Origin of the sequence: Pseudomonas sp. LG1D9 (assembly GCF_002949995.1) — a bacterium.
Lineage (GTDB): Bacteria > Pseudomonadota > Gammaproteobacteria > Pseudomonadales > Pseudomonadaceae > Aquipseudomonas > Aquipseudomonas proteolytica.
Genome location: NZ_CP026881.1, coordinates 6106992 through 6164662, shown reverse-complemented (window position 1 = coordinate 6164662; position 57671 = coordinate 6106992). Strand labels below are relative to the sequence as shown.

At 59.4% G+C, this 57671-nt stretch carries 46 protein-coding genes and 2 pseudogenes (2 of these 48 cut by a window edge); 29 read left to right on the top strand and 19 right to left on the bottom strand.

From position 1 onward, the window contains the following. The 3 genes in view from C5F71_RS28190 to C5F71_RS28180 are tightly spaced (each overlapping or abutting the next) and all read right to left on the bottom strand, a layout consistent with a single transcriptional unit that may run on beyond the window. Positions 1–335, bottom strand: the 5' portion of a protein-coding gene (locus C5F71_RS28190) for an aconitase X swivel domain-containing protein (protein ID WP_081041716.1). 160 nt of this gene lie to the left of the window's left edge; only the first 335 of its 495 coding nucleotides appear in the window; the start codon lies at positions 333–335; its stop codon lies off the left edge, out of view. Then, the gene (locus tag C5F71_RS28185) at positions 332–1615 is read right to left on the bottom strand and encodes an aconitase X catalytic domain-containing protein (RefSeq protein ID WP_029291059.1); all 1284 of its coding nucleotides are present in this window, start codon (positions 1613–1615) and stop codon (positions 332–334) included. The genes C5F71_RS28190 and C5F71_RS28185 overlap by 4 nt, the downstream gene beginning before the upstream one ends. Beyond that, the gene (locus C5F71_RS28180) at positions 1615–3324 is read right to left on the bottom strand and encodes a dihydroxy-acid dehydratase (RefSeq protein ID WP_029291060.1); all 1710 of its coding nucleotides are present in this window, start codon (positions 3322–3324) and stop codon (positions 1615–1617) included. Before C5F71_RS28180 ends, C5F71_RS28185 begins: the two co-directional genes overlap by 1 nt. Positions 3325–3446: 122 nt before the next feature. On the opposite strand from C5F71_RS28180, the gene C5F71_RS28175 reads away from it, so the two are divergent. The 7 genes from C5F71_RS28175 to C5F71_RS28145 all read left to right on the top strand — a co-directional run bounded on the left by C5F71_RS28175 (position 3447) and on the right by C5F71_RS28145 (position 12537). After that, positions 3447–4373, top strand: a complete 927-nt coding sequence (locus C5F71_RS28175; RefSeq protein WP_050492688.1) for a LysR family transcriptional regulator — start codon at positions 3447–3449, stop codon at positions 4371–4373. Between the two features lie 92 nt (positions 4374–4465). Beyond that, positions 4466–5296: a p-hydroxycinnamoyl CoA hydratase/lyase gene (locus C5F71_RS28170; RefSeq protein ID WP_029291063.1), complete on the top strand. Its 831-nt coding sequence runs from the start codon at positions 4466–4468 to the stop codon at positions 5294–5296. A gap of 76 nt (positions 5297–5372) precedes the next feature. Continuing rightward, positions 5373–6821, top strand: a complete 1449-nt coding sequence (locus C5F71_RS28165; RefSeq protein WP_029291065.1) for an aldehyde dehydrogenase — start codon at positions 5373–5375, stop codon at positions 6819–6821. Positions 6822–6883: 62 nt separating this feature from the next. Further along, positions 6884–8758, top strand: a complete 1875-nt coding sequence (locus tag C5F71_RS28160; protein ID WP_029291068.1) for a feruloyl-CoA synthase — start codon at positions 6884–6886, stop codon at positions 8756–8758. Next, the gene (locus tag C5F71_RS28155) at positions 8755–9996 is read left to right on the top strand and encodes a thiolase family protein (protein WP_029291071.1); all 1242 of its coding nucleotides are present in this window, start codon (positions 8755–8757) and stop codon (positions 9994–9996) included. The genes C5F71_RS28160 and C5F71_RS28155 overlap by 4 nt, the downstream gene beginning before the upstream one ends. A gap of 28 nt (positions 9997–10024) precedes the next feature. Continuing rightward, positions 10025–11767 (top strand): acyl-CoA dehydrogenase, encoded by a 1743-nt coding sequence (locus tag C5F71_RS28150; protein WP_029291072.1) that lies wholly within the window; start codon positions 10025–10027, stop codon positions 11765–11767. A gap of 56 nt (positions 11768–11823) precedes the next feature. Next, positions 11824–12537: a GntR family transcriptional regulator gene (locus tag C5F71_RS28145; protein ID WP_029291073.1), complete on the top strand. Its 714-nt coding sequence runs from the start codon at positions 11824–11826 to the stop codon at positions 12535–12537. 6 nt (positions 12538–12543) lie between these two features. Here the strand turns inward: C5F71_RS28145 and C5F71_RS28140 are convergent, their stop codons facing one another. The 3 genes from C5F71_RS28140 to C5F71_RS28130 all read right to left on the bottom strand — a co-directional run bounded on the left by C5F71_RS28140 (position 12544) and on the right by C5F71_RS28130 (position 16551). Further along, positions 12544–13494, bottom strand: coding sequence for a PDR/VanB family oxidoreductase (locus C5F71_RS28140; RefSeq protein ID WP_104912556.1), 951 nt, complete (start codon positions 13492–13494; stop codon positions 12544–12546). After that, positions 13491–14531 carry an aromatic ring-hydroxylating dioxygenase subunit alpha gene (locus C5F71_RS28135; RefSeq protein WP_029291075.1) on the bottom strand — a complete coding sequence of 347 codons (1041 nt, stop codon included), beginning with the start codon at positions 14529–14531 and terminating at the stop codon, positions 13491–13493. The genes C5F71_RS28140 and C5F71_RS28135 overlap by 4 nt, the downstream gene beginning before the upstream one ends. A 235-nt stretch (positions 14532–14766) precedes the next feature. Continuing rightward, entirely contained in the window at positions 14767–16551 is a 1785-nt protein-coding gene (locus C5F71_RS28130) for a sigma-54-dependent Fis family transcriptional regulator (protein WP_029291076.1), read from the bottom strand. 281 nt (positions 16552–16832) lie between these two features. On the opposite strand from C5F71_RS28130, the gene C5F71_RS28125 reads away from it, so the two are divergent. The 7 genes from C5F71_RS28125 (at position 16833) to C5F71_RS28085 (ending at position 28008) form a co-directional block, all read left to right on the top strand. Then, positions 16833–18308, top strand: a complete 1476-nt coding sequence (locus C5F71_RS28125; protein WP_029291077.1) for a benzaldehyde dehydrogenase — start codon at positions 16833–16835, stop codon at positions 18306–18308. Between the two features lie 64 nt (positions 18309–18372). Then, the gene (locus tag C5F71_RS28120; RefSeq protein WP_029291079.1) at positions 18373–19140 is read left to right on the top strand and encodes a coniferyl-alcohol dehydrogenase; all 768 of its coding nucleotides are present in this window, start codon (positions 18373–18375) and stop codon (positions 19138–19140) included. 101 nt (positions 19141–19241) lie between these two features. Further along, on the top strand, positions 19242–20891 hold the full coding sequence (locus C5F71_RS28115; protein ID WP_029291081.1) for a DUF1302 domain-containing protein: 1650 nt from the start codon (positions 19242–19244) through the stop codon (positions 20889–20891). A gap of 15 nt (positions 20892–20906) precedes the next feature. Then, the gene (locus tag C5F71_RS28110) at positions 20907–22268 is read left to right on the top strand and encodes a DUF1329 domain-containing protein (RefSeq protein WP_029291083.1); all 1362 of its coding nucleotides are present in this window, start codon (positions 20907–20909) and stop codon (positions 22266–22268) included. 68 nt (positions 22269–22336) lie between these two features. Next, positions 22337–23440, top strand: coding sequence for a YCF48-related protein (locus tag C5F71_RS28105; RefSeq protein WP_029291084.1), 1104 nt, complete (start codon positions 22337–22339; stop codon positions 23438–23440). A 52-nt stretch (positions 23441–23492) separates the two neighbouring features. Continuing rightward, positions 23493–25916: an RND family transporter gene (locus C5F71_RS28100; RefSeq protein ID WP_029291085.1), complete on the top strand. Its 2424-nt coding sequence runs from the start codon at positions 23493–23495 to the stop codon at positions 25914–25916. A 1555-nt stretch (positions 25917–27471) separates the two neighbouring features. Next, the gene (locus C5F71_RS28085) at positions 27472–28008 is read left to right on the top strand and encodes a sulfurtransferase (RefSeq protein ID WP_135196255.1); all 537 of its coding nucleotides are present in this window, start codon (positions 27472–27474) and stop codon (positions 28006–28008) included. A 228-nt stretch (positions 28009–28236) separates the two neighbouring features. Here the strand turns inward: C5F71_RS28085 and C5F71_RS29480 are convergent. From C5F71_RS29480 to C5F71_RS29000, 5 genes and pseudogenes are all read right to left on the bottom strand, one after another. Further along, positions 28237–28338, bottom strand: a pseudogene (locus C5F71_RS29480) (cytochrome c5 family protein); the annotation flags it as partial. 16 nt (positions 28339–28354) lie between these two features. Beyond that, positions 28355–28831, bottom strand: coding sequence for a MarR family winged helix-turn-helix transcriptional regulator (locus tag C5F71_RS28080; RefSeq protein ID WP_029291088.1), 477 nt, complete (start codon positions 28829–28831; stop codon positions 28355–28357). A gap of 166 nt (positions 28832–28997) precedes the next feature. Next, entirely contained in the window at positions 28998–30275 is a 1278-nt protein-coding gene (locus C5F71_RS28075) for a methyl-accepting chemotaxis protein (RefSeq protein ID WP_371923405.1), read from the bottom strand. Next, a pseudogene (locus C5F71_RS29790) lies at positions 30273–30452 on the bottom strand (chemotaxis protein); the annotation flags it as partial. The pseudogene C5F71_RS29790 and the gene C5F71_RS28075, both read right to left, overlap by 3 nt. 198 nt (positions 30453–30650) lie before the next feature. Then, positions 30651–30896: a hypothetical protein gene (locus tag C5F71_RS29000; RefSeq protein WP_135196254.1), complete on the bottom strand. Its 246-nt coding sequence runs from the start codon at positions 30894–30896 to the stop codon at positions 30651–30653. A gap of 518 nt (positions 30897–31414) precedes the next feature. On the opposite strand from C5F71_RS29000, the gene C5F71_RS28070 reads away from it, so the two are divergent. The 9 genes from C5F71_RS28070 to C5F71_RS28030 all read left to right on the top strand — a co-directional run bounded on the left by C5F71_RS28070 (position 31415) and on the right by C5F71_RS28030 (position 38808). After that, positions 31415–32536, top strand: coding sequence for an amidase (locus C5F71_RS28070; protein WP_104912554.1), 1122 nt, complete (start codon positions 31415–31417; stop codon positions 32534–32536). A gap of 14 nt (positions 32537–32550) precedes the next feature. Further along, positions 32551–33723 (top strand): indole-3-acetate monooxygenase, encoded by a 1173-nt coding sequence (gene iacA, locus C5F71_RS28065; RefSeq protein ID WP_029300027.1) that lies wholly within the window; start codon positions 32551–32553, stop codon positions 33721–33723. 19 nt (positions 33724–33742) lie between these two features. After that, positions 33743–34105, top strand: a complete 363-nt coding sequence (locus C5F71_RS28060) for a hypothetical protein (RefSeq protein WP_029300025.1) — start codon at positions 33743–33745, stop codon at positions 34103–34105. Positions 34106–34110: 5 nt separating this feature from the next. Further along, on the top strand, positions 34111–34653 hold the full coding sequence (locus tag C5F71_RS28055; protein ID WP_104912553.1) for a nuclear transport factor 2 family protein: 543 nt from the start codon (positions 34111–34113) through the stop codon (positions 34651–34653). Between the two features lie 58 nt (positions 34654–34711). Continuing rightward, positions 34712–35992, top strand: a complete 1281-nt coding sequence (locus tag C5F71_RS28050) for a Rieske 2Fe-2S domain-containing protein (protein WP_199772223.1) — start codon at positions 34712–34714, stop codon at positions 35990–35992. Positions 35993–36019: 27 nt separating this feature from the next. Then, positions 36020–36496 (top strand): aromatic-ring-hydroxylating dioxygenase subunit beta, encoded by a 477-nt coding sequence (locus C5F71_RS28045; protein WP_029300021.1) that lies wholly within the window; start codon positions 36020–36022, stop codon positions 36494–36496. A gap of 10 nt (positions 36497–36506) precedes the next feature. Next, positions 36507–37247 (top strand): SDR family NAD(P)-dependent oxidoreductase, encoded by a 741-nt coding sequence (locus C5F71_RS28040; RefSeq protein WP_029300019.1) that lies wholly within the window; start codon positions 36507–36509, stop codon positions 37245–37247. A 79-nt stretch (positions 37248–37326) separates the two neighbouring features. Continuing rightward, on the top strand, positions 37327–38286 hold the full coding sequence (locus tag C5F71_RS28035) for a PDR/VanB family oxidoreductase (protein WP_029300016.1): 960 nt from the start codon (positions 37327–37329) through the stop codon (positions 38284–38286). Between the two features lie 12 nt (positions 38287–38298). Then, complete coding sequence (locus C5F71_RS28030) at positions 38299–38808, top strand: flavin reductase (RefSeq protein ID WP_029300014.1); 510 nt, start codon at positions 38299–38301, stop codon at positions 38806–38808. Between the two features lie 963 nt (positions 38809–39771). On the opposite strand, the gene C5F71_RS28025 is transcribed toward C5F71_RS28030, so the two are convergent. Genes C5F71_RS28025 through C5F71_RS28015 form a run of 3 tightly spaced genes read right to left on the bottom strand, consistent with a single transcriptional unit; the run spans position 39772 to position 42797 of the window. Further along, a complete protein-coding gene (locus tag C5F71_RS28025; RefSeq protein ID WP_050493050.1) occupies positions 39772–40680 on the bottom strand; it encodes a transporter in 909 nt (302 codons plus the stop codon). 15 nt (positions 40681–40695) lie between these two features. Then, complete coding sequence (locus C5F71_RS28020) at positions 40696–41748, bottom strand: phenylacetaldoxime dehydratase family protein (protein WP_029300010.1); 1053 nt, start codon at positions 41746–41748, stop codon at positions 40696–40698. A gap of 23 nt (positions 41749–41771) precedes the next feature. Further along, complete coding sequence (locus tag C5F71_RS28015; RefSeq protein WP_029300008.1) at positions 41772–42797, bottom strand: carbon-nitrogen hydrolase family protein; 1026 nt, start codon at positions 42795–42797, stop codon at positions 41772–41774. A gap of 220 nt (positions 42798–43017) precedes the next feature. Here C5F71_RS28015 and C5F71_RS28010 point away from each other — a divergent pair, with 220 nt between their 5' ends. From C5F71_RS28010 to C5F71_RS27995, 4 genes are all read left to right on the top strand, one after another. Beyond that, on the top strand, positions 43018–43977 hold the full coding sequence (locus C5F71_RS28010) for a helix-turn-helix domain-containing protein (RefSeq protein WP_317146896.1): 960 nt from the start codon (positions 43018–43020) through the stop codon (positions 43975–43977). A gap of 1205 nt (positions 43978–45182) precedes the next feature. Then, positions 45183–46901 carry a hydrogenase maturation protein gene (locus C5F71_RS28005; protein WP_104912552.1) on the top strand — a complete coding sequence of 573 codons (1719 nt, stop codon included), beginning with the start codon at positions 45183–45185 and terminating at the stop codon, positions 46899–46901. A gap of 99 nt (positions 46902–47000) precedes the next feature. Further along, complete coding sequence (locus tag C5F71_RS28000) at positions 47001–49409, top strand: DUF3772 domain-containing protein (protein WP_371923360.1); 2409 nt, start codon at positions 47001–47003, stop codon at positions 49407–49409. A gap of 14 nt (positions 49410–49423) precedes the next feature. Beyond that, a complete protein-coding gene (locus C5F71_RS27995; RefSeq protein ID WP_158682915.1) occupies positions 49424–50470 on the top strand; it encodes a DUF2931 family protein in 1047 nt (348 codons plus the stop codon). 44 nt (positions 50471–50514) lie between these two features. Here C5F71_RS27995 and C5F71_RS27990 read toward each other — a convergent pair whose 3' ends face one another. The 3 genes from C5F71_RS27990 to C5F71_RS27975 form a co-directional block, all read right to left on the bottom strand. Continuing rightward, complete coding sequence (locus C5F71_RS27990; protein ID WP_029293780.1) at positions 50515–51741, bottom strand: MFS transporter; 1227 nt, start codon at positions 51739–51741, stop codon at positions 50515–50517. A 260-nt stretch (positions 51742–52001) separates the two neighbouring features. Next, entirely contained in the window at positions 52002–53174 is a 1173-nt protein-coding gene (locus C5F71_RS27980; protein WP_104912548.1) for an MFS transporter, read from the bottom strand. 109 nt (positions 53175–53283) lie between these two features. After that, complete coding sequence (locus C5F71_RS27975; RefSeq protein WP_104912547.1) at positions 53284–54207, bottom strand: LysR family transcriptional regulator; 924 nt, start codon at positions 54205–54207, stop codon at positions 53284–53286. An 860-nt stretch (positions 54208–55067) separates the two neighbouring features. Here C5F71_RS27975 and C5F71_RS27965 point away from each other — a divergent pair. After that, entirely contained in the window at positions 55068–55310 is a 243-nt protein-coding gene (locus tag C5F71_RS27965; RefSeq protein ID WP_104912546.1) for a hypothetical protein, read from the top strand. Here C5F71_RS27965 and C5F71_RS27960 read toward each other — a convergent pair. Together C5F71_RS27960 and C5F71_RS27955 are read right to left on the bottom strand one after the other, a co-directional pair. After that, positions 55249–55920 carry an FMN-dependent NADH-azoreductase gene (locus C5F71_RS27960; RefSeq protein WP_104912545.1) on the bottom strand — a complete coding sequence of 224 codons (672 nt, stop codon included), beginning with the start codon at positions 55918–55920 and terminating at the stop codon, positions 55249–55251. The genes C5F71_RS27965 and C5F71_RS27960 overlap by 62 nt on opposite strands. Further along, a complete protein-coding gene (locus C5F71_RS27955) occupies positions 55917–56363 on the bottom strand; it encodes a GNAT family N-acetyltransferase (RefSeq protein ID WP_104912544.1) in 447 nt (148 codons plus the stop codon). Before C5F71_RS27955 ends, C5F71_RS27960 begins: the two co-directional genes overlap by 4 nt. An 85-nt stretch (positions 56364–56448) precedes the next feature. On the opposite strand from C5F71_RS27955, the gene C5F71_RS27950 reads away from it, so the two are divergent. Beyond that, on the top strand, positions 56449–57671 hold the 5' portion of the coding sequence (locus C5F71_RS27950) for a PLP-dependent aminotransferase family protein (RefSeq protein ID WP_104912543.1). Its footprint extends 226 nt past the window's final position; the window shows 1223 of its 1449 coding nt (coding positions 1–1223); the start codon lies at positions 56449–56451; its stop codon lies off the right edge, out of view.

The following is a 57671-nucleotide window of genomic DNA, read 5'->3' as shown; positions in this document are numbered from 1 at the left end:
TCATCGAAGTCAGTGATGGCCGGTGCATGTACGACCACCGCGCCAAGGCCCATCTTCGCGGTCATTTCGTTGAACAACATGGCACCGGGCGCCACACCGGCAAGGCGCGCGATATGGAACTGCGAGGACCAGCCGGACGAACCCTTGGCGCCGGGAAATACCAGGACTTTGCCGGCGAAACTGATGCCCTTGAGTTCGTGGCGGGTCTCGATGACGGTGCCGCTGCGTGGGTCGATGCCGCCCCAGCCCGAGATGCGGTCAAGGGTCACCAGGGCTTCGCCTTCGAAACGGCCGCCGACGACTTTGCGGCCTTTGAGCATGAAGGTCTCGTTCATTTCAATACTCCTCTCCAGCGCCCTTCAATGGCTGCCTGGACGCAATCGGCCGTGGTGCCGAACCAGGCCTGGATACCCATGATCGCCGGCAGGTAATGTGCCTGTTTGGCCGAGTCGACTGCCGCCACCCGGGTGCCCTTGGGAACCACCTTGCCAATGGCCGAGCAGGTGTCTGTCATCACATGTCCACCGGCTTGCTCGATGATGCGGGTGTAGCCGGCGACGTCGGCCAATTGCTTGATCGAGGCGGCGGTAAATACCCAGAGTTCGGTATTCGGACTCAGGCGCTGGCCTTCGAGCAACTGGCAGACTTCCCAGATCTGTTCGAGGCTGTAGTGTGGGCAACCGAGCATCACAAAATCGACTTCGGCATCTCGCCCGGTGATGTTGACGTGCTCGTAGGCCCAGCGCCGTTCGGCCTCACCGAAACGCAGCGTGGCTAAAGGCCGGGCCGCCCCAAGCGCCTGTTCGCGGGTGTTCGCCTCGGGAGTCACCCCGACCAGGTGATACATCTCCACGCCGCCACTGGAAGCCGCCGCCGCGCCGAAGTGCTTGAGGCGCGCCAGGTTGGGCTGGTGGCTCACGCCCTCGATCACCGGGATGCGATCCTGCACCTGCTCACCGATCCAATAGCCGAGCAAGCCCCAGTCGGCCGTGGTGCTGATCTCGATAGCCAGCTCGATCAGGTGGGTGCCGCGGCGGTTCTCGTCGATGTGCAGGCCCCAATACGGAATCTTGCCGGTCAGCATGGCCGCGCCGGTGCTTTCCCGGCCTTCGGCATTGGTGCGGGCGCCGAGCACCGAGTTGATGTAGATCACCGCCGAAGATTCCATCCACGCGCAGTGTTCGCCTTTAACCGGCACGTTTCCGACCTGGTAGGGCGTGCAGGTGTTCAAGGGTTGCACCCCCAGGCTGCTGCTGTAGGCCTGGCCTGTTTCATAAATGCGCACCACGTCTTGCGAGATGCCCTGGCGTTCGGCGTGGCGAGGATCGATGCCCTGTTGCAAGTGGCTGCTGAACACCTTGACCTTGGGAATCTCGACCACCTCGGCGCTGTCGAGGTTGAACTCGCTGAACACTGCGTCCATACCGCCCTGGCGGTCGGCGTACTGGCGCAAAAAGGGCGTGGTGGCACCGATGGTGCCGGCCACATTGCGCGTATCCACCAGGCATTGCGCATCCAGGGCCTGCCCATAACGCACCAGCAGGTCCATGGCTTTTTGCACCGCCGGGCCTTGATCGCCGGCGAGCATGGCTTTCTCGTCGTCGCGCAATCTCATTACGGTTGCTCCCCGCAGACAGTGATGTCGAGCGGCTTGATCAGCACCGCGCCGTGTTCCATGGAGGACACGTTGTTGCGGTAGATATCCAGCCAGCCGCCACCGAACTGCGGCGCCAAAGGTTTCCAGCGGGCCCGGCGCGCATCCATTTCATTGGGGCTGATGGCGGCGTCGAGGGTGTTCAGATCCAGGTCGATGTCGATGATGTCGCCGTCTTTCACCAGCGCCAGCGGACCCCCGACGGCGGCCTCCGGGGACACCTCGGCCACCACCAGGCCTTTGCAGACCAGCCCCGAGAGATGGCCGTCGGTCAGCATCGCCACATGGTCGCCCAGCCCGGCCCCGTCAATGGCGAACACGACTTTCGAAGCGCCGCCGCCCATGGCCGGGCCACCGCGTACACCGGCACCGCGCATGACCACCACGTGTCCGGGTTTTATGCGCCCGTCCTGCAACGCTTCGATGGCGTCGGCGGAGCGTTCGAAACAGATCGCGGGGCCCTTGAACCGGCGCATCTTGCTCGGGTCGATGCCGTATTTGATGATGCCGGCCTGGGGCGCGATATTGCCGCGCAGCATCACGATCGCCGGCAGGGTGGCGAAAGGCTTGTCCAGCGGGCGGATCACCTCGTCGTCGCTGATGGTGACCCCCTCCAGGTTTTGCCTCAGGGTCTTGCCGGTGACGGTCAGCACATCGCCATGGAGCAGCGGCTCCAGGCGCTTGAGCAGGCCACGACCACCGCCCGCGGCTTCCATTTGCTCGATGCTGTGTTCGCCCACGGGCCGCACGCCGACCAGCACCGGCACTTGTTTGCCCAGCTCCCTGAAGAGCTGGTAGACGTCCACGTCGATCCCGCCTTCGGCGGCCACTGCTTGCATGTGTTTGATGGTATTGACCGAGCCTCCGGCGGCAAGAATGGTCGCCACTGCATTGGCGAAGGCGCCGGGGGTCAGGATATCGCGGGGTTTGAGATCTTCCTCGACCATTTCCACAATGCGTCTGCCGGCCTGGTGCACGAAATCGAACATCTGCGGGCTGTTGGCGGCGATGGGGGAACTGCCGGGCAAGGCCATGCCCAACGCTTCACACACCAGGTGCATGGAATTGGCGGTGCCCATGCCCGAGCAGACGCCCGGCCCCTTGATGGCATTGCGGGCCATGCCGACCAGTTCCTCGACCGGGAGTTTGCCGGTGACCACGTGCATGGAGCTGATGAACACATCTTCGATGTCGACGTGCTGGCCATTGTATTCGCCGCTGGGCTGATACCCGCACACCACGATCAACGTCGGAATATTCAGCCGGGCGGCGGCCATCAATTGGCCGGGGACTGTTTTGTCGCAGGAAGCCAGGCAGATCATGCCATCGAGTTGGGCACCCTCGACCGCCACTTCGATATCGTTGGTGATGAGGTCGCGGGCAGCCAGCATATAGGCGCCCCCCGCGCCGGCGCCGGTGATGAAGTCACTGGGCGCGGCGGTGCGGATTTCGAAGGGCAGGGCGCCGGCATCGCGTATCGATTGCTTGATTTTGGCGGCGATGCCATCCAGGTGACTGAAGCAGATCGCCAGGTTCGACGACGAGTTGACGATCGCGATCTTCGGCTTTTCCAGCTCGCTCTCGTCAATCCCCAGGGCACGCCATTGGGCGGCACGCACAGCCCACAGATAGGAACCGTAGGGGAAATTACTGCGCAACGTCTTGGGCATGATTCGCTCCGTTATTTTTATAAGTAGGCAATCCAGTTGATCACTTGAGCGATCTTGTGCCGAGTCTAGGCTTCGACCTAGAATCCGAAAACCTTATTTTACTTATAGATAAAATCCAAAATATGGATATCAAAGACGTCGACCTCAATCTGCTGAAAGTCTTCGATGCGTTGCGCAAAAAGCAAAGCGTGACCCTGGCGGGCGATCTCATGGGGCTCAGCCAGCCGGCCATGAGCTTCGCCTTGTCCAAGTTGCGCACGTTGTTCGACGACCCGTTGTTCATCCGAACCTCCCGTGGCATGCAACCCACCGCCAGGGCCCTGCAGATCGCCGAGCCGGTGCAGCGGATCCTGGAAATGGTCAGCAGCGAAGTGTTGCCGTCCACCGGGTTTGTCGCCGAGCACTCCGAGCGACAGTTGGTGCTGTGCATGTCGGACATCGGCGAAATGGTGTTCCTGCCCCGGCTGATGCGCATGCTCGACCGAGAAGCGCCGCAGTTGCGGATTCGCACCCTGGCCTTGTCCTCCGAACAGTTGGAAGAGGGCCTGGATGCTGGCGAGGTAGACGCGGCGATCGGTTATTTCCCGCGCCTGCTCAACACCTCCATCCGCCATCGGGCGCTCTACAGCCACTCGTTTGTCTGCATCGTGCGCCGTGATCACCCAACCATCGGCGACAGCATGAGTGCCGAGCAATACCAGAGCGCGGTGCACGTCGCGGTCCAGGCCGACGGGCGCGGCATGGGTGTGCTGGACCGGCAGCTGGCAACGCATGGCATCACGCGACAGGTGCGTTTCAGCCTGCCGCGATTCATGGGTGTGCCGTTCCTGGTGGCCGAGTCCGACATGATCGCCACGGTACCCCTGGCCGTCGGGCGGCGCTTTGCCGAAATCACCGATGTCCGCCTGGTCCCGCTGCCCTGGGATATCTGCGGCTACGACATCCACCTCTACTGGCACACGCGCTTTCATCACGACCCGGCCAGTCGCTGGTTGCGGCAGTCATTCATCGAACTGCTCAGTGATTTCTCTCCCGCTGAACACATCTAATTTGCTTAATTTAATTAACAGTTAATTGACATAACTATTTTTGCCGGTTAGTTTTTGTTCATCTTCAAACGAACAATAAGAGAGCAACCGTCATGAGCAACTACGAAGGCCGCTGGACCACCGTCAAGGTCGAGATCGAGCAAGGCATCGCCTGGGTCATTCTCAACCGCCCGGAAAAACGCAATGCCATGAGCCCGACCCTGAACCGCGAAATGATCGACGTACTGGAGACCCTGGAACAGGATCCGGACGCCGGGGTGCTGGTGCTGACCGGTGCGGGCGAGGCTTGGACCGCCGGCATGGACCTCAAGGAATACTTTCGCGAAGTGGATGCCGGCCCGGAAATCCTCCAGGAAAAAATCCGCCGCGAAGCCTCGCAATGGCAGTGGAAATTGCTGCGCATGTACGCCAAGCCGACGATCGCCATGGTCAATGGCTGGTGCTTCGGTGGTGGCTTCAGCCCGCTGGTGGCGTGCGACTTGGCTATCTGCGCCGATGAGGCGACCTTCGGCCTCTCGGAAATCAACTGGGGCATCCCACCGGGTAACCTGGTGAGCAAGGCCATGGCCGACACCGTGGGCCATCGCCAATCGCTGTACTACATCATGACTGGCAAGACCTTTGGCGGGCAGAAAGCCGCTGAAATGGGCCTGGTCAACGAAAGCGTGCCGCTGGCCCAATTGCGCGAAGTGACCATCGAACTGGCGCGCAATCTGCTGGAGAAAAACCCGGTGGTGCTGCGTGCCGCCAAGCATGGCTTCAAGCGTTGCCGCGAACTGACCTGGGAGCAGAACGAGGATTACCTCTACGCCAAGCTCGATCAGTCACGCCTGCTCGACACCGAAGGCGGCCGCGAGCAGGGCATGAAGCAGTTCCTTGACGACAAGAGCATCAAGCCTGGCTTGCAGGCGTATAAACGCTGAAGAGCGCGGCCGCCTGGCCGCGCCGCTGGACCCTGCTTGAACGTATTCCCGATAAAGACAATAAAGAGGAATCACCATGCTGGACGTGCCCCTGTTGATCGGCGGCCAGTCGTGCCCCGCACGCGACGGCCGAACCTTCGAGCGTCGCAACCCGGTGACCGGTGAAGTGGTCTCGCGGGTCGCCGCCGCTACCCTGGAAGATGCCGACGCCGCCGTGGCCGCTGCCCAGGCCGCGTTCCCCGCCTGGGCAGCGCTGGCGCCCAACGAACGCCGCACTCGGCTGCTCAAGGCAGCCGAGCAGTTACAGGCGCGCAGCGATGAATTTATCGCGGCCGCCGGCGAGACCGGCGCCATGGCCAACTGGTATGGCTTTAACGTGCGCCTGGCGGCCAACATTCTGCGCGAAGCGGCGTCGATGACCACCCAGATCACCGGCGATGTCATCCCTTCCGATGTGCCCGGCAGTTTCGCCATGGCCCTGCGTCAGCCCTGCGGCGTGGTGCTGGGCATTGCGCCGTGGAATGCCCCGGTGATCCTCGCCACCCGCGCCATTGCCATGCCGCTCGCGTGCGGCAATACCGTGGTGCTCAAGGCCTCGGAGCTGAGCCCGGCAGTGCACCGCCTGATCGGCCAGGTCTTGCAGGACGCCGGTCTGGGCGATGGCGTGGTCAACGTCATCAGCAACGCTCCGGCGGATGCAGCGGCGATTGTCGAACGGCTGATCGCCAACCCGGCCGTGCGCCGGGTCAACTTCACCGGCTCGACCCATGTCGGGCGGATTGTCGGCGAACTCTCGGCACGTCACCTTAAGCCAGCCCTGCTCGAGTTAGGCGGCAAGGCGCCGTTGCTGGTACTCGACGACGCCGACCTCGACGCTGCAGTCGCGGCGGCGGCCTTTGGTGCGTATTTCAACCAGGGCCAGATTTGCATGTCGACCGAACGCCTGATTGTCGATGCCAAGGTCGCCGATGCATTCACCGCCAAGCTGGCGGCCAAAGTAGCGACCCTGCGTGCGGGCGACCCTGGCGCGGCGGATTCGATACTCGGTTCGCTGGTGGACGCCAGCGCCGGTACGCGCATCAAAGCCTTGATCGACGATGCCCTGGCCAAGGGTGCACGGTTGGTAGTGGGCGGCCAACTGGACGGCAGCATCCTGCAGCCGACCCTGATCGATGGCGTCACCGAACACATGCGCTTGTACCGCGAAGAGTCCTTCGGCCCGGTGGCGGTGCTGCTGCGCGGCGACGGGGATGAAGCATTGCTGCGCCTGGCCAACGACTCGGAGTTCGGCCTGTCGGCGGCGATCTTCAGCCGTGACACCGGGCGCGCACTGGCCCTGGCGCAGCGGGTGGAGTCGGGCATTTGCCATATCAACGGCCCGACCGTGCATGACGAGGCGCAGATGCCGTTTGGCGGGGTCAAGTCCAGCGGCTACGGCAGCTTTGGCGGCAAAGCCTCGATCGAGCACTTCACGCAATTGCGCTGGGTGACCTTGCAGAACGGGCCACGGCATTACCCGATCTGAGCCGCCGCCGCGACATAACAATAACAAGGCGGAAGTGATCCGCCTTGCTGGAGGACATCCTTGTGAGTTCCGAATTTCGACCGCAACCCCAGCCCGCTCCGCGATACCGCGAGGTCTCCATCGGCCACGCCCCGGTGTCGGTCACTGAAGAACAGGGCGTGCTGCATATGCGCTCCCTGGAACCCCTGGCCGAGTTGCCGGGGCGCTTGCTCGATCGTCTGGTGCATTGGGCCCAGGTGCGGCCCGAGCAGACGTTTATCGCGGCCCGCCAGGCCGGCGGTGATTGGCGTCGCGTCAGCTACCGCGAGATGCTCGACAGTGTGCGCGCGATTGCCCAGGGTTTGCTGAGTTACGGACTGTCGGCGCACAAGCCGCTGGCCTTGCTGTCGGGCAACGACATCGAGCATTTGCAGGTGGCCCTTGGGGCCATGTACGCCGGTATTCCTTACTGCCCGGTGTCGCCGGCCTATTCGTTGTTGTCCCAGGATTTTGCCAAGCTGCGGCATGTGTGCGACCTGCTGCAACCGGGGTTGGTGTTTGTCAGCGACGCAACGGCTTTCCAGCGCGCAATCGAGGCGGTGTTGCCGGCCGAGACGCCGCTGATCAGCGTGCGCGGCCAGTTGCTTGGGCGCACGCAGGTCGGCTTTGCGAGCCTGTTGCAAACGCCCGCTGGCGCGCAGGCCGAAGCGGCTTTCAACGCCACCGGTCCCGACAGTATCGCCAAGTTTCTCTTCACCTCAGGGTCGACTAAATTACCCAAGGCGGTGGTCACCACCCAGCGCATGCTCTGCGCCAACCAGCAAATGCTGTTGCAGACGTTTCCGGTGTTTGGCGAGGAGCCGCCGGTGCTGGTGGACTGGTTGCCGTGGAACCACACGTTTGGCGGCAGCCACAACGTCGGCATCGTGCTCTACAACGGTGGCACCTTTTACCTCGACGATGGCAAACCCACTGTGCAGGGGATTGCCGAGACGTTGCGCAATCTCAAGGAAATTTCGCCCACCGCCTACCTGACGGTGCCCAAGGGCTGGGAAGAGTTGGTCAACGCCCTGGAACAGGACGCCGAGTTGCGCGAACGGTTTTTTGCGCGAATGAAATTGTTCTTCTTCGCCGCCGCTGGCTTGTCGCAGAGTATCTGGGATCGCCTCGACCGTGTGGCCGAACTGCATTGCGGCGAACGCATCCGCATGATGGCCGGGCTGGGCATGACCGAAGCCGCACCGTCCTGCACGTTCACCACCGGGCCGTTGTCGATGGCCGGTTATATCGGCTTGCCAGCGCCGGGCTGCGAGGTGCGCCTGGTGCCGGTGGACGGCAAATTCGAAGGGCGTTTTCGCGGCCCGCATATCATGCCAGGGTACTGGCGGGCGCCCGAGCAAACCGCCGAGGTGTTCGACGAGCAGGGCTTCTACTGCTCGGGTGACGCGATCAAGCTCGCTGACCCCCAGCAGCCGCAATTGGGCCTGATGTTCGACGGGCGAATTGCCGAGGATTTCAAGCTGTCCTCCGGGGTGTTTGTCAGTGTCGGGCCGTTGCGCAATCGCGCCGTGCTCGACGGCTCGCCCTATGTGCAGGATCTGGTGGTTGCCGCGCCCGACCGCGAATGCCTGGGCGCGTTGGTGTTCCCCAGGCTCTACGAATGTCGTCGGCTGGCGGGTTTGAACGCCGATGCCAGCGACGCTGAAGTGCTCGGCAGCGTGCCGGTACGCCAGTGGTTCGGCGACTGGTTGCAGCGCCTCAATCGCGAGGCCACGGGCAATGCCAGTCGCCTGGAATGGATTGCCTTGCTCGACGAGCCGGCGTCCATCGACCGTGGCGAAATCACCGACAAAGGCTCGATCAACCAGCGCGCAGTGCTGCAATGGCGTGCGGCCAAGGTCGAGGCGCTGTATCGCGGTGAGGAGCCCACGATTCTGCGTGCCGGGCCCAAGCCTTGAGCCGCGCCGGGCAGTATTCGGCGTTTGCCGATGCGGCGATTTTCGCGGCGGTGCGCACCCCTTGGGTCGACCTCGGGGGCGCGTTGTCCCAGGTGTCGCCTATCGATTTGGGGATCAAGGTTGGCCGTGAAGTACTGGCCCGGGCCGGCATCGACCCACAGTCGGTGGACAGCGTACTGGCCGGTTCCATGGCCCAGGCCAGCTTTGATGCCTACTTGCTGCCACGGCATATCGGCCTGTACAGCGGTGTGGCGCAAGCGGTCCCGGCACTGGGGGTGCAGCGCATCTGCGCCACCGGTTTCGAGCTGTTGCGCCAAGCCGCTGAACAGGTGCGCGACGAGGTGGAGCTGGCCCTGTGCGTGGCCAGTGAATCCATGTCGCGCAACCCGATTGCTGCCTACACCCATCGTGATGGGTTTCGACTCGGTGGCGAGGTGCAATTCAAGGATTTTCTTTGGGAGGCCCTGTACGACCCGGCCCCGGGCCTGGACATGATCGCCACCGCCGACAACCTGGCGCGCCGTTATGGCCTGAGCCGCAAGGCCGTGGATCGCCACGCCTGCGACAGCCACCAGCGCGCCTTGCAGGCGCAGCGTGATGGCGCGTGGGCTGAAGAAATCGTGACGGTCGATAACCAGGTGTTCGAGCTTGAGGGGTATCAGCCCAGAGGCATCAGCCTGGCACGTCGGGCCAGCGCCGTCAGTGAGGACAGCCACCCACGGCCCACCGATCTTGCGGCCCTGGCACGCTTGCGCGCCGTGCATCCAGGCGGCGTGCAAACCGCCGGCAACAGTTGCGCAGTGGTCGATGGCGCAGCGGCGGCGCTGGTGGGGCGTGCCTCGGCCTGCACGCGTGCGCCCCTGGCCCGGCTGCTGGCCAGCGCGGTGGTCGGTGTGGCCCCCGAATTCATGGGCATCGGCCCGGCGTCGGCGATCCGTCTGCTGCTGCAACGCAGCGGGTTGAACCTGGGCGACATTGGCCGCTTCGAGATCAACGAGGCCCAGGCCGCCCAGGTGCTCGCAGTGGCCCATGAACTGGAGCTGGACAGCACCCGCCTCAACGTCCAGGGCGGTTCGCTGGCGCTGGGGCATCCACTGGCCGCCACCGGCCTGCGCCTGGTGATGACCCTGGCTCGACAACTGCGTCAGCACAACCTGCGCTACGGGATTGCCGCGGCGTGTGTGGGCGGCGGGCAGGGCATGGCGTTGCTGATCGAGAATCCTGTCTACCGCGCTTGATGGTTTTTTTAGTCGATGAGGTGTCCCGATGTGGAGCTATGAGGCGCCGCTGCGCGATATGCAATTTGTCCTTGAACACTGGTTGCAGGCGCCAGGCACCTGGCAGTGCAACCCGGCGTTCGAAGCCCTCGACCTGCCGCTGGCGGCACAGGTGCTGGAGGAGGCGGCACGCTTCAGCCAGAGCGTGCTGGCGCCGTTGAACAGCCAGGGTGATCGCCAGGGCTGTCGCTGGCAGGCTGGCCAGGTCAGCACCCCCGACGGCTTTGTCGAGGCCTATCGGGCCTATGTCAAGGGTGGCTGGCCGGCACTGGCCTGCACCGAGGCACTGGGCGGGCAGGGCTTGCCGCAACTGCTCGACGCGGCATTGCAAGAAATGCTCTACGCCAGCAACCATGCCTGGGCCATGTACACCGGCATTGCTCACGGCGCCTACCTGTGCCTCAAGACTCACGCCGCCCCCTGGTTGCAGGCGCGCTACCTGCCCGACATTGTCAGTGGCCAGGCCTTGCCCACCATGTGCCTGACCGAGTCCCAGGCCGGCAGCGATGTCGGTTTGCTGCGCTGTCGCGCTGAACCCCAGGCAGATGGCAGTTATCGCTTGAGCGGCAGCAAGCTGTTTATTTCAGGCGGCGAGCACGACCTCACGGTCAACATCCTGCACCTGGTGCTGGCGCGCCTGCCCGATGCGCCGCCGGGCAGTCGTGGCATTTCACTGTTCCTGGTGCCCAAGCAACTCGACGATGGCCAGGCCAATGGCGTGCGGTGCGATGGCATCGAACACAAGATGGGGATCAAGGGCAGCGCCACCTGCTCCCTGGTGTTCGACGCCGCCCAAGGTTGGCTGGTCGGCGACGCCAATCGCGGTCTGGCGGCGATGTTTGTGATGATGAATTCGGCGCGCCTGCATGTCGGTCTGCAAGGCCTCGGGCATGTCGAGGCGGCTTGGCAGAACGCCCGGCAGTACGCCGCCGAGCGCGTGCAAATGCGTGCGCCGTCAAGGCCGCAAGAAGTGGTGGCCCAGGCCGCTGATCCAATCCGCTACCACCCGGCCATGCGCCGCGTGTTGCTGGAGCTGCGCACCACCAGCGAGGGCATGCGCGCTATTGGCTATTGGGCGGCGCACCTGCTTGATCAGGCCGAGCATGATCAGGAACCGTCGGCCGCCCAGTTGGCGCCGTTGCTGACACCGATCATCAAGGCGTTTTTCACCGAACAGGGCTTTCGCCAGGCCAGCAATGCGCTGCAGGTGTTTGGCGGTTACGGCTACGTCGCTGAGTTCGCCATCGAACAAACCCTGCGGGACAGTCGCATCGCGATGATCTACGAGGGCAGTAATGAGATCCAGGCCAATGACTTGTTGCTGCGCAAAGTGCTGGGGGATGAGGGCCGCGCCTTTGGCCTGCTGCTGGCCGAGCTGCGCGCCGAGGCTGCGCAGGGCGGCCAGTACGGCGAATGCGCAGGGTTCGCCCGCGCGTTGGGCAGCCTGTGCGATTCACTGGCCAATGTGGTGAGCGCCATACGTGAACATGCGCACGAAGACAGTGAATACCCCTATCGGGCGGCACCGGATTTTCTCCAGCTGTGTGGCGTGGCGTTGCTGGCCTTTGCCTGGGCGCGCGCGGCGCGGGTGTCGAGGGCATTGCCTGAAGAGGATCCATTGCGTGCCGCCAAGCTGCAAAGCGCCGGGTTCTTTTTCGATTACCTGCCGTCCCGGCTGGCGCAGCACCTGGGCGCCATAGACGGCGCACGCGCAGCGCTGGCGTTCATCTGACGGCGCCCAGGTGCTTGCGGTACTATGGCAACCCACGTTTTCTGGAAGTTGCCTGGATGAGTAAGCCTGGTCAATTGGTGCTGGTTGCACTGCGCAAGATGATTGCCAGCGGAGAGTTGGTGGCGGGGGAGCGCCTTATGGAGATTCCTACGGCGCAACTGTTCGGGGTGTCGCGCATGCCCGTGCGCATGGCGTTCCGAACCCTTGAACAAGAAGGGCTGCTGGTGCCGTTTGGCGGGCGCGGCTATCAAGTGCGTTCGGTCAGCCCCAGCGATATCGCCGGTGCCGTCGAAGTGCGCGGCGTGCTCGAAGGCCTGGCGGCGCGTCAGGCCGCCGAACAGGGGTTGTCCGCCGAGGCGCGTGCGACGCTGGAGCGCTGCCTGGTGGAAGGTGATCAATTGTTCGAAAAGGGCTACGTCACCGAGGACGACCTTGAGGTCTATCACGACCTGAACATGCGCTTTCACCAGGTCATCGTCGAAGGCAGCCACAACCCGGCAATCGCCGATGCGCTGGCACGCAATGATCACCTGCCATTCGCGTCGGTGACCGCGCTGGCGATAGATCGCGAGGACATGGCCCGCGAGTACCGGCGCTTCAACTATGCCCACATGCAACACCATTCGGTCTTCGACGCGTTGGTCAGTCGCCAGGGCGCGCGGGCTGAAGCGATCATGCGTGAGCATGCCAACGCGACCCTGCGCTACGCCGAAATCTTCAGCGCAGCCACCGCCGACGCGCGCATGAAGGTGATCTTGCCCGCGTCGTGACGCGGTTCAGATATCAAGCACCAGCAAGGGCGTTTTCGAGCGCGAGCAGCAGGGTGTGAATTGGTCATTCAGGGCTTGTTCCTGCTCGGTGAGGAACAGGTCGCGGTGTTCCGGTATGCCTTCCAGTACACGGGTCAGGCAGGTGCCGCAAATCCCTTGTTCGCAGGACACGGCAATCTCGATGCCGTGGCTTTCCAGGACCTGCACCACGCTTTTGTCGGCGGGAATCTCGAAGACCTGGCCGCTACTGCTGACTTTCACCGAAAACCCGCCGTCGAGGCTGCTGTCCACCGGCGCCGCCGCGAAGTATTCGCGGTGCAGGCAGTTCTCCTGCCAGCCCAGCGCCCGCGCACTGTCGAGTACATGCTGCATGAACCCACCCGGGCCGCAGACGTAAAGGTGCATGTCGCCGGCCGGCGTCGCCAGCACCTGGGCGGCATTCAGCGCCGTTTCGGGTTGCTCGTCGAAATGCAGGAAGACCCGTTCGGCAAACGCGGAATCCTTGAGGCGCTGCACAAACGCCGCACGCTCACTGGCGCGGGCGCAGTAATGCAGTTCGAAGTCGGCGCCCGTCTGGGCCAGGCGTTCGGCCATGCACAGGATCGGGGTGATGCCGATGCCGCCGGCAAACAGCAAGCTGCGCCGTGCTTCGTGGGCCAGGTGGAACAGGTTGCGCGGTTCGCTGATGGTCAGGCGAGTGCCCGCGTGCACCTGTGCGTGCAGACTGTTGGAACCGCCCCGTGAGGCGGGGTCTTTGAGCACGCCGATCAGGTAGCGATGCCGTTCCTCCGGGTGATTGCACAGGGAATACTGGCGGATCAGCCCGTCCGGCAGGTGCACGTCAATATGCGCACCGGCACTGAAGGGCGGCAGCGGGTTGCCATCGACGCTGGCCAGTTCATAGCTGCAAATGTCCTGGGCTTCAGTGGTGCGGGACGTCACTACGACCTCAATCATGTCGGTTCTCCAGCGCGTTCCCGGGCGATCAGGCGCTCGAGAATCTTGCGCGACTGCACGCCGCCGGCATCGATATTCAACTTGAGCAGGTTGCGCGTCGGGTGGGCCAGCAAGTTCTGTTGTTGGCGTTCGAGCATCTCCAGGTCTTCGCTGAAAATCTTGCCCTGGCCTTCACGAATACTGGCGGTCAACGCCTCATCCTGCGGGTTGAAGTTGCGCGCCATGCCCCAGAAGTACCAGATCGAGGTATCGGTTTGCGGCGTGATGAAGTCGACCACGATGCTCGCGGCCTTGTGTTCGGGCGCGGCGTTATAGCCGCCCTTGCCAGCATGGGCCACGCCGACTTCGATCAGTACATGGCTGGGTGGGGTGAAGCGGCAGATCTGCCAGCGGTCCACTGGTACGTCATCGGCCAGGTTGTTGCCGCGCAAAGCCATGCGCCAGAACGGCGGGGCCATGATGTTTTCCATATGCCGGGCGGTGACTACTTCGTCACCTTGCACCGTAGTGACCGGCGGCGCTTCGTCGATTTCCTTCTGGCCGATGCTGGAGGCGTGCACGTAGGTTTCGTGGGTCAGGTCCATCAGGTTATCGATCATCAAGCGGTAATCGCACTGGATATCAAACAACCCGCCGCCGTACGCCCACTCATCACTCACGGCCCATTCCAGATGGTGGATCAGCGCGGGGTCGGCCAAGGCCTGATCACCCGGCCACACCCAGATAAAGCCATAGCGCTCAACGGTGGCAAAGGTTTTGTTGCAGGGAAAGCCGCGCACCCGCTGGCCGGGCATGTCGACGGTCTTGCCATCGCCCCCCATCACCAGGCCGTGATAACCGCACACTAAGTTGCCGTTTTCGACATAACCCAGCGACAGCGGCGCGCCGCGATGCGGGCAGAAGTCCTCCACCGCCACCACGACGTCTTCCTGGCCACGATAAAACACCATTTTTTCGCCGCAGATCTGTCGGCCCAGGGGTTTTTGCGAAATTTCATCGGGGGTGCAGGCGACATACCAGGTATTTTTTGGGTACATAAGAGACCTCTAGGTAGTGCTTGTTTTTGTTTTTTAATGGATCCATTAAGCGATGACGCTTACTGCAAGTCAATCTTAGAGAATCGATTTAATCGCGATTATCACGCGATAATGTCTGTTTTTTCAACTCAGATATTTTTGAGGCTTCATAATGGATCCATTGATGTAGCTCATGTAAAAACTACCAGGGAGTCTCGGTTTTTTTTGTGCGGATGAACATCGAGGGTTTTACGCTTCAGGATGGCTGCTCTGGCGAGGCTTGGTGGTACTTCTTCAGTCGATACGCGAACTGCGCACGACTCAACCCCAGCACTCGTGCAGCCGCAGCCAGATTGCCTTCGCTCTGTTGCAACGCTTCGTCGATCAAGCGCGACTCTAGGCCTTCAATGGAGAAGCTTTGCTCCAGCCGGGTCAAGGTTTCCAGCAGGGCCGGGCGAGGCTGTGCGCTGGGGGGACTCTGGTCGATGGCGGCGAGACTACCCTTGTCGTCCAGCGAGTACAGCTCCTGTGGTATCGGTTCATTGCGAAACAGGTGGACGAGGTCGATGGCTTGACCATCCTCGCTGGCGATCAGACCGCGTTCTACCAGGTTTTGCAGTTCCCGCACGTTGCCGGGGAAGTCGTAGCGTAGCAATGCCTTTAGCGCCCGCATGGTCAGCCCGGCGGGTTTGCGCGCGTAGTCCTGGCAGAAGCGCCGCAGGAACGCGTTGACCAGTAACGGGATGTCGTCGCGTCGTTCACGCAGTGGCGGCAGGGTGATGGGGAAGACGTTCAAGCGGTAGAACAGGTCCTCGCGAAAGTCACCAGTCGCTACCGCTTTGCGCAGGTCGATATTGGTTGCCGCCACCACCCGCACATCGACCCTGATGGGGTGACCACCACCAACTCGTTCTATCTCGCGCTCCTGCAATGCCCGCAGCAGCTTTCCCTGGCCCGGCAAGCTGAGGCTGGCGACTTCATCGAGAAACAGGGTGCCGCCATGAGCCCGTTCGAAGCGCCCGGGGCGCGAATGGGTGGCACCGGTATAGGCGCCGCGTTCGACACCGAATAGCTCCGCCTCGATTAGGTTGTCCGGGATCGCGGCACAGTTGAGGGCTACGAAGGGCGCTTGATGACGCGGGCTGTACTGATGCAATTGGCGGGCAAATAGCTCCTTGCCGACCCCGGATTCACCGCTGAACAGTACCGTAGCGGGGGTAGGCGCCACACGCTGCAAGGCGAGGGTGGCGGCATTGAAGGCTGCGCTGGCTCCAATAGGTTTTGGCCCGACAGGCATTTCGCTGTCGTCATCGGGGGCAGGTGCTGGTGCTGAACGCTGCCTGGGAACGACGCTTGATGGCGAAGCGGTGAGATAACTCAAATCCTGTTCAACATCGCCCCACTGTTCGGCGGTCTTGCCGACCACTCGGCAGGTCTCGTGGCCCATGCCCCGGCATTCGGTTTCACGGAAGATCACCAGACGGCCGAACAGCCCGCTGACATAACCGATGGCATACCCCAGTTCGGTCCAGCACACCGGGTCCTGGCCGATTCCGTAGGCGGCGATGTGTTCGTCAGCCTCGCAGGAGTGATGCCAGAGGAACTCACCCTCGTAGAAGCCTGAGTCGGCGTCGAACTTGAAGTGCACGGGTTCAACCTTGGTCATGCCCTCGAGCGTATGCAGGCGGGTGCCGGCCGAGAAAATCGCTGCCGCATCGGCGTTCGGCCAACGCTCACGAATCAATCGCGCATCGCGTGCGCCAGACAGGTAGCCGGTGCGCGTAAACAGGCCACGGGTTTGTTCCAGTCCCTGGCGCTCGATGATTTCTCTGCGTAGCGCGCCGAAGGATGAACTGTGCAACAGCAGCATGCGTTGATCGTTAAGCCAGATGCGCCCGTCGACCGGGGAGAAGAACAAGCATTCGGTCAGTTCGGCCAGGGTCGGTGAGTTGCCCTCGACCAGTTGGGTGCTGTCGCCACGAGGCAAAAAATCCTTCTCTCGCCCAGCAAGATCGGCAAACAGTAATTGGGGATTATTCATTGTTCTGCCCCTGAGCACATTGAGTGATCGAAATGATTAACTGCCAGAACAGTTATTAATCATAACTTTATCATTTGAACAAGTGCCGGGCTGGCGAGGGGCATCGAAACCGTCACCCTGTCTCGGGTTGCTGCGCGTCATGTCGCGGAATAGAGCCTCCGTCAGAAAAAAATCAAGCGCTCAAGAAAGTCGGCATACGCCTTGCTCTATTGCTTGCATGACTTCACCGCTTTCAGAAGGCGGTGATGGACGATAACAAGTACAAGAGCCGGGAGGCCTAAATGTCGGTCAGTGAACCCTCTAGTTTTCTTCAAGACGCGTTGTGGTGTGATCGTGTTTTCAACGGCGACTGGATTCGTCCGTTAGGTGGTAGCAATACCGTGCATGAGCCGGCCACCGGCGAAGTGCTGACCGTCACCGGGTTGGCCGATGCGGCAGATATTGCGTTTGCCAGCCTGAATGCTGCCCGTGTTCAACCCGCTTGGGCAGCATTGGGACCACGCGAGCGCGCAGTGATTTTTCGCAAGGCCGGCGCATTGGCCGAGCAACACTTCGCCGAACTGGCGCTGTACGTCGCCAGGGAGAGTGGCGGCAGCCTGTTCAAGGGCGAGCACGAGGTTCGCGAAGCGATCGTACTGCTGCATCAGGCCGCCGCGATGTTGTCGCAGGCTCATGGTCTGGTCCTTCCGAGCGAAGCTGGTAGGTTGTCTTACGCGCGCCGGTTGCCCCATGGCGTGGTCGGTGTGATCTCGCCGTTCAACTTTCCCCTGGTACTGTCCATACGCTCGGTGGCGCCGGCGCTCGCAGCCGGCAATGCGGTGGTACTCAAGCCCGACCCGCAAACCCCGGTCAGTGGTGGTTTCATCATTGCTCGATTGTTCGAAGCAGCAGGCTTGCCCCAGGGCCTGTTGCAGGTGTTGCCGGGTGCTGCTGCGGCCGGCGAGGCCATGTGCCGTGACCCTCATGTGCGGATGATTGCGTTCACCGGCTCCACCGCTGCGGGTCGCAAGGTCGCGGAGGTGGCGGGGCGTCACTTGAAGAAAGTGGCCCTTGAGTTGGGCGGCAAGAATTCGTTGATCGTGCTCGAAGACGCCGACCTTGAGCTGGCGGCGAGCAATGCCGCCTGGGGCGCCTGGTTGCATCAGGGGCAAGTCTGCATGGCCACCGGACGCATTCTGGTCCATGAGTCGATCGCAGAAGCAATGGTCCACAGGCTGACAGAGAAGGCGCGGGCCATGACAGTCGGCAATGCCGCTCGTGGCGAAGCGGTTTTAGGGCCGTTGATTAACAAGCGACAGTTGCAGCGTGTGCATGAAATCGTCACGCAGAGTGTGAGCTCCGGAGCAACGTTGGAAGCCGGCGGCGAGTTTGAACAGCTCTTCTACCAACCTACGGTGCTTTCTGGCGTGCGCCCCGGCATGCGCGCATTCGACGATGAGATCTTCGGCCCGGTGGCCACGGTGGTGAGTTTTACCAGTGACGCAGAGGCCATCGAGTTGGCCAATCGCACCGAGTATGGCTTGGCCGCGGCGATCATCTCGCCTTCGGTTGGGCGTGCCATGGCGATAGGTGAGCGGCTCAATTGCGGCCTGCTGCACATCAACGATCAAACAGTGGCCGACGAATGCGTCAATCCATTCGGTGGGCGTGGCAGTTCAGGGAATGGCGGCAGCATTGGCGGCCCAGCCGACTGGGATGAATACACCCAATGGCAATGGGTCACGATCAAGGATACCGCCCCGCGCTACCCGTTTTGATGAGGTGAGGGCCGAGGCGTGCGATCGGCCAGGCGATGACACAAGAATAATAAGAGGACACAACATGAAACTCGACAACAAGATTGTGCTGGTAACCGGGGTTTCCTCAGGTATTGGCGCGGCCACTGCAAGCCTGTTGCGCGCTCACGGTGCTCAGGTGATTGGTGTGGACCTTAAGGCTCCGTTCATGACCCTGGACGGGTTTGTCCAGGGTGATCTGAGCAGTGCCGAGAGCATCGACCGACTGTTGGCACAGTTACCGGAAAGGATCGACAGCCTGTGCAATATCGCCGGGGTCCCGGGCACGGCAGACCCGCAATTGCTGGCGCAGGTCAACTACCTGGGCTTGCGTCACCTGAGCAGTGCACTGCTGCCGCGCATAACGGCTGGCGGCAGCATTGTCAATATCGCCTCGATCCTCGGTGCAGAGTGGCCGCAACGCCTGGCGCTGCACAAGGCGTTGGCGAACATTGAAGACTTTGCGCAAGCGCAAGCCTGGCTGGCCGAACACGCAGTGCCAGACGAGACCTGCTACCAGTATTTCAAGGAAGCGCTGATCGTCTGGAACTATGTGCAGGCCCAGTCCTGGTTTCTGCAGCACTCGGTGCGTATGAACAGTGTGGCACCAGGCCCGGTGTTTACCCCGATCCTCGGCGACTTCGTGACCATGCTCGGCGAGGCCCGGACCCAGGCGGATGCTCATCGTATGAAACGCCCCGGTTATGCCGATGAGATAGCGGCGGTCATTGCGTTTCTGTGTGCCGACGAGTCGCGCTGGATCAACGGCGTCAACCTAGCCGTCGATGGTGGCCTGGCCTCGACCTACATCTAAAACCCGACCCAGAAGACAGCAGCACAAGCTGCTGCTCGAGCGTATTGGCTGATGCCATGCGTGCAAAGCCATGCCGAAAATAAAAACAAACAGGAGCGTCCATGGACAACTTCAAGAGCTTTTCTGGTTTCAAATACTGCGCATTGTTTGTGGTGTTATGCAGCACCACTGCGATGGTCGAACGGGTCGAGGCCATGCAAATGGACCTCGGCGATTCCGACTGGAAGCTGCGCTGGGACAACACCATCAAATACAGCCAGGCCTGGCGTGTGAATGGCCAGGACGATCGCTTGGTCAATGCGCCGACCGCTAATGGCCTGTTTCCCTCGATCCAAAGCCAGGGAGATAAAAATTTCAGTCGCGGCCTGGTCTCCAACCGTTTGGATCTGTTTTCCGAAATGGACCTCAGCCGGCAAAACTACGGGCTACGGGTGAGTGGCGCGGCCTGGTACGACGATATCTATAACCAAGACACCGACAGCAGTGAGCAAACGCATTTCCTCAGCGAGACGCGCAAGCTCCACGGGCGCGACGCAGAAATTCTCGACGCTTTTGTGTTCCTGCGTGGAGACCTCGGTGAAGACTCTCAGGGCGTGGCGCGTTTGGGGCGGCATAGCCTGATCTATGGAGAAAGCCTGTTCTATGGAGGAAACGGGATCGCCAATGCCCAAGGCCCAACGGATGTGGTCAAGCTGCTCAGCGTGCCGGGAACCCAGTTCAAAGAGATCCTGCGTCCGGTCAATCAGATCTCCGGGCAGTTGCAAATTAACCCGCAGTTGTCGGTGGGCGCTTACTACCAGTTTGAATGGGAACGCTCCAATCTGCCGGGCGCCGGCAGCTACCTGAGCGATACCGATGCCATCGGTTACGGCAGCGGTTCGCTGCGCGAAGTGTTTGGCAACGACACAGTGAATGGTGGCGATTTGAAACCGAATAATTCGGGGCAAGGGGGGATGCAAATCCGCTTTAAACCGACCGGGACCGAGCTGGAACTGGGCTTCTACGCTGCGCAGTATCACGACAAGACGCCGATTGGCCTGTACGCCTACCTCGATGGTGCGGCTGCGGCGGCCACCGGGCTGCCAATCCTCGGTTCTTATCGTCAGGTGTATGCCGAAGATATCAAGACGGCGGGTGTCAGTTTCTCCACGGCCTATGGCCCGTTCAACTTTGCCGGTGAGACCTCTGTGCGCTGGAATGCGCCGCTGGTGAGCAATCTGCAAGTGGTGACCCCGGGTTTGGCAGCGGACGGTGGCGACAACTCGCTATTTGCTCGGGGTAAAACCGCGCACGCCAACTTGTCGGCCATTTACCTGTTGTCACCGAACGCCTTCTGGGACGGCGGCTCGGCATTGGCCGAGCTGGCCTGGAACCGCACCTTGAGCATCACCGAGAACGCTGCGGCACTGGATTCCAACACAACCCGCGATGCAACGGCCCTGAGGGTTTTGCTGGAGCCGTCGTACTTCCAGGTTATCGACGGGGTCGACCTGACGGTGCCAATAGGTATGGGGATCGTGCTCGATGGTCGCTCTTCGGCCGTCAACAAAGCGGGCTTCGGCAATACCCACTCCGGTGACTGGAGCGTTGGGCTCAAGGCGACTTATTTGCAGCGCTGGGATGTCGGCCTGAACTACGTGAACTTCTTCGGCGCCCCGAAAGCCGGGCTTCGACAGGACGGAAACTTCAGCTACGGGCAGTCACTGGCCGACCGTGACTTCGTCTCTCTCTACTTGAAAACCTCATTCTAATAAGGTGGATTCGCCATGCAGAACAAAACAATTCTCAACACTTGCGTCCTCGCCCTGGCCCTTGCCGGCATTAGCCTGGCGCAGGCGGCAGTATCGCCTGAGCAGGCGGCACGTTTGAAAACCGAGCTGACGCCCGTTGGCGCGGAGCGCGCCGGTAATGCCGATGGCAGCATCCCGGCCTGGACCGGCGGCTACACCAAGGTCGCGCCCGGATACAAACCAGGTGACAAACGTCCCGATCCCTTTGCAGCGGAAAAGCCGCTGTATTCGATCAGCGCCTCGAATATGCAGCAGTACGCTGATCAGTTGGCCGAAGGCACCAAGCTTCTGCTGAAGAAATACCCGGACTATCGCCTGGACGTCTACCCAACCCATCGCTCGGCAGCGGCCCCGCAATGGGTGTATGACAACACCGCGAAGAATGCCGTGCGCGCGACGCTGGACGTTGAGACCGAGAAAGTCGCCAGCGCCTACGGCGGCATTCCGTTCCCGATTCCGGGCAACGGCGCGCAAGTACTGTGGAACTACCGGCTGTCCTGGCAGGGCGGCGACACCATCTATGCACCTTTCGATACCTGGCTGATGACCGCCGGCGGCAAAAAAGTCCAGGCGACTCGCGCCCAGTACACCTACCAGTTTCCCTACTACGTCGAAGGCGGCAGCCTGGAAAACTATTCCGGCAAGTACCTGCTCGGCAAGCTGCTGACCGAACTGCCCTCGTCCAAGGCTGGCGAAGGTCTGATGACCCATTGGGACCTGGATCCGGCCAACCGCGCGGCGTGGCAGTATCTGGTTGGACAGCGCCGCGTGCGTCGGGCACCGAATATTGCTTATGACACACCAGACTTTGTGACCTCCGGAGTCGGTTTCTTCGATGAGGCGTTCATGCTGTTCGGGCCGACCGATCGCTACGACCTCAAACTGATGGGCAAGAAAGAACTGATCGTCGCCTACAACAACAACCGCGCCGGTCTGGCCAAGAGCGACGATTTGGTCAAACAGAACTTCCTCAATCCCGATCTGGTGCGCTGGGAGAAACATCGGGTCTGGGTGGTCGAGGCCACGCTTAAATCCGGCAAACGCCATGTGGTGCCGCGTCGAACCTACTACGTCGACGAGGACTCCTGGCAGATCCTGATGGCCGACGGGTATGACGCTCAGGGCAAACTGGGACGCCAGATGTATTCGCTGACGCTGTTGGCACCGGACCTGCCGGCGCTCACTGCACAGGTCATGTGGGGCAGTTACAACCTCGACACCGGCGCCTACTTCCTCAACTCATCGAGCAATGACCTGGCGGTTCAGTACAAGAAAGTCGCGAAGCCTTCGGCCTCCTACTTCACGCCGGATGCCATGGCCAACGAAAACATGCGTTGAACCTGGGCGGCTGTGGCGGGCGAAAATCTCGTCCCGGTCGCTGGAAATTTTCCGAGCGGAATAAAGACATGAACATCGAAAAATTCTTAGCACGCTGCGGCCTGCGACGGGGCGCGTGTGCCCTGGCGTTGTGCCTGATGGCGAGCACGTCCGTGGGCACGCAGGCCGCAACGTTAGCGGTATTGCAGCAGCCGGCATTGCCGACCGCCAAGGCCCAACGCGCGGTAATGCTCGGGTTGGCCCGGGCCGGGGAGCGTTTGGTGGCGGTCGGAGAGCGGGGAATCGTGTTGCTCTCGGACGACTCGGGGAAAAGTTGGCGCCAGGCCAGTGTGCCGGTCAGTGTCAGCTTGACGGCGGTGCAATTCGTCGATGCCGAGCAGGGTTGGGCGGTCGGTCACCTGGGTGTCGTACTGCACAGCGGGGACAGCGGTGAAACTTGGCACAAGCAACTCGACGGTGAGGCTGCTGCCGCGCTGGCCGTGCAGGCCGCGCAGCGTGACGCCGATCAACCGGGCGGTGCCAGCCAGCTGAAACAGGCACGGCAACTGCTGGACGATGGACCGGACAAGCCGTTTCTTGACCTGTACTTCAGTGACCGGCTGCATGGCTACATTGTGGGTGCCTATAACCAGATTTACCGCACTGACGACGGAGGACGCAGTTGGCAACCGTGGATGCGCAATGTGGACAACCCCCAGGGCCTCAACCTGTATGGCATCCGGGCTTTGGGCACTGACCTGCTGCTGGTGGGGGAGCGCGGTTTGCTGTTGCGTTCGAGCGATGCCGGGGCATCCTTCAAGGCCTTGAAGTCACCGTATGAAGGCAGCTTTTTCGGCCTGCTCGGCACGAGCAGTGGCGCTTTGATTGCCTACGGGCTGCGCGGCAACGCCTGGTGGTCCGATGACCGTGGCAACAACTGGCGGCGTCTCGACACTGGCATCCACTCAACGCTGGCGAGCGCCATCGAACTGCGCGACGGCAGTCTGCTGATGGTCAGCCAGAGCGGTGAACTCTTGTTCAGCCACGACCAGGGTCGCAGCTTCAACAAACGTCAGAGCCGCAGCGGCGCGACGGTCGCTGCCGTGCAGCAGGCGGCCGACGGCAGTCTGGCCAGCGTCGGTTTGAGCGGCGTGGCCGCTGACCAGGATCCGCGGGCATCCGGCCAACCTTGAAACTTCACGGTGTAGTGCTATCGGGCTAAGGTCCGTGCAACAGGAGTCAAACTTGAAAGACGACAAATCCCAAACCGTGATCGGCCGCCTGGAAGACTTTGACCAGGCGTCGGGCAACTTCGCCGAGCGTGCGATCTTCAACCATCGACCGCTGGTGATCCTGCTGTGCCTGCTGGTGACCCTGCTGCTTGGCTGGCAAGCCACGCGCATTGGCATCAACGCCAGTTATGAAAAGACCATTCCTACCGGTCACCCCTATGTCGCCAACTTCCTGGAGAATCGCAGCGAGCTCAGCGGCCTGGGCAACTCGCTGCGCATCGCCGTGGAAGTCAAGCAGGGCAGCATCTTCACCAAGGAGTACCTCGACACGCTGGTCAGGCTCAATGACGAGCTCTATCTGCTGCCAGGCGTCGATCGGCCTTATATGAAGTCGTTATGGACCCCGACCACACGCTGGACCGCCGTGACGGAAGAAGGCCTGGATGGGGGCACGGTGATTCCCGACGACTACGATGGCTCTGTCGCTAGTATCGAACAGGTGCGTACCAACGTCGCCCGCTCGGGCGAGGTCGGTCAGTTGGTGGCCGGCAACTTCAAGTCCAGTGTGATCTTCGTGCCCCTGCTGGAAATCAGCCCGCAGACCGGCAAGCCCCTGGACTACGGTGAGTTTTCTCGACAACTGGAAACCCTGCGAGACAAGTACCAGACCGATGATGTGCAGATTCACATCACCGGATTTACCAAGATTGTCGGCGATCTAATTGAGGGGGTGACCCAGGTACTGCTGTTTTTCGTGGTGGCGGTACTGGTGACCGTGGTTGTGCTCTATGGCTACACCCGGTGCGCGCGCAGTACCCTGGTGGTGGTGACGTGCTCGCTGGTGGCAGTGGTCTGGCAGCTCGGTCTGCTCGCCACCCTTGGTTATGAGCTGGACCCTTATTCGGCGCTGGTGCCGTTTCTGGTATTTGCCATCGGCATGAGCCATGGTGCGCAAAAGATGAACGGCATCATGCAGGACGTCGGTCGCGGCACCCATCGGGTGGTCGCCGCGCGTTATACCTTCCGCCGACTGTTCGCCGCCGGCATGACCGCGTTGCTCTGCGATGCAGTGGGCTTTGCGGTGTTGCTGGTGATCAATATCCGGGTGATCCAGGACCTGGCGGTTACCGCCAGCCTCGGCGTGGCGGTGCTGATCTTCACCAACCTGATTCTGCTGCCGATCCTGCTCAGCTATTTCGGTGTCAGCCCGGCAGCGGCACAACGCAGCCTGAGTTCGGAAAACGCCGAGTTGCAGGCGCAGATCAAACATCCGTTGTGGCGTTTTCTCGATCTGTTCACCCAGCGTCGTTGGGCGATTGGCGCCATGCTGGGCGGCCTATTGCTGGCCGTGTTCGGTTTTGCCGTGAGCCTGCACCTGAAAATTGGCGATCTTGATCCCGGCGCCCCGGAGCTGCGCGCCGACTCGCGCTACAACCGCGATGCGCTGTTCATGACCCGTAATTATGCGGCCAGCTCGGATATTTTCGTGGTCATGATCAAAACCCCGGAAGATCAGTGCACGCGCTACGCCAGCCTGTCCGCAGTGGATGCGCTGGCCTCGCGGCTTGAGCAATTACCGGGAGTGGAGTCGACCACCTCCATGGCTGCGCTGAGCAAGATCGCCACGGTGGGTTACAACGAAGGCAACTTCAAATGGTATGAGCTGATTCCCAATGACGGCGCGTTGGGTGCGGTTCAGACCCGAGCGCCACGGGAGCTGTTCAATCAAGGTTGCTCGATGCTGTCGCTGTACGTTTACCTGGCCGATCACAAGGCAGATACCCTAAATCGAGTAGTGGAGGCCAGCGAGAAATTTATCGCTGAGCATCAGGTGCCAGAGGTCAAATTCATGTTGGCCGCGGGCAGTGCCGGGATCGAAGCCGCGACCAATATCGTGGTGAAAAAATCCATGAGTGAGATGCTGTTCTGGGTCTACGGTGCGGTCAGCCTGTTATGCCTGCTGACCTTCCGCAGTTGGCGCGCCACCCTCTGTGCAATGCTGCCGCTGATGCTCACCTCGATACTTTGCGAAGCGCTAATGGTGAGTCTGGGTATGGGCGTTAAAGTCGCGACACTACCGGTGATCGCACTCGGCGTGGGCATAGGCGTTGACTACGCGCTCTATGTGTTGAGCGTGATCCTGGCTCGAATGCGTGCCGGCGATACCCTGGCCCAAGCGTATTACCAGGCGCTGCTGTTCACCGGCAAAGTGGTCTTGCTCACTGGCATGACACTGGCGGTCGCGGTGTCGACCTGGGCTTTCTCACCGATCAAGTTCCAGGCAGACATGGGCATCCTGCTGGCCTTTATGTTCCTGGTGAATATGCTCGGTGCCTTGATCTTGTTGCCGGCATTGGCCTGGCTGCTGCTGCCACAGAAGGTCTTCGCAAAAAAGCCTGAAGCGAAGCTGACCACGGAGTTAGTCAAGCAGCGCTGAAGCTGCTCGGTAAGAGGGCACCTACCACGCCAACGCCCCGGGGGAAGTCTGCAACGTTGTCGCGGTCGGTTCCGCTGCGAGGACTTGATTGATCGGCCGTAACTCCGTCAAGTCTTGCTCTGTACAACCATCCGTCACGTTACTGGCCGGCAGCATCCTGATCCAGGCGGTGTAGCAGCAGTGCTCGCAGGTACAGTTGCAGGCGAGCCTGGAAAACTATCGGCTGCTGCAGGTGTGGTAGGCGGGAGGAACTGGCTACGCCGCCAGGAATTGGGTCTTCAGTGGATGCAGAACCATTCATGTACGGTCGGGTTATTCAATGTGTTCGCTTGCGGGTTAGGGCATGGCAAGATGAGCGGGCTTGAACTCAATGGCATTGGAGGTCAATTCTGTTCTGCATTGAGCAACAAGAGCCAGATCAAAGCACCGATCTAGCTAGATAACCAGCAGGCAGATGGGATTCTAGCTTCCCTGCCCTATAAGTTCTGCGGTGACGTTAAGCATAGCGTTCTATTTTTGTCTGACATGGCTGCTGCGTGTCGGACGAAACCCGCGTCCTAACCTGATCTGCGTTGCAAAGTTCCCCCACGATATTCCTGCCCCTCCCAACCTTAGCGCTTCTTTTAATTTGACGCTTGCTAATAGCAGGCTTAGTTCGTTTTCGCATCCCTTTTCCGCCGATACCATGGGATTTCGATTGGTGTCATTGGCAAGCAAGGAGGATGTTGGATTTCTTCACTGGCTGCCCACACGCGGATACGGTGCTCAACCGCAGGTATCGAAAGCTACGCGTTATCAATATAGCTCCTGCTAGTGCGTAAGCGGCTAATCATCGGGCGTAGCTGAGTTTTTTCGCCATGCTGATGATTTTGCCGGCCCGCTGATTAGTCAGGGGGACAGCCTTGCCCAGGGTAAAAACCAATTAGTGAGCATGGCTGGGATGGAGTGCCACGGCATGCCTCTCATGGGCCAGATGCCTCACCAAGGCTGTGCTGACAAGCACCATGACCGAATCGCGTGGGAAGGCCGCGGGTATTGCTCACTGCTGTTTCAGCACACGGTGCTCACCGATACAAATCTGCCCAGTTGCCGTTTTGATGCTCACCTGCCTCAGCACCTTTTTACTCACTTTAAACTTCAGAAAATGTTGCCAACGGTATTCCCTGGACCCCGAAGCTGAGCAACAACCATTCGATCATTGAACGATTGCACGGGTCTGTGCGGATGCTGATGCCAACCCTCTCGTATGGCGACCTATGCGTTCGGAGCTTTGCATCTATGCCAACATCGGCGCTCCCGTGGGTTTTATGACCAATGCTCAAGAAGTAAAAAGCCAGAGATCGCTCTGCTTTTGTCTTTTCCCAACGCCGTGTTTAAAGCTTCATGTTGAGCGATACATAAGCCGAACGACCTGGTGCTGGAGAAAACATAGCTTGATCGTTGCCACCCCAAAAGAAGTTGTCATACCAAAGGTATTCATACTCGCGATCGGTCAGGTCTTGACCTGAAGGTTTATTGTCGAAGCGGGGTGTCGTGGTCTGCGCGATTCTGGTGGATGTTGAAGTGGTTGGGCTTTGACAATATGTCGATCCTGGATGGAGGACATGAGAAGTGGGAGGCAGAAAAGCGAGCCCTGTCAGACTCTCCCTGCAAATATTCTGCTGGCACCCTGCGAATTCAGCCTCGACCCGAACTGTTCGTAGGAAAAGCGGAGGTACTGAGCGCAATCAATGATCCTTCAATGTGCACAATCAGCGCTTTGGGCGCTGACGTGCATAATGGAAAGGGGACCGCATTTGGACGTCCAGGAAGGATTCCCCGAAGTGTGAATGTCCCCCAGAAAGTACTGCTGGATCCTGAAACAGGATTATTTAAAACCCCAGAGGAAATCTCCCGGTACTTCATAGAAGCGCAGACAAGCAAATCCAAAGGATTCATCACTTATTGCGGAAGTGGCATATTCGCTGCGGTCGACGCGTTCTGGCTCTATCAGCTGGGATATGACAACATTGCCGTCTACGATAACTCAATGAGTGAATGGGGCGCCGATGCGACCCTTCCGATGGAATGCTACTTCGAGACATCGACCTGAGAGGGTTTTCGAACAGTGCCGCGTTGGAGAGTCTGGTTGTCATAGTTCGGTTGTTGGACGATCTGCGCATCGCTGTAGCCCTTGCTCAACGGGTGCATGGTGGTCGCCTTGTCGACCCCAATTACGCTTTGTTGTCGATAGCGCGTGCGCTTTCTTCCAGGCCCGGGCGAACAATCAGTGGTTCAGGGTTTGCGCAGAACCGCTCTGGGGATGAGGGATATCAGCTAATTACTTTGACATCCAGGCAATCACAGCCATGTAGTCTTCAGTACTGCAATCCATGCGGAAGCCGCGTGGTGGCATAGCGCCGAAGCCCTCTGTCACATGTCTCAAGTTTATTTGGAAATCAATGCTCAGGCAGGTTGGCAAAAATACTCGCCAAGACTTGGTTGAGTTTGCGCAGTTGAGCTTCGGTCAGGCCCTTAAAGCTTTTGTGGAATAATTCAGCAGTGAGTTCGTGCATATCAAAGAACGCCCGACGCCCTGCCACGGTTAAGCTGACTTGAGTGATGCGGCCATCCTGCGTGCTCTGGTTGGTTTCCACTAGACCATCCTCCTTCATGCGATAGACAATCTTGGTAATGGTCGAAAGCTTGGCCACGGCGTGGTCAGAAATCTCCGAGATGCTGGCGGCGTCGTTCTCGAAGAGAATGTTCAGCACCCGCCAGCGCGGAATATCCAGGTCGATCCGTTTGAGCAGCTTTTCCATGGACATGGTGTAGCGCCCGTACACGCGTACCAGCCAGTAAAAAGGAAACTCTTCCTTGTGAAAATCTTCGCTGGCAGGGTTGTAGCGACTGCGGTTTTTCTTGGGGATGGACATGGAAGGGACTGCTTTGTGAACATCGACTGACAATCATAGACATTTCTAATAAATCCGGCACCCCCATTCAAGATGTCACATGATGGCAAGCCTATGACTCCAGTGCCGATGATTGCAATGTTCATGTCACTCTCAGTGGTTGTCGGTATTCGGCTTTAGGGATCGTTCAGCCCTTGAAGAAGCGCTGGGCCAGACCCAGTTGCGATTCGGCGAGTTGATGCAGCGCCTGGCTGACCTCGGCATTGCGCCCTGCCTGCTGGCTGGAGCGCTCGGTGAAGCCGGCGATCTCATTGATCTTTTGGTTGATCTGCTCGGCGGCCTGACCCTGCTGCTCGATTGCAGCGGCCATCTGTTGGCTCATGTCGCTGATCTGGCCGACTTCCTCACAGATGCGTGACAGTGACTGACGTGTCTGCTGCACATCTGCGCTGGCGCGCAGCGCCGCCTGTTCTCCCCGTTGTGCTGTCGCCAGCGCGTGACTGCTACCCCTGCGTAGGCTGTCGATGGAGCGCTGAATTTCATGAGTCGACTCACGCGTGCGTGAGGCGAGGCTACGGACTTCGTCTGCGACCACTGCGAAGCCACGGCCGGACTCGCCGGCGCGTGCTGCTTCGATAGCAGCGTTGAGAGCCAACAGGTTGGTCTGTTCGGCGATGCTCTGAATCACCGTGGTGATACTGCCGATGGATTCGATGGCCTCGGCAAGATGGGCGACGGCACTACCGATCTCCTGTACGGAGGTACGCATGGTTTGAGTGGAGTTCTGGCTGTCGTCCGAGAGGCGTTCACCATCACGGGCCAACTGGTCAGCGTTTTGCGCGGCCATGGTGGTGCTCTGCAGGTTGCGTGAAAGCTCCTGGATGGTGGCGCTCATCTGGTTGATCGCCGCGGCGGTATGTTCGGTCTCGCGTACCTGTTTATCTAGCTGTTCTGCTGCGTTTTCCACTACTTCAGACGAGGTATGTGCCTGCTGGCGTAGAATTTCACTGTTGATGCAGATGCGTGACATGACTATGGTCATCCGCGCGCGCTGGCTGTTTAAGGCCATGACAAGCAGTGTACTGCTGTCAGCGTGATTGCTGTGCAGTGGCGCCAGTAGCGGCTCGCTGTAAATTTCCCTGTACTGGTCAAGAATGTCGCGGGTCAGGCGGCGCTGGCGGAGTGCTGGCTGCAACCCGGCAAGTAGCAGGGCGAGCAGAGTCAGCAGCCCGGCAGTCGTTGGCAGGCGTACCGTGATGATCGCGCCGAGAACCAGCAGCCCCAACCCCAGTTGCAGACCATGAGCAGCCTGCAACGAGGAGATGCGCTGGCCTGGTGTCCAGGGCGAGCGGGCGCGATCAAGGCGTTCGTAGAGGGCTTCGGCCGTTAGTATCTCCTGCTCGTTGATGGGTTGGTAAGCGGTGCCCAGGGCGGATAGTTTCCCTCCATCGAATAGGGGGACCACGTAAAGCTTGCGCCAGTAGCGCTCACCCTGCCGGTGCCGGCCCATCACCGGCGCGGTCCAGGGCACACCGGCGTGTAGTGCGCGCCACATGCTGTCGAAGACGACGGCAGGCATGCGCGGATCGTTAATCTGCTCATGCGGTTTGCCGACCAGTTCGTCCTCGCGCAGGCCGCACATGCGTAGGTAGGCCGCATTGCAACTGAGCAGCGTGCCTTGCGGGTCCAGTCGTGAAATCGGTGGCTCATCGAAACGCTGGATTTCGGGATGGGCGGTAAAGTTCATGAAACGATTCCTTATGATTACCAGGACAGAAGCTCTCGGCGCGGGCCTTGATGCCGCTTTGGTTGATCAGTGCTCGTACCCATTTCCGGGCGTTCACTCATCTGCTCGTTCAGTTCCGCGCACCCCTAGCCCCTGATCCAGATTCAGCGCCACTCTGAGCACGTCGCCTGGATTGATCGCCTGCAACTCGCGTTCGATGATGCGTTCCTCGACGCTGCTGAATGGTCGTGCCTGCGAGTACTGGCTTTGTCTCTTGCAATGCGCAATGCGGCATTCACCGGCAAGAGCACCACCGCCTGAGAGCGATCGATGCGCTCCGGGCGAAATAGCAGGTTGCATGCCAGGACCTGAGCTGCACCAGCAGTGCGAACACTTGCCCCGATCCCATCAACTGAAAAGCCACTGCTCGAGAATTTGTCTTGGGGCAATGGTATCGCCAGTAAAAACAGTGATTTAAGTGATTTTTTCAAGAATTTATAATGTTGGAAAGCATAAAAAAATTCTGTTTTTTATGATTTCTACGAAGGTTTTTTTCTGTAATTTTAGTGCTGTTCATTCTTTTTTTGAGCTAAAAAATAAAACCTAGTAACACTCGATTTTTAAACATTTCGTTAGGGTTTTTCTAATATCTATATGTTTTTATTGAATTAAAATTTTTTTTTTTGATTTTCGATCGGTTTTTTTGGGTGTTACTAATCTGCACGGTGGTGGGTTTTTTACTGGAAAATTGCGCTAATTAAAGAATTTATATTTATAGATAATTCAATTGACAATTCACGTAATTATGGCGATTTTAGATTTAGCGAATCGGCGGCTTCATGCTCGCCACGCCAACAATGGTCGATAAGGTGGATGGCATGACGATGGTGATCGAAAAGATGAAGCTAGGGGGGGCTGGCCGGAAGGTGATGGTGAAAGACACCATCGATATTTCCGGCTATCCGACCCGCGCTTCCAGTAGGGCGCTGAAGGATGTCGAGGCCGCCCGGCGGAATGCCGCGGTGGTTGATGCGCTGTTTAACGGTGGTTGTCAGATTATCGGCAAGACCGTTCTGCACGAGCTTGCCTATGGCACCACCGGCATCAACAATTACGCCGGAACCGCCGAGAACTCTCGTTATCCCGGGCGTATTCCTGGAGGCTCCTCCAGTGGCTCGGCTGCAGTCGTCGCTGCCGGTCTCTGTGATTTTTCCCTGGGCACCGATACCGGCGGCTCCGTGCGCATTCCGGCCTGCTGCTGTGGCGTGTTCGGCTTCAAGCCTACGTTCGGTCGCATTGATCGTCGGGGTGTGATGCCCGAGCAGACTAGCCTGGATTGCATCGGCCCCTTTGCTGCCAGCTTGTCCCTGCTGATCGAGGCGATGCGCATCATCGATCCTTCGCTCAAGCCATTGCCCGAAGCCACAGACATCTGCATCGGTAGGGTCTCGGTCGAGCCGTCGGCCGAGGTGCAGCACGCCATCGATGCGGTGCTTGATGCCAGTGGCTTCGTGCTCGGCAAGGTGCAGCTTAATAGCATGCAAGCCGCCTATGACGCCGCCATGGTGGTGATCAACCGAGAGACCTGGAACGCGTGCGGGCATCTGCTCGAGACCGGTTTGGTCGCCCCGGATGTCGCCGCTCGCTTGCAGGCTGCCGGGCAGACCAGCGATCAAGCGTTAGCGGCCGCCGAGCAGGTGCGCGCCACCTTTACCGCCGAAGTGGATGCTGCCCTCGACCGCTTTCCCGTTTTGGCTCTGCCGACCATGCCTGATTACCCACTGCGTCTCGAAGATGCGACAGACACCCGTGCGGTGCTGGGTATGACCGCTTTCGTCCGGCCTTTCAATCTTTCTGGTCATCCGGCACTGAGCATTCCCTTCGAAGGGAAATCCGGCCTGCCGGTCGGCCTGCAACTGATCGCTGCCAAGGGCGCCGACGAACTGCTTCTGGCAGTCGCGGGTGAACTGTTGCGGCGACTCGATTCCAACCTTCTCTGACCGTGGGGCCTGTCATGACTTCGCTCAATCTGGCCGTTAATATGCCGTACACCGCCATCACCGATAATCAGGCCTTCGCGGCACTGATGGCCGATATAAAAAAACGCGCCCGCAGTGGCGAGTTTGATCGTCTCGGTTATATCACCGGGGATGTGATTGACACCTTCAAGACCCTGGGTATTTACCGTGCTCTAGTGCCCCGGCGTTTCGGTGGTGACGAGCGTTCGCCAGGCGAGTTCTGCGCCATGATCGAAGCCCTTTCCATTGCCGACGGTTCCGCAGGTTGGGTCGCCAGCTTCGGGATGAGCCCGGTGTACCTGGCGTCGCTGCCCCTGGATACCATTCGGCAGGTCTATGCCAACGGCCCCGATGTGATTTTCGCGGGTGGCATCTTCCCGCCGCAACCAGCCGATCCCGTGCCGGGTGGCTTCAAGGTCAACGGCCGCTGGAAATATTCCAGCGGCTGCATGGGCGCCTCGCTGGTCGGCGTCGGTATCGCGCCGAAAAACGGTGACAAACTGGATCTGCCGCGCCTGGCGCTGATGCCGCAAAGCAAGGCGCGTATCGAGCAGACCTGGGACACCGTCGGTCTACTCGGTACCGGTAGCCATGACCTGGTGGTCGAGGATGTGGTGGTGCCCGAGGAGTGGACGTTCGTGCGCGGTGGGGCGGCCAATCTCGACGAGCCGCTCTTCCGTTACCCCTCGCTGTCCTTCGCCACGCAGGTACTCTCCGTAGTCGGTCTCGGTGTCGCCCGTGCTGCAATGGATGAGTTGCGCGACATGGCTACTGGGCGCATCTCCGTAACGGGTGCTCCAGCCGTGGCCGACCGCCCACTCGCCCAGGTCGAGATCGCCAAGGCCGAGGCCGCCCTGCGTTCAGCTAGGGCTTTCTTCTTCGATTCAATGGAGGACGCCTGGCAAACGGTGTTGACCGGTGACCCGCTGCCGGCCGAGAAGATCAATTTGTTGCGCCTGTCCTCGACGCACGCAACTCGCGTCGCCGCCGAGGTGGCACGCACCGCGCAGATGCTTTCAGGCATGACCGGTGTCTACAACAGCAGCCCGTTGGCGCGATGCGTAAACGACGCTCAGGTGATCACTCAGCATGCTTTCATGGGCGACATCACCTACCAGAATGCTGGCGCTGTCTTCTTCGGCAAACAGCCCTCGCCGGGCTATCTCTGACCCTTATATGGAGCCAATCATGAGCGAGAAAAAAAAGCTGCGCGTGCTGTTTTGCATCGGCATCAACCAGAACTTCTTTGACGCACCGCGCGAAGAGCAACTGGAAGTATGGGGCGCCTTCAGCGCGATGTGGAACGGTATCCACGATCTGCCTGGCGTGACGGTATTCGGCAACATGGACGACGACCAAAGTATGGTCGGGCCGTCCAGCGGATACCCCTGGACTACTTACCTGCTGGCCGATGTGCCGGATATTGAGACCGTACACGCCGCCTGCAACCTGTTCCGCATCACGCCAGTGGGCGAAGGGACCTACAAGCTGTGGCGTTACGCCAAGGTCGAGGCCCGTACTGGTCGCGAACTGATTATCCAGCGAGGGTGACTGCCATGTCGAATGAATCCCTGATCGCCAATCTCGAAGCACGCCTCAAGCGCTTCGAGGCCGAGCACTCCATATGCGCCTGCATGAATCGCTACATGGTGCTGTGCGATGCCTTGGATGCAAGCACACCTCTGGCCGAGCTGACTGGCCTATTCACGACCGACGCGGTCTGGGAAGGCAAGGGCGACAAATACGCCAACAGCTTTGGTGGTTATCGCGGTCGAGAGGCGATCGGTGCGATGTTCGCTACCTACATGAAGGCCCCTGCGCACTTCGCCCTTAACGTGCATTTCCTCACCAGTGAGCTGATTGAGATCAACGCCGACGGTGCGCTGGGCAGCTGGGTGATGTTGCAGGCCTCTACGTTCGCCAGCGGCACCTCGCACCTCAATGCGGCGCGGCTGACCGTGCATTTCGCGGAAGAGGAGGGGCAATGGCGCATGGAGCATTTCCAGACCGAGAATTTGTTCAGTCGCCCGGTGGAAGCCTTGAACAGCGAAGCGATTTTGCCCATTCCGGGCGGACCTGCAATTGAAAAGCCCGCTTAATGACCCAAGAATTTTGAGGTCGGCCAGATAAGCCGACCAGGAGCCAACCGTGAATAACTTGATCGATGTCCGTTGCGTAGATAACGACAGCCTCGACTGTGATCCCGACGCGCTGGTGCAAGCGGATCGTGTACACACCTCGCTATACACCGACGCGAAACTGTTCGACGCAGAGATGGAAAAGATTTTCTACAGCACCTGGGTTTGGGTCGCCCACGAAAGCGAAATCCCCGACGCCGGTAGCTACAAGAGCACCTACATCGGCAAGCAGCCGGTGATCGCTGTGCGTGATCGCAAGAAGCAGGTCAATGTGCTGCTCAATCGCTGCCGTCACCGTGGCGCCACCGTCTGCGAACACAAGAAGGGCAAGACCAACAGCTTCGTCTGTCCCTATCACGGTTGGGGTTACGCTCTGGATGGCTCGCTGCGCGGTATTCCCCACCCGGATAGCTACGGTGATTGCTTGGACAAGAGTGAACTGCCGCTGGTCAGTCTGCGCACGGAAAGTTATGCCGGGATGATCTTTGCCTCCTTCAAGGACGACATTGAGCCGTTGGAGGATTTCCTCGGCCCAGCCAAAAAGTGGATGGACCTGTTTATGAAGCAGGGCGCTGGTTACGGTATCAAGGTCCCGGGCGAGCACCGCTTCCGTTTCCCCGGCAACTGGAAGATCCAGTTGGAAAACACCACTGACGCCTATCACTTCCCGCTGGTACATAAGTCGTTCCTGCACTCGGTGGATCAGCAAACCATGGACATGCTCGATTTCGTCGACGGTTCTGGCTACGTCGAAGACCTGGGCAACGGGCATAGCGTAATGGTCATGATTCCTGACCTGATCGACCTGGAAGCCAACCTAGATCTGCCGATTCCAACCCGCTTCGAAACGCTAGCCCAGGAACTGCGCGACGAAGGCATCGAAGACATGCAGGTACGACGCATTGTCCGCGCGGTTGGCGGCTCGGGCTTCAACCTCAATGTATTCCCCAACGTTGCCTGCTCCATGGCGTTCTTTCGTGTATTGCAGCCGATCTCTGTGAATGAGACGGAAATTCATCATGCGGTGATCACCATGGATGGCGGGCCGGCAGTTGCCAACCGCTACCGCTTGCGCTTGCACGAGCACTTCCAGGGGCCGATGGGCTTCGGCACGCCGGACGATTCTGAGGCTTGGGAGCGTGTGCAAAAGGGGGCCGGTGCCGGTGCGGATCTGTGGATCATGCTTAACCGCGGCCTGCCTGGCGAGAAGCCGAGCGAGGACGGACTGGTCAGCGATGTGTCTGCCGAGACCGGTATGCGCGCCGCCTACCAGCAGTGGAAAAAGATGATGTCGGCCTGACCGACCAGACCGATGGGGAGTGTGAAAATGAATCTGCAACTGCTTCAGCAAGTCACCGCCTTTATATGGCAGGAAGGCGACATGCTTGATCACAGCGAATACGACGCTTGGTTGGCGATGTGGGCCGAAAAGGGCACATATATCATCCCTATCGATCCCACGGAGGAAGATTTCGAGAATACCCTCAATTACGCCTACGACGATGCCCATATGCGCCAGTTGCGCGTGCAGCGGTTGATCGGTGGCGAGTCAATTTCCACCAGCCCGCAGCCACGTACGGTGCGTTCGGCGTCAAACTTTCGCATACTTGGTGAAGAAGGTGACTGGGTGCAGGTACGCTGCTCGCAACACTTGCGCGATTTCCGCAAGGACGTACTCAAGCACTACAGCGCCGACCTCACCTATGACCTGGTGCGTAGCGGCGACAGCTTTACGATCCAGCGAAAGCTGATCCGCCTGATCAACTCCGACGATACCCTCACGGGCATCGGCTACATCCTCTGAGGGCTCGACCATGAAGCAGATTGCATTGGTCACCGGCGCCGCCCAGGGGCTGGGTTACGCCATCGTCAGCCGGCTGCTTGCCGCAGGCTACGCAGTGGTCATCACCGACCTCTCCCGGGAGCGTGCCCAGGCTGCGGCCGACGCACTTGATGCCAGGGGTGAGCGTGTACTGGCGCTCAAGTTGGACGTCACCAGCAAGGCCGATTTCGAGGCCGCCCTATACGCCACCCTGGCGCGCTTTGGCGGCCTGCAGGTATTGGTCAACAATGCGGCGATGACCATGACCACACCGCTGATGCAGATTACTCCGCAAGAGTTTGATCGTGTCATGGGCCTTAACACGCGCAGCATCTTCGTCGGTTGCCAGGTATTCGGCGCGCACATGGCGGCGGCCGGCTACGGGCGAATAGTCAACATGGCTTCGCTTGCCGGCCAGAACGGTGGCACCGCAACTGGTGCGCACTACGCTGCGTCGAAAGGCGCGATCGTCACCCTGACCAAAATCTTCGCCAAAGAGTTGGCCGCAAATGGGGTGACGGTCAACGCCATTGCGCCGGGGCCGATCGACTCGCCCATGGTGCATGCGGCAGTACCGCCGGAACGCATGGCAGGAATGCTCGCCAGCATTCCGGTCAAACGTCTGGGTGATGCAGATTTTCTCGGCGATCTGGTCGTGCAGTTGTCACGGCCTGAAGCCTACTTCACCACCGGGGCGACCTGGGACGTGAACGGCGGTTTGTTCATGCGCTGAGTTTCACCGAACAAATAATGCGACGACCGAACCAACGGTCGCGTTTTTTACTTTGACGTGCAATGCGGGTGAGCCCGAGATGATTGAAAAACTCTTGAAGGTGCAGGTACATAAGCGCCAGTTGCAGGGTGACAGTGTCGTCGTCCTCGACCTGATTCCGGTTGGTAACAATACGCTGCCGGCCTTTGAAGCTGGCGCCCACGTAGATATCCATATCGCCCCCGGTCTGGTACGTCAGTACTCGCTGTGCGGCGACCCGGCGAAAGAAGCTCTGTACCGGCTTGGCGTGCTCCGTGATCCTGCCTCGCGCGGTGGCTCCAGAGGCGTTTACGACAGGCTGGTGGAGGGGGCTGAGGTTCAGATTAGTGCGCCGCGTAATCTGTTTCCCTTGGCCCGCGAGGCGAGCCGCTCGATCCTGATCGGTGGCGGTATTGGTATCACCCCGATGATCGCCATGGCCTACGCGTTGTACGCCAAAAACGAGGATTTTGAACTGCATTACTGCGGCCGTTCCCGCAGCCACAGTGCTTTTCTCGACGAATTGCGCAATGCCGATTTTGCCGAGCGTGTACATACCCATTTCGACGACGAGGCGCCCGGACAGGCGCTCGACCTAGACCGTGTGCTTGATCAGGCCGAGGCCGGCGTGCACATCTACACCTGTGGTCCGTCCGGGTTCATGGCCTGGGTGATCGGCGAATCGCTAAGACATGGTTATTCCGATGACCATATCCATCGCGAGTATTTTCAGGTGGAAGTGGACGGCAGCGGCAAGTGCTTCGAAGTGGTCGCTGCGCGCAGTGGCAAGACCGTACAGGTCGCCGAAGGGCAGAGCATCCTTGAGGCTCTGGCAGGCGTCGGCATCAAGGTCGAGATCTCTTGCGAGCAGGGCATCTGCGGTACCTGCCTGTGTAACGTGCTCGAGGGCGAGCCGGATCATCGTGACGTGTACCTCACCGACGACGAGAAAAATGCCAACGATCAGATGCTGATCTGCTGCTCTCGCGCCAAATCGAAAAAGCTGGTTTTGGACATCTGAGGAGATAGAGCAATGGTTGACGTAAGCGGCTTCCGCAACGCGATGTCCCGACTGGGTGGCGCCGTGTCGGTGATCACCACCGATGGCCCGGCTGGTCGTTTCGGCTTCACTGCCTCGGCGGTGTGCAGTGTGACCGATTCGCCGCCGACCCTGTTGGTGTGTATGAACCGTTCATCATTCTCCAATATGCACTTCAAGACCAATAGCGTGCTGTGCGTGAATGTGTTGGCTGCTACTCATCAGGATGTATCGGGTACGTTCGCCAATAGAGATTTAAATATGGAACAGCGGTTTTCCACTGCGGCCTGGAGCACACTGGAGAGTGGTTCTCCGGTCATGGATGAGGCCCTGGTTAACTTTGATTGTCGTATTGCGCAAGTTCACGAAGTAGGCTCTCACAGTATCTTCTATTGTGAGGTGTTGACGATAAAACAAGGTCCCAGCGATGAAGGTCTTGTTTACTTCAATCGCGCCTATCACCGATTGTGCGAGGCATCCAAAGCCGCATTACTAACGCCTTAAGCAGATGGCGTTCTTGTAAGCGCGTGTCAACGTTAAGGAGTTACTTACCAGCGGGCCGATACCGTGTGCGATGGCACGTCACGCTTTGAGAGCTCGCCATACCACCGACAGCACGCATGACTTGCCAGTAGCCGGCCAGCGTGCTGGATAGACAACTCAAACCCGGAAAGTGAAACAGCCTTCGCCTCGACATTGGGCCGAAATGCATCAGCCTCAAGCTCGCGCAGAGGGTGGAATAGCATCGCATCCAGTGAGCGCAAATCCAGCCTCTGCCCTCCATATTCTGGCAAGTACAAAATTTAGGGATTACCGGGCGCGCTAAAATGGAGCGCCCTTTCCTGAATTTTAAGAGGCGGCGAGTCCGGCAGCGCAATGACGCCCATCCGGGTGAGGTAATAAGTGACAGTATCGGGCGCGCTGCAGGTTTCTACACGATCCTTTCGATTTCATTCAACGCTGTGTTACCGAGCATCGGCAGATGTCGAGAAATCGACGACCTCAAATAATCGCGTTGCGCCCATTAAAATCTGCGGGAATCGGGCGGTCTCCATCAAGCATTTTGATAGTGCCTGCGTGAGTAGAACTGTCTGTTTTTTTGTCGGATTTAACACGTAATATTTTAACTGTTTGCAGTTAATAACCAGCGGGGTCGCGACAGTTCAGTCGGCGACGTGATTTACCAGAGTGGGCCGTTGAACGTTGGATGACGGTAGGCGCTTTGAACTTTATGAACCCATGTCTTTAATGAGATAAATGCTGAGCGCAGATAGGCCAAGTGTAACGTTAGGCCTATTGTTGTTTCTTGGAATTAACCTGCTGCCGTCGATGTGTGGTCTATTGACGCCAGCAGGCTATAACGCGCGTCGTTCAGGAACGCCGGGTTGGTGTAGCTGTAAGTAGTGAAAAAGTGAATCGCTTTGTGCAACGTTGTTCATCAATAAGCCATTGCGGCTTGTTGAGGGGTTAAAATATCTTGGCGATTCGTAGGTTGATCCGCATGTTCTCCTTGAAACCATTCTCAACGTTCAAGTCTTTCCCGAGCATGAGTTGGAGTTGAGAAGTCTTGTCAACGAAGTGGGTCACTGACATACGGCCATAGGTCGTCTTGAGTTTATCGTCCCTGCTCACGTTATTCAGTTCTGTTTCTCCTCCCTCGTAGTGACCAAGTCCCGCCGAAAAAGTGGTACTCGGTGATAGGATGTAACGCAGGTGTGTTTGCACTTCGTAGCGTGGGTCCTGTTTAAGTTTTCCGCCAGTCACAGCAGCCTCATCGTTAGGACCATATAGCGTCACGTCACCAACCGTGTCGAGCGCCCAGCGGGTACCGAAGTGCTTTACGTAGGCCAGTTGCAAAATACCGGACCAGCGATTATCGCCCAGATTTAGCGAATCGTCCCGATCGTATTTTCCTGTTGGGATTACAATGAAGGGTGCGATGCTGAACACGTCCCTTGTTACCGGGTCGAGTAGAAACTTGACGACTGGCCCTAGAGTAAGATCACCCATTCCGCTGGCGTTTCCTAGAGTAGACAGGGAACCTTTAGAGTCTATGTGCCCAAAAGGCTGTATCACGTTGAGGTCTAATGTTACTGAGGGTGACAGTTGAACGGGGCGAATGTAACGAAATATACCTATATCGGTGGTGAGTTTGTAGTTTCCCGGAACTTTATTGCCTTGAGTGTAGAGGCTGTCTCTTTCGGCGTGCTGATAATAAATCATCGCAACGTTAATACCGCCTGGGATAACCTCAAAGTCACCGGGGCCGGTTTCAAGTGCTTGGGTCGCCGGCGCTATGAGACTAACTGTCACAAATGACAGTGTGCTAACTGTGAAGCGTAATCGTTTGGCGGGAAGGCTAATCAGGTTTTTCATATAGGTACCTTGATATCAGAGGGCGGCGCGCAGCATTCCGGTTTTAGGATGACAGTTGAAATACTCAAAATGTTGTTGCGCGGCGGTGACGACGGTTACCTCGTGGTACAACTTGAGTTTGGCCGATGGCCCGAGTCGCTGGAGATAAGTCAGCGCGGCACCAAAGATGGCAACGTGAGTAGGATGTGACTCGGCCCAGAGTTCCAGGTCTGCGAGGCTTCTCCACCAACTCATGCCAAAGGTTTTTTCAATCGTTTCGCCATTGTTGTCTACCAAAGTCATGTAACGGTTAGCGTGGCATCCGATGGATTGGCCCTCATCGCGAAGGAAAACCATACCCGCCTTAAGTATCGGTTCGACGTCTTCGTTATAGAGGCGCCGCTCGTCTGCATCCGCCATTGTCCAGTCTTGGCCTGAGCGAATAAGGCAAAGGTTTTCTTGTGGCATAACCTGTGCGTGCAGGCCATTGCGAATTATTTTTGATTGCGCACCTGGCGCCAGAGGATTGGTCTGAGAAGCGGCAATACGGTCTCTCACTGCTCCCCAATAAAAGTGCTCCAGCGTGGGGCCACTCAAACCCTCAGCCAGGTAGCCAACACCTTCCAACTGGTCGGAAGAGAACAGCGATTCGAAGCGATCCATGGTGGGTGTTAGCACTTCAATGAACGTACCTATGCTACCGGCATTGCCTGTGCTGCTCTCCCCTAGAACGTCTTTAGTCCATGCGTCACCTTTGAGTTTGAACCAACTTTCAAATTCGGCCGGCTTGTCCCAATAGGCGATCCAAATATGATTAATGAATCCAGCTTCGTCCTCGTAACGCGAACGCTCTTGATGATTGGGCCCATTCAGGCTGTGAACTGCGGAGATAAGCCACTGCTCTGCCTGGAGTACAAGTGTTTCGCGGGTACCCGGCGCGTACTGGAAACCTATATAGGCCATCACCACTTGTTGGGCTTCTATGGGGAAGCGTGCGACCGTGGCCGGGATGGGAGGGGAGAAGTTATCAGGCGTGCGGGTCGGGAGCGTGCGTGGGCACTTCAGATGGCTAGGGATTGCAGATTCCATGGTGAACTCCTTGGTGTGGCCGATCATGCTGGATCGGTCGCGGTAGATTCGGTAGGCTCCGAAGTAGGCGCAGTGATCGCATCGGTTTCCGATTGCGAAGTCACAGGTAATCTGCGTGTCTTGTTCAAGATTAATCGTGTTGCGTCTGGGCGAGCATAGTGTCCCACGGGATCGGTAACAGACTTGGCAAGTGAGATGAGATCCAAGTCGATTTCGGCAATGACTAAACCCTCTTCTGATTCCGGAATAGTATTGCCTAATTGACGACCGTCAGGGCCGTAGATACGCGCTGAACCTCCACCAAGTTGTAGCATTTGACGCTGCATATCATCAGTACATACTCTGTCTTGCATTTCTTGACTGACGATCCCGCAGGGAGCAAGGACAAAACATCCACCCTCTACAGCGTATACCTGACTGACACTGTTGTTTACTTCGGCACCCAGTGCATGTGCTGCATTGCGGTACAGAGAAAAACTGGGCCATGCGCCGATATGGATTTGCTCATGTTGAGAATACATGGCGTATTTAGATAGCGGTTGAACATGCTCCCAACAGTTAAGCATTCCGATGTTTCCAATAGGTGTTTCACACACTGCTAGGTCGCTGCCGTCTCCATCACCGAACACTGTACGTTCGACATGTGTTGGTTTGAGCTTACGTCGAGTCAGTACAACTTGGCCCTCGTCGTCAATTAATGCCTGAGAAATGTAGAGACTGCCACCGTCTCGCTCGCTAAAGCCGAAAGATAGCCAGATGTTTAGGTCATGCGCTGCCTTTGCTAGACGCTTGAATTCAGGAGAGTTCACTTCCATTGAATTATTGAAATAGCGCTGAACATGCTGCATTCCCACTGCTGGGCTGGTGATCCATATCCACCAGGGATAGCCTGGAAGCCAGGTTTCCGGGAACGCGACCAACTTGGCACCTTGATCGGCTGCCTGCTTCATCAGCCCGATGGTTTTATCGATCGTACCGTCCAAGTCCATGAGTACCGGAGCGGCCTGGACAGCCGCTGCAATAATTTTTGGGTGGGTTTTGCTAGGCATGGATTTCCCTTGTTGTTGTAATACGAGTTTATGTGGCACCGATAGCGCACTCACATTGTTAAATGTATGCAGTCAAACGTCTTGTTCATGCATCTCTCGTGTTTTGTCCGTAGGTCGCGCATGCCGTGCAGAATTATGTTTCTATCAAGTAGATTTTGTTTTAAGTCTGTTGGCATGAATATTGCGTTTCGTTTGTGGTAATTCCTCACGCAGTGAGATCATGATGAGACAGACTTTGACGACAGACGTTGTAGAACCCAGAGACCAGCTCGCCTATTGGACTGACGTCATCTGCTCAACCTACGTCAAGCTTGAATGTGAGTCCGGCTGTACGGAGAGCTTTATGGGTAGCATTGACTACCTTCCGTTGCCTGGGTTGGACATTTCGGTGGTTCGGTCAGGGTCTCAGCGGGTCAAGCGTACTGCGGGTCTTATTTCCCGGGCTATCGATGACTACACAATCCTTAACTTGCAGATCAGAGGGCAGGCGGTAATTTCGCAAGACGGTCGCCAAGCTATATTGGCGCCAGGCGATTTTGCGATCTACGATACCAATCGGCCCTATACACTTGAATTTAATGATGATTTTGAAGAGATAGTGCTCAAGCTTAAAAGCGACCAACTTCGATCACTTTTATGTAGAACAGAGGGTTTAACGGCTACAACTATTTCTGGCCAGAGTGGTGCGGGTAGGCTCATGGGTGAGTTGGTGCGAGGCTTGAGGCAAGAGGCTGACACCCTAACTGGGGCAACTGCTGCGGCGGTGGTCAGCGGAGTTATCAATGTCCTGGTTGGCGGGCTTCAGTCATTGCCGCTGCGTCAACACGTGGACCCTTCTGCACTGGCGGCCTATCATATCGCCCGCATCAAGCAGTGTATTGAGCACCGCAAACAAGACCCTGCCCTGCGAATAGAGGCCGTAGCAGCTGAGTTAGGTATGTCTGTAAGCCATTTGCATCGCCTGTTTAGCAGTGAGCCGCTTTCGCCTGCGCAGTACCTGTGGTCGTGCCGGCTAGGCGCCTGTAGTAAGGATCTTCTTGATCCGCGCTGGAGTAAGTTAGCAGTTTCCGAAATTGCGTTTCGTTGGGGTTTTAATGATGCCGCTCACTTCAGTCGCGTATTTAAAGATAGATATGGGTGTTCACCGAAGAACTGGCGTACTTTAGGTGGGCGCGGCTAGTGAGGCTGCCCGAGGGCTGGGATTGGGCGCAAAGGTGATGACCATCACGGAAGCTCGGGCATGAAATAAAGGCTGCCGAGGCATTTGGCTGGACACCTCCCTCGTTGATCCTGACACCGTCGGCTTGATGATCGTTCGTCCATTGGCTTTGGGTAGAATCCAATGGCGTTGCTAAGAATCACGTTTTCTTGGCCGTTGATACATCTGAAAAACAAGTCCAAAATTGAGTCTTTTCCTGCTTCAGCAAGAAAATAAACCCCTTAGATTTCAATGAGTCGGACGCCAGATGCGAGTCTCGTTTCCCGCTCCAAACATTAAAAAATGGATCTCTGAAAAGAGGTCCATTTTTTTCGTCCCAAGAAAAGTCTTTCTATGGCTTTTGCTGCGCTCTTCCCTGAAACACGCCTATCCAGTTCTTGTGGGCGCACTTTTCAGTGGGTCAATGCCCGTGTCCATCAGCAACTGGAGCGTACTGCCAAAGAGGTGCGCAAAAACATTGTGTTTCTGGTCGTGGGTCTTAATAGTCCGATCGGACCTAGAGCCTTCCGCTTTATTTGGTCGCTGAATCGGCTGATATCACTTGCGACTGATTAATGCATTCGGACCGGCTGGTTTCCTTGACCGCAAACAACAGGCAGCGCACTGCTTCACGATCCTGCTCTGACAATAAACGGTAGTAGCGGATCAATCGCTCTTCCTCTCGGTCGAGCTGTCGGGGCCGCAGGGATGTACCGAGAGCGGCACGCAGCGTGGGTAAAAACGAAGTATTTAGCATGATCCTGATTCTTCATGAGATGAATGGATATGTGGGCTTCTTGCCCAGAACAACTGAATACATAACGTTTATTGTAAAGAAGGGCTCGTCATTTTTCGTGACTGTCGGGTTTTTCGGACGGGGCCTTCGGAAGCGCTTGGTAAAGACGTAGGAGCGATCTTTCAAGGTCGACTGGATAGTGCTGCGATTGAGCGCAGAGCCCACCAAACCGGCATCCATCGTCGGAGGGGCGGTGCGACAGCGTCACGCAACGCTGAGGCGCTGCGCATGATGGATAACACCCCGCGCTTCACCAGACACACTTGCTGGCACAAGATTGATCTCGATCATCTACCCCACCTGACACACCCTCTATGCTGGCGTTTCCATAAAAGGCCAAGGATGGCTCATGGAGAGCCACCGGCCATGCATTCTCAAGGAAGAGTCAGTCATGCAGTCATTGAAGATTATTTTGTTGTCGTCGGCGTTCAACGGTCTGACCCAACGGGCCTGGCTGGATTTACGGCAGTCGGGGCACGAGCCCAGTGTGGTGCTGTTCACCGATGAAGCCACGGTATGCCGGCAGATCGAGGAGTCGGCGGCGGACCTGGTGATCTGCCCGTTTCTCAAGGATCGCGTGCCGCAGCAACTCTGGAGCAACGCGGATCGCCCGGTGGTGATCATTCATCCGGGGATCGTGGGCGATCGTGGCGCCAGCGCCCTGGACTGGGCCATCACCCAGCAGGTCAGGCGCTGGGGCGTCACCGCGTTGCAGGCGGTGGAGGAGATGGACGCCGGCCCGGTCTGGGCGACCTGTGAGTTCGACATGCCCGCCGATGTGCGTAAATCCGAGTTGTACAACGGTCCGGTGAGTGACGCTGCGCTCTATTGCATCCGTGATGTGGTGGGTAAGTTTGCCAGCGGTTTCGTGCCGACGGCCCTGGACTACACGCAACCTGACGTGATCGGACGTTTGCAGCCGAACATGAAGCAGGCTGATCGCACCTTCGGTTGGTACGATTGCGCCCGGTTCATCAAACGCAATATCGATGCGGCCGACGGCCAGCCCGGTGTGTTGGCGAGTCTGGCCGGTGGGCAGTATTACCTGTATGACGCGCACCTGGATTCGCGCCGCGGTACGCCGGGGGAAATCCTCGCGGTGCAGGATGACGCGGTATTGGTCGCGACCGGCGATCACAGCCTGTGGATCGGCTCACTCAAGCGCAAGGCCCAGCCCGGCGAGGAAACCTTCAAATTGCCGGCCCGTCACGTACTTGCTGGGCAGTTGGCGGGTGTACCGGTGCTGGACGGTTCGATTGCCAGCCAAGGGTTCGACGAGATGGCGTATCAACCGATTCGGTATCAAGAGTCCGATCATGTTGGCGAACTGACCTTCGAGTTCTACAACGGTGCCATGAGCACCGAACAGTGCCAGCGGCTGGTCGCTGCGCTGCGTTGGGCCAAGGCCCGGGACACCCAGGTGCTGCTGATCAGGGGCGGGCGCGGGAGCTTTTCCAATGGTGTGCACCTCAACGTGATTCAGGCGGCCGAGGTGCCGGGGCTGGAGGCCTGGGCCAATATCCAGGCTATCGACGATGTCTGCCAGGAGCTGCTGACGGCCCGGCAACTGGTGGTCAGTGGCCTGACGGGGGGGGCCGGAGCCGGCGGCGTGATGCTGGCGCTGGCGGCCGACATCGTATTCGCCCGGGCAGGTGTGGTACTCAATCCGCATTACAAAACCATGGGTTTGTATGGCTCTGAATACTGGACCTACAGCCTGCCGCGCGCGGTCGGCAGTGAAATCGCCCATAAACTTATCGAAGAGTGCCTGCCGATCAGTACCTTCCAGGCCCGGCAGTGGGGGATGATCCAGGATATCGGTCCACACTGCCCGCGGGCATTTGGCGCCTGGTTGCTGCAACAGGCCAGCGCTGCGTTGACCGATCAAAAGTACGCCCTGCATCGAGCGCGTAAAGCCCAGACGGACCTTGAACAGATTGAACGCTGCCGCGAAAGCGAGCTGGCTCAGATGCGCTTGGACATGGTGGAAAACCGCCAACAGTTCGCCGAGAAGTGCCGTAACTTCGTGTTCAAGCGCAAGACCTGCCAGACCCCGCAACGCTTGATGGCGCCGTGGGCATTGGCGCCCAAGGCCACGCTGGTTGACTGAGAAGAAAACGCCGCCTCTACTCTTTTGCCGTCAGGGCGGAATTTCCTTTCTGCCCTGGCGGTCCATAATGCCAATGGAAAAAAGACACAAAAGGGTGAAGTGATGCGGCGAATGTATAGGGGCGTCATCTGCCAGGCCTTGCTGGCCATGGTTTTGGCTATCAGCCTGCCGGGATGGGCAGATGCGGCCGCAGCGCCGGCGCCAGTCGATGTCGTCGACAGTTTGCCGCTGTTGCCCGAAGACGCCGACCTCAAGCAGCTCAGCCAACAGCTTGAGCTGATTCGCCAGAGCGTGCCGATCAGCACCAGTGACGAGAAGCTGGCGGAGTTTCGACAGGGCGCACTGCAGGTACAGCAACAGGCTGCCCTGTTGCTCACGGTACGCGCCACCGAGATGGAGCGCCTCGACGATCAACTCAAGGTATTGGGCGAGGCCCAGCCAGGGGAGGCGCAGAGTCTTACCGACCAGCGCAATGCCCTGACGCGCAAAAAGAACAGCCTGCTGGACGATGAGCAGCAGGCCAAACAACTGAGCCAGACGAGCCGCGAGCTCGCTGCGCAGATCGTCAACCTGCGGCGCAATCTGTTTAATTCCCAGGTCACTTCACGTACCGATACTCCCTTCAGCCCCACGTTCTGGTCGACCCTGATCCGCCCGACCCCGGAAGACCTGCAACGCCTGGACAATCTAAAGGCCGAAGGCCTTGTTGCCTTGAAGACTGCGGCCAGCCCCGAGCGCCGTTGGGCGTTCTTCGGCACGCTGTTGGCGGCAGTGCTGATCTGGAGTTTCGGCAGGCGACTGCTTGAGCATCTGCTGACCTGGGCGATGATCCGCTGGCTGCCGGAGGGTCGCTTGCGGCGCAGCACGTTGGCGGTGGCAGTGGGGTTATCGTCGATCCTGACGATCATGGGCGCCGTCTCGCTGATGCGCTGGGGCTTGGAAAGCAATGCCGTCTTGAGCGAGAACCTGGCCCGGCTTTCCGATCATCTGGTCACCCTGGCCACCTTCTGTGCGTTTATTGCCGGCCTTGGACGCGCCTTGCTGATGCTGCCGCGCCCGTCCTGGCGGTTGCCGGCCATTGCCGATGAGATTGCCAGTGCGCTTGGGCCTTTCCCGGCGATTCTGGCGGTGGCCTTGATGCTGGTGGCCACCGAAGAGCGGATCAACAATGTCACGGGCGCCAGCCTGGCGTTGACCGTGGCGCTCAATGGCCTGACGGCGCTGACCACGGCGCTGATCTTTATCGCCGCGTTGCTGCGCGTGCGCCACGTGCGCAAAAAACTTGCGCTGGAGCGCCCGGGCGGGCTCGTCGGCATGCTGCCTTTTGTCGCGTCGATATGGGTGGCGGTGATTGTCCTGGCGTTGTTTACCGGCTACCTGTCCCTGGCGTACTTCCTGACCGTCAAGCTGCTGTGGGTCAGCGTCGTGGCGGCGACGGCCTACCTGCTGATCGCCTTTTACGGCGACGTTTGTGAAACCTTGCTGTCGCCCAAACAGCCGAGCGGCCTGGCACTGGCCAACGCATTGGGGCTGTCGCCACGGCACCAGGCCCAGGCTTGTACGGTGCTGGCTGGCGTCGGCCGTACGTTGTTGCTGCTCACCGCAGTGATGGCGGCCTTTTTGCCGGCGGGCTCCAGCCCCAGCGAGTTGCTCCAGGGTTTCAGCCAGTTGGGCGAGTCCAGCAAGACGCTGGGCAACCTGCATATCATTCCCCAGGACATCCTCGCTGCGCTGCTGATGTTTGTCATCGGCTTGTTCGCCGTGCGTACCTTGAAGCGCTGGCTGAGCGAGCGTCTGCTGCCGGAAACCAACATGGACGCCGGCATGCGTGCGTCCCTGGTCACCCTGGTGGGGTACCTGGGCTTTGTGTTGTTGAGTCTGCTGGTGATGTCGACCTTGCGCATCAACCTGACCAGCCTGACCTGGGTCGTCAGTGCCTTGTCGGTGGGGATCGGCTTCGGCCTGCAGGCCATTGTGCAGAACTTCATCTCCGGGCTGATCCTGCTGACCGAACGGCCGGTGAAAGTCGGCGATTGGGTCAGCCTGGGTGGGGTCGAGGGCGATATTCGGCGGATCAATGTCAGGGCCACCGAGATCCAGATGTCCGACCGCTCGACGGTGATCGTGCCCAACTCGCAGTTCATATCGCAGAACGTGCGCAACGTCACCATGGGCAACGCGCTCGGCGTGGTGGGTATCACCCTCACATTGCCGCTGGACACCGATGTATTGAAAGTTCGCGAACTGTTGATGCAGTCGTTTACCGAGCATGAGGCGATTCTCGCCACCCCCGCACCTTCGGTCACCTTCAAGGACTTGGCCAGGGACGGCCTGATCATTGGTGTCAGCGGCTACGTCAACAGCCCGCGTTCGGTGTCCGGTACCCGCAGCGATTTGCTGTTTATCCTGCTGGCGCGCCTTCAGGAAATGGGCATTACATTGTCTTCCCCCCAGAGCATGGTCTTGATTCCGGGAGAAGGAACTGCAGCGATTGGCGATGGGCAATGACGAGGTAGGGGTGCGTGAAAATAAAAAGCCTGATGACAGTGATGGTTGCTGTCTTGTCCTGTTTTTCCCTGACGGCTTGCAAGAGTAACGACGTGGCTGAAACTTACAGCTGGTCGGGAACGGTATCCGCACCCCAGGAATACCCTATGGAGGTTTACCGGGGCGCCATCATCGCTGAGGGTTTTACCTACGGTTTTGACGCGATCTGGGGCACGCAGAATACCGGTTGGGGCAACCACGGTGGAACGATGACCACCGCGATCGAAAAAAAGCGTGTGCCTTATCAGCTGGAATTTACGTGGTACTCGCTGGTGGAGCGAACGTTCTATACCGGTAACTGGGCCTTGGACAAAGACCAGATAAAGCGCCTCCTGGATGAGGGCTTTATCGACCAGGACACCCGTAAAAAAGACACCTACAACACTTTTGTCGTTGGGTTGGCGCCGCAGGGTCGGGTGGTGCTCTGGCTGAGGGGGGCGGGAAACCAGAAGGAGGTCGGGGTCTTTCAGGCGCAGGCCACGACGATGACCAAGGAGAGCGCCTACAGCAACGCCCAGTACATGTTTAAAGGCGGATATGCGGACCGCATGCTCAATGATCCGTCCTATAAGACCTTCAGCTCGCAAATCCGGCAAAAAATCCAAGCGCAAGGCTATCCTGCGCCGCAAACCTATAGCGTCTACCGGGAAAAATATAGCTGGAGACCTGTGGTTGTCCTGCAAGAGGGCGAATGGCTGGATTTTGCATTCAGCGCCTACAACGGCGAGCAAGAAAATATATTCGCAAAGGCTCTACTGGATAATCGCTATGAACAAAGGGCCATTCCCAAGTTCTGTGGCTTCTATTGGCGCAACGGTACCAGCCGGTATGGCGTGTGGATCGACGCTTTCGATGAGAAGGAAATCTTTGATCTTTTCCAGAAGCTGGGCACGCAAAAAGATATCGACCTGCTAGTGAAGGTTGACGCGCAAAACACCAGGGTTTCCCTGGCATTGAGGGCGGGACTGCAAGAGTTTCCCATCGGTAAAGCGAAAGTCAGGCTGTCTGGTAAAATCGACTAGGCTCCCCCTGCCGACGGGAGAGCCACGCTTGGGGGCTCAGCCCACTAGCAGGGCTGGGCCGCGAGGCTGTTGCTGATATTGCGCCCCAGCACCAGCACGGTCACAAAACCGAAGCCCACCAGCACCGTGGCGAGGCTCAGGAGCACCGAGCTGCCCAACTGGTCGACGATCCGCCCACCGAAGAATGAGCCCAGCGCAATAATCACCTGGAACAGCGCGACGAAGAGCGGCATGCCGCGTTCGACATCCTTGGGCGCCACGACAAACATCCAGATACTGGCGCAGGCCGGAAAGGCGCCGAAGGCAAAACCCCAGAGCCCAATCAACATGGCTGCGCCGGTCATGCCGGTGGCGAAGTGGGGGAACAGGGCGGTGCTGGTGCCGATCATCAGCGCCACCAGCAACAGGGTGTGACGTACGCTGCGGTTGGCGGCGAAGCCGGCAAAAATATTCCCCGCCACCCCAGCCACGCCGAAGAGCAACAGCAACGAGCCAATCGTTGGCCCGTCGAAGCCGGCACTGTGCTTGAAGAACGGCGCGACATAGGTGTACGCGGCAAAGTGCGCCAGGCCGATCAGCAATACGGCGATCAACCCGACCCGCGCTTGGGGGTTGATAAACAAGGCGGGCAGGTCACGGATGTGGATGGCTTTCTCAGGGTTGAGTCGCGGCAGCAGGAATATCTGCGCCAGGAGCACCGGGACGCCCATCAGCGCGGTGACCAGGAAGGTCATGCGCCAGCCCATCAGGCCACTCAGCCAGGTGCCTACGGGCACGCCCAGGACGGTGGCGAGGGTCACGCCGACCATGATGATCGAAGTCGCCTGGGCGACGCCCACGCCCTTGGGCGCCAGCCGGCCGCTGAGAGCGATGGCGGTCGCCCAGAAGCCGCCGATGCTGATACCCAGCAGCACGCGGCCCAACAGCAGCAGGCCAAAGTCGCTGGCAAAAGCCACCACCGAGTTGGCGATGATCATGATCAGCGTCAGGCCGATCAATAGATAGCGCCGGTCCATGGTGCCAATGCTGACCGACAGCAAAGGCGCGGCGAGGGCGGCCATGATGCCCGGCAGGGTCACCATCAGCCCGGCGTGACCGGCAGTGATACCCAGGTCGCTGGCGACATCATTGAGCACGCCTACCGGCAGGAACTCACTGGTCACCAGGGCAAAGGCACCCACGGCCACCGAGAGAATCGCCAGCCACTGCTGTTTGACACTCTGTTGATTATGTTCGGGAAGGCTGCGAGGGGCCTGGCTGGCGCTTGGCATGGTGTTGAGATCCGGGGGGAATGCAGCCTGAAGCCAGGCCGGGGGAGAATGTGGAGGCGATTATAGGAATCAGCGTTGGCAATTAAACAGGCCGGTCGGTTTGATAGTCATCATCAATGCAATCAATGCAGCGTCTTGTAGGAGCCGGCTTGCCGGCGAAAATCGTCAACGACAACGCGGGCAACCTGAAGGAACGCGGCGAGCTTGAGTTTTTCGCTGGCAAGCCAGTTCCTACAAAACCGTTGGGTGGCAGGGGTTGCTCAATCGTCCATGGCTGCTGTGGGCTTCATCTGCAGCCCAAGCACGCCCATGGCTACTAACGCCGCGCCGGCACCCGCAATGGGTATATAGGCCAGCCCGAACTGGCTGATCACCCAGCCTGCCCCGATGCCACCCAGCGCAGTGCCGAGGTTGAACGCGGCAATATTGAGCCCTGAAGCCACTGCACTGGATTGGGGAATATGCTGGTGTGCCAGGCGCAGCAAGCGCAGGGTCGACAGGGTCACAATGGCAAAGAACACCACCCCCAACAGCCCCACCAGCATCAAGGTGGCGATGATCGAGTCGCCCCACACATACAAACCCAAGAGGTTGAACATCAATGCGCTCAACCCGCCGAGCAGGCATCGGTCGGCGTCGAATGCATCCGCGAGGTAACCGCCCAGCACGTTGCCAAGGATGGAGCAGACACCGAACACCAGCATCGCAAAACTCAGCACCTGTGGTTGAACGCGGGTGATCTCCAGCAGGAACGGCGACACAAAGGTAAAAAATGAGAAAGTCGCCACGCTCACCAGCATTGCGATGCTGGCAGCCATCAACAGTTCGCGCTGCAGCAGGGCGGCGAGGCTTTGTTTCAGGCCGTGGTCTTTGTGCAGTGCGTCGGCGGGTGGCTGGCGCATCAGCAGAATCAGGCCCAGGGTGCTGATCAAGCCCAGGCCGCCGATTGCCAGGAATACCATGCGCCATGACCAGTAGCTGCCGAAAAAGGTACCGATCGGCACGCCAAAGGCGATCGACAGGGTCAGGCCAATCCACACCAGTGATAGCGCACGCCCGGCCCGTAGCGGGTCAACCAGCTTGACCGCGGCGTTGGAGGCCACGGCCATGAATACACCGTGCGCCAGGCCGATAACGAAGCGTATGCCATGCAGGGTCACGATATCTGCCGCCAGGCTGATGACTACGCTGCCGGTGGCCAGCACGGCGAGGGTCAGGAGCAACACGGTTTTGTCGCGCCAAGTGGCCAGCATGGCGGTGATGACCGGGGCGCCGATGGCCGCACCCAGGGCGTAGGCCGCGATGGCCGAGCCCACTTGCGAGATGGACTCGTGCAGGTCGAGGGAGATTGCCGATACCAGGCCGGCGACGACGAATTCGGACAAGCCGAATGTGAAGGTACACAGTGAAAAAATGTAGATGACGGCAGGCATAAGAACTCAGTGACGGGAGGAGGGCGAGCAAGGCTTGTGATGATGATGGGGCGCCGCTCGCCCGCTGGGAAATACTATAAAAGTCTCTGCCTGATACCTTTGACGACGACTAACCCCAGGTCGATGGCACCGAGGCAGGATTGAAATCGAGCATGGCGATAAAACTGTCCAGCAACGGTGATGGGTTGTCGGTGTTCCAACTCATATACAGGCCGATGGTCGGGTTGGGGGGCGCGCCCACGGGGCCGATCCGCCGAAACACGACCTTGTCGCGCATGATTGAGTGGGCAATCGATTCAGGCACCAACGCGACCCCGAACCCACAGGCCACCAGGCCGATCAAGGTATGGATCTGCGCGGCCTCCTGTACCACCCTGGGGTAAAAGCCGGCGGCTTCACACAGGGCGATAAGTTGGCTGTGATAGCCAGTGCCCAGGGCTTGGGGGGTGAACACGAAGTCTTCGCCAGCAAAGTGCCGCAAATCGATCTGGCCAGCATCCGCCTTGGGGTGGTGGGCAGGCAGCGCCATCACGATCTCTTCATCCAGCAATAGGCGCGACTCGACGTTTTGCGCCGAAATCGGCAATTTGCGCATGAAGGCAATGTCCGCTTCTCCCGCCACAATCGCCTTGGCCTGGCTGGAGGAGGGCATCTCCTTGATGATCAATTGCACCTTGGGGAAGTGTTCGCGGAACCGCCGCAGGCTATTGAGCAGCGACTCGTAGTAGCTGATCGACACGGCGGTCACTGTCAGCTTGCCCGCGATCCCTTCGGACACCTGGCGAGCGTGTTCGATGCCCAGCTCCAGTTCCTTGAGGGTGCTATAGGCGGCGTGCAGGAACGCGTCACCGGCCGGGGTCAGTTTTACCCCGCGTTTGCTGCGGTTGAACAGACTGAACCCCAGCTTGCCCTCCAGGCGGTTGATGGCCTGGCTCAGCGGCGGTTGAGCCATGTGCAGGCGGATCGCCGCCTTATGAAAGTGCAGCTCTTCAGCCACGGCAATGAACTGGCGCAGCAGGCGGGTTTCGATCATATCTTCTGTTCCTTCATTTGAACCGATCAGTGGGCCAGGCGCGGCAATGGTACCGTTTATTCGCCCGCATCGAGCCCCAGCCTCTTGTCACTGCCCGTCCGCCCACCCCGGCTGGCGCCCGAACGCCTCGAACAGCTCAATGATGGTTGCCTTGACCTTCTGTACCGCGTTGCTCTCGACCACCGTGTCATGCCAGCACCCTCCCACGGCAGGATCGCGACACCCAACTGCGCGCAGTGGGCCTGGTGATGAGTTGCGACATGGTCGTGGCAGATCACAGCGCGAGCTTCGCCATGCCCCCCCGTGAACAGGGGGGTGAACAGCTGGCTTTTCGTGGTGAGCGGGCTTGTCGGAACGCCGCATCGCCCGCGCTGGGTGGCGAAGCCGCCCCAATCGCTTCACCACGGTCTGCCAGCTACACCGAGGTGGCTGGTTTTGGGGCTGCTATGCAGCCCAGCGGGGGTGCAAGCCCCCTCGCCACAGGAGGGGCGAACAGCTGGCTTTCTGTGGCGAGCGGGCTTGCCCCGCGCTGGGTGGCGAAGCCGCCCCAATCGCTTCACCACGGTCTGCCAGATACACCGAGGTGGCTGGTTTTGGGGCTGCGTTGCAGCCCAGCGGGGGACAAGCCCCCTCGCCACAGGGGGGGCGAACAGCTGGCTTTCTGTGGCGAGCGGGCTTGCCCCGCGCTGGGTGGCGAAGCCGCCCCAATCGCCTCACCACGGTCTGCCAGATACACCGAGGTGGCTGGTTTTGGGGCTGCTATGCAGCCCAGCGGGGACAAGCCCCCTCGCCACATCCCGAAAAAACAATAACAAGGACGGTACCTGCGGGACCGTCCGACTGCGGGGAGTCAGATAGCAATGAGTAATGAAATTCTGTCGATTGTGGTGCTGGTGGTCTTCGTCGTCTTCGGTGGTTTGCGCAGCGCGCGCCTGTCGCTGGCACCGGTCGCGTTCTCCACCAATGGCGCACTGGTGGTTGCCAATACACCGGCGCAGGAGCGTGAAAAGGTGTTGCGCAGCCTGTTGATCTACAGCGCGGTCATTGCCCTTGTGGGGCCGTGTGTTGCGTGGTTGACCCTGGTGGTGCCCGGAGTGCTTTGACGAGCGAGTTGAATAGCGGCTCCAGGGCCAGTCGCGCACGGCTGTCCTGGACCGTGGCCTGAACCCTCTCTTCACCGAACACCAGGCCCTGGAGGTAGGTGAAGTGCAGGTCGAGCAACCCGAGCGTGCCCAGTACCTGGAGCAGGTAGGGCGTCAGAAAGTCCGGTTGCCGTGCCTTTTCGCCCTGGTGAAAACCGCCGGAGCCGACCAGTACATACACTGGGCGGTTGCTCAGCAGGCCGGTCTTGCCTTCGGGCCCTGAACTGAACGTGCGATGGATGCGCAGCACGTAGTCGATCCACAGTTTGAGCGCAGCGGGCAGCGTGAAGTTGTGCATCGGGGTGGCAATGAGCAGGATGTCGCAGCGCTCCAGTTCGCGGATCAGCGCTTCGGAAACCGCGAATACCGGTGCATCGAACGGCGTGGTAGTCGCCAGCCCACGGGCGTAGTCCATGCCCAGTGGCGGCAGCGGGTGAGTGCCCAGGTCGCGCTCCACCAGTTCGAGCCTGGGGTGCTGCTGGCGCAGGGTATTCACCAACTCCAACGCCAATTGGTTGGCATGGGAAACCTGGCCATTGGGGCTGGCGTTGATCAATAGAACACTGTTCATGGCCGATTCTCTGTCTGAAGACTTTGGGTGAAGTGCATGCCGTGGGCCAGCAGGCCTTGGCGAAAGTAAAAACGCTGGGCCAGCGGCATATGCAGCCCGGTGTCCAGCACGAAATGGGCGCAATCGTGCTGCACGGCCTCTGCGCGAACGGCGTCCAGCAGCCGTGCGCCCAGGCCGCTGCGCTGCAGGTCTGGGTGCACCACCAGATCATCGACGTAGATAAAACACCCGTAGAGCAGGTTTTCCAAGGTGCGGTAACCGGCCAGGCCGACCACCCGCCCAGCGTCCCACGCGGCCAATAAACGGTAGCCTTGTGCGGTTTGGCGCAGCAGTTGCGCCACATAGTTGGCCGGGTCGGCGATATGGGGCCGCAGTATGCGCATAAGGTCGAAGCTGGCCTCGAAGCCCTGTTGGTCGGTGAGATGTCGGAGTGTATAAGCCATATGTTGTGCGCCGTAGAGTGATGGCTGACCTTAAAGCCACGATGACTTAAGCTACAGGGCCGAAAAGTGCATAAACGACTAGGCCATGATTCCTTCCTTCCCGCTCGACCGAAGCCAGAGCGCGCCGATCTATCGCCAGCTTTACCAGCGATTTCGCGAATCCATCGCCGATGGCCGCTTGCGCCCCGGGGACCGCGTGCCTGCCGTTCGCGCGTTAGCGGCGCAATTGAACCTGGCGCGTGGCACCGTTGAGGCGGCTTACCAACTGCTGATCGGGGAGGGTTACCTGATTGCTCGGGGGGCCGCCGGGACAATCGTCAGCCCGCAGCTGGCGGCGGTTTCGTCGTCCATCGTTCATGCGCCGGTTGTTGCGGCGCAGTACCTACCCAATCATTGCGGGGCGCTGCCGCTCGCGCTGCAGATGGGCCTGCCCGCACTCGATGCCTTTCCCCGTAAGCTCTGGACCCGGCTGGCAGGCCGTCAACTGCGCCAGGCTGGCCTCGAGGGGCTGGTGTACCCGGACCCGCGCGGCCATGCACTCTTGCGCGCGGCCATTGCCAGCTACCTGGGGATTTCCCGGGGCATTACCTGCCGCCCGGAGCAAGTGTTCGTGTGCGCGGGCTATCGCGCCTGCCTGGACCTGATCAGCCACACGCTGATGCACCCAGGTGATCGCTGCTGGCTGGAAGAGCCCGGCTATTTCATGGCGCGCAACGCGTTACTCGAAGCCGGCGCACAGTTGGTGCCGGTGGCCGTGGATGACCAGGGGCTGGACGTCGCCCAAGGCATTGCACGCTGCCCGGATGCGCGCTTTGCTGTGGTCACGCCGACCCACCAGAGCCCGCTGGGGGTGTCGCTGTCACTGCCGCGTCGGTTGGCGCTGTTGGACTGGGCCAATCGCCAGGGCAGTTGGATCATCGAGGATGATTACGACAGTGAGTACCGCTATCAGGGCAAGCCCTTGCCTGCGCTCAAGAGCCTTGACCTGCAGGGCCGCGTGCTCTACACCGGGACCTTCAGCAAGGTGTTGTTTCCGGGCCTGCGCCTGGCCTATCTGGTGGTGCCGCCCGCGCAGAGTGACGCCTTCGCCCGTCAGGCGGATCGTTTGCATAACCACTGCCCGCAGCTCCTCCAGGCGACCGTCAGCGCATTCCTCTACGAGGGGCACTTTGCACGGCACCTGAAAAAAATGCGCACCCTTTACGCCCGCCGCCGCCAGTGGCTGGTCGCGGCGCTGCAGCAACAGTTTGGCGAACGCCTGTCGATCAACCCCCAGGCCGGCGGTATGCACCTGATTGCAGGCCTGCG

Bases quoted from the DNA above. Each gene is read 5' to 3' on its own strand.
- C5F71_RS28185 (WP_029291059.1), bottom strand. From the start codon at position 1,615: ATGAGATTGCGCGACGACGAGAAAGCCATGCTCGCCGGCGATCAAGGC.
- C5F71_RS28180 (WP_029291060.1), bottom strand. From the start codon at position 3,324: ATGCCCAAGACGTTGCGCAGTAATTTCCCCTACGGTTCCTATCTGTGG.
- C5F71_RS28175 (WP_050492688.1), top strand. From the start codon at position 3,447: ATGGATATCAAAGACGTCGACCTCAATCTGCTGAAAGTCTTCGATGCG.
- C5F71_RS28170 (WP_029291063.1), top strand. From the start codon at position 4,466: ATGAGCAACTACGAAGGCCGCTGGACCACCGTCAAGGTCGAGATCGAG.
- C5F71_RS28165 (WP_029291065.1), top strand. From the start codon at position 5,373: ATGCTGGACGTGCCCCTGTTGATCGGCGGCCAGTCGTGCCCCGCACGC.
- C5F71_RS28150 (WP_029291072.1), top strand. From the start codon at position 10,025: ATGTGGAGCTATGAGGCGCCGCTGCGCGATATGCAATTTGTCCTTGAA.
- C5F71_RS28145 (WP_029291073.1), top strand. From the start codon at position 11,824: ATGAGTAAGCCTGGTCAATTGGTGCTGGTTGCACTGCGCAAGATGATT.
- C5F71_RS28140 (WP_104912556.1), bottom strand. From the start codon at position 13,494: ATGATTGAGGTCGTAGTGACGTCCCGCACCACTGAAGCCCAGGACATT.
- C5F71_RS28135 (WP_029291075.1), bottom strand. From the start codon at position 14,531: ATGTACCCAAAAAATACCTGGTATGTCGCCTGCACCCCCGATGAAATT.
- C5F71_RS28130 (WP_029291076.1), bottom strand. From the start codon at position 16,551: ATGAATAATCCCCAATTACTGTTTGCCGATCTTGCTGGGCGAGAGAAG.
- C5F71_RS28125 (WP_029291077.1), top strand. From the start codon at position 16,833: ATGTCGGTCAGTGAACCCTCTAGTTTTCTTCAAGACGCGTTGTGGTGT.
- C5F71_RS28120 (WP_029291079.1), top strand. From the start codon at position 18,373: ATGAAACTCGACAACAAGATTGTGCTGGTAACCGGGGTTTCCTCAGGT.
- C5F71_RS28115 (WP_029291081.1), top strand. From the start codon at position 19,242: ATGGACAACTTCAAGAGCTTTTCTGGTTTCAAATACTGCGCATTGTTT.
- C5F71_RS28110 (WP_029291083.1), top strand. From the start codon at position 20,907: ATGCAGAACAAAACAATTCTCAACACTTGCGTCCTCGCCCTGGCCCTT.
- C5F71_RS28105 (WP_029291084.1), top strand. From the start codon at position 22,337: ATGAACATCGAAAAATTCTTAGCACGCTGCGGCCTGCGACGGGGCGCG.
- C5F71_RS28085 (WP_135196255.1), top strand. From the start codon at position 27,472: ATGTTGAAGTGGTTGGGCTTTGACAATATGTCGATCCTGGATGGAGGA.
- C5F71_RS28080 (WP_029291088.1), bottom strand. From the start codon at position 28,831: ATGTCCATCCCCAAGAAAAACCGCAGTCGCTACAACCCTGCCAGCGAA.
- C5F71_RS29000 (WP_135196254.1), bottom strand. From the start codon at position 30,896: ATGCAACCTGCTATTTCGCCCGGAGCGCATCGATCGCTCTCAGGCGGT.
- C5F71_RS28070 (WP_104912554.1), top strand. From the start codon at position 31,415: ATGACGATGGTGATCGAAAAGATGAAGCTAGGGGGGGCTGGCCGGAAG.
- iacA (WP_029300027.1), top strand. From the start codon at position 32,551: ATGACTTCGCTCAATCTGGCCGTTAATATGCCGTACACCGCCATCACC.
- C5F71_RS28060 (WP_029300025.1), top strand. From the start codon at position 33,743: ATGAGCGAGAAAAAAAAGCTGCGCGTGCTGTTTTGCATCGGCATCAAC.
- C5F71_RS28055 (WP_104912553.1), top strand. From the start codon at position 34,111: ATGTCGAATGAATCCCTGATCGCCAATCTCGAAGCACGCCTCAAGCGC.
- C5F71_RS28045 (WP_029300021.1), top strand. From the start codon at position 36,020: ATGAATCTGCAACTGCTTCAGCAAGTCACCGCCTTTATATGGCAGGAA.
- C5F71_RS28040 (WP_029300019.1), top strand. From the start codon at position 36,507: ATGAAGCAGATTGCATTGGTCACCGGCGCCGCCCAGGGGCTGGGTTAC.
- C5F71_RS28035 (WP_029300016.1), top strand. From the start codon at position 37,327: ATGATTGAAAAACTCTTGAAGGTGCAGGTACATAAGCGCCAGTTGCAG.
- C5F71_RS28030 (WP_029300014.1), top strand. From the start codon at position 38,299: ATGGTTGACGTAAGCGGCTTCCGCAACGCGATGTCCCGACTGGGTGGC.
- C5F71_RS28025 (WP_050493050.1), bottom strand. From the start codon at position 40,680: ATGAAAAACCTGATTAGCCTTCCCGCCAAACGATTACGCTTCACAGTT.
- C5F71_RS28020 (WP_029300010.1), bottom strand. From the start codon at position 41,748: ATGGAATCTGCAATCCCTAGCCATCTGAAGTGCCCACGCACGCTCCCG.
- C5F71_RS28015 (WP_029300008.1), bottom strand. From the start codon at position 42,797: ATGCCTAGCAAAACCCACCCAAAAATTATTGCAGCGGCTGTCCAGGCC.
- C5F71_RS28010 (WP_317146896.1), top strand. From the start codon at position 43,018: ATGATGAGACAGACTTTGACGACAGACGTTGTAGAACCCAGAGACCAG.
- C5F71_RS28005 (WP_104912552.1), top strand. From the start codon at position 45,183: ATGCAGTCATTGAAGATTATTTTGTTGTCGTCGGCGTTCAACGGTCTG.
- C5F71_RS27990 (WP_029293780.1), bottom strand. From the start codon at position 51,741: ATGCCAAGCGCCAGCCAGGCCCCTCGCAGCCTTCCCGAACATAATCAA.
- C5F71_RS27980 (WP_104912548.1), bottom strand. From the start codon at position 53,174: ATGCCTGCCGTCATCTACATTTTTTCACTGTGTACCTTCACATTCGGC.
- C5F71_RS27975 (WP_104912547.1), bottom strand. From the start codon at position 54,207: ATGATCGAAACCCGCCTGCTGCGCCAGTTCATTGCCGTGGCTGAAGAG.
- C5F71_RS27965 (WP_104912546.1), top strand. From the start codon at position 55,068: ATGAGTAATGAAATTCTGTCGATTGTGGTGCTGGTGGTCTTCGTCGTC.
- C5F71_RS27960 (WP_104912545.1), bottom strand. From the start codon at position 55,920: ATGAACAGTGTTCTATTGATCAACGCCAGCCCCAATGGCCAGGTTTCC.
- C5F71_RS27955 (WP_104912544.1), bottom strand. From the start codon at position 56,363: ATGGCTTATACACTCCGACATCTCACCGACCAACAGGGCTTCGAGGCC.